The organism is Pseudomonas sp. QTF5, from assembly GCF_000512695.2.
In the GTDB taxonomy this organism is placed as follows: domain Bacteria; phylum Pseudomonadota; class Gammaproteobacteria; order Pseudomonadales; family Pseudomonadaceae; genus Aquipseudomonas.
Window position 1 is genome coordinate 1 of the sequence record NZ_AZRW02000003.1, and the last position, 57,671, is coordinate 57,671.

Genomic DNA, 57,671 nt, shown 5'->3' on the forward strand with positions numbered 1-57,671 from the left:
GAGCGTGGAACGAGTGTCCGGATGTTGGTGGGCTGAGTGTCCGGATGGCGTGGAATGCGCACTTCAGCCACGTCCTCACCCAAATGGCGAAGCTTCCCGCCGCAACCAGGCATTGCGACTCGGGCTGATGCACATGGATTTCGCGGGGCAGATGTTCGGGTAACGGCTTGCGCCGAGAGACCGCGCGAGGTGGCGGTCCGGTTTGCGGCGTCAGTTCAGTCTGGCTGATTTGCAGCTCTTCGAGACTCAACTGAAGCTGGTCGATCATCGCGTCCAGTTGCTCGGAGCTGCGACCGAACTGCGCGCGACGCAGCTTGGCGATCATCATCTTCAACCGCTCAATCTCCGCCCGCAGCATTCGGGCCGCATGCCAAGGCCATCGGGGCTGACATCGCCAATTACACTAATCTCAAGCCCATCATTCAGATCAGCGAAGTGCTCGTCGGCTGATCCCCAAGAAACCGATTGGCTCGAACCGAAAGGCACCTGTTTTTTTGAGTACCAGGTGCCCCGTTTTTTGAGCAAAGACGCGCAATGGATTTGCTGCCGGATTACCCTGCCCTAACGCGATCAGGCTGAGCGTACTCCCACAGCAATGGATAGAACTCTAGGAAATCCGCACTTAGCGGCTCATACAGAGCTGTCAGCTCTTCGTATGCCCCACGCAAGCCTTCTGGTTGAGATAGGCGCAGGGAAATGACTTCCAGCCCATGGCCGATCATCGAAAAATCCCTATACGCGCCAAGCCAATCTTCCGAAATAATCAATGGTGCGATCTGGGCCAAGCGCTCCGGCAACGTGGGCTCATCCTCTAAAAGTCGGTAGATTTTTTGAGAGAAAACGTCCAGGGGCTGATCGGCGTATCGCTCCCAATCCCGCGCTAAGCAATGATCAAAAAACATGTCGAGGGCGATACCCGCGTAGCGACGTCTTGTGACAGGAAATCGCTCCAACGCCCTTCTAACCAGTGGATGGGAATCCGTAAAAGCATCAATTCGGCGATGCAGCCTGATTGCCTCTTCAGTCTGTACAGAAAAATTTCCTAAAAACGTCCCCTTTACAAAATCCCCATAAAGACTCCCCAGCAGCTGCTGCGGCTCCTGACCGCCTAAGTGAAGGTGTGCAAGGTAGTTCATCAACGATTCCTACTAGCTATATGGCTTTCTGAATGGGCATCCGCCGGATTGATGGAGCTGGGATCCTCCAGTTCGAAATCACCCTACCTAGGAAAGCTACCATTCACTAGGTAGGTCTTCAATACCAGATTTTAAGCCATTCGGCTACCTTAGCTCAGCGGCTAAGCTTCGACCGCTTCCCGCCCAAATAAGACTGATTATGCCGAATGTCGCATCATCTGTTGCATGCCTACCAACTAGATGGTAGCGTATACGCAGATTCAAAATTATCCCCGTGAACCTGCAGGGCGTTAACGCCCACGTGAGAATCCTATGCAAGACTGGAAGCAAACTCGTCAAGACATCAATGCACGCCTGGTACAGCTGAATAGCCTGTCCCCTGAAACCTTGAAAGGCATGGCATCCCTAGGGAATGCTGGCGCGAAAACAAATCACTTGGACGCCAAAACTCGCGAACTGATTTCGCTGGCTGTCGCTGTTACAACCCGCTGTGATGGCTGCATCGCCTTCCACGCTGCTGAGGCCAAAAAGCTTGGTGTAACAACTGAGGAGGTTGCAGAAGCTTTGGGCGTAGCAATCAACATGAACGCTGGAGCCGCGCTCGTGTACAGCACTCATGTCTTGGATGCGTTCGATAAGCCTTAACTGAAAGTATCGCAAGGACAGCGTTACGAACGACTTACCAGCTATCGCTTAGACAATTTACTACGAGATTTTTTTCATGAATAAGCTGTTCACTCCCTACGATCTGTCCGGCACCCCATTGGCCAACCGCGTCGTCATGGCTCCTATGACCCGCACCCGTACCCTGAACAACATTCCAAATGAATCCAACGCACTGTATTACGCGCAACGTGCTTCTGCCGGCTTACTGATCACCGAAGGCCTGCCTATCTCCGACGAGGCTCGCGGCTATCTGTACACCCCTGGCATTTATGAAGATGAGCACTTGCCAGGCTGGCGCAAAGTCACTGAAGCCGTGCATGCCAAGGGCGGGAAGATTTTTGCGCAGCTCTGGCACGTTGGCCGTATGTCTCATGTCTCGGTGCATGGCATGGTACCGGTCTCCTCAGGTACGGTGCCTGCGGTTGATACCACGGTGTATGCGTGGATCGATCCTAGCAAATCAGGCCCGGTTCAACCCAGCGCACCACGTGCTCTGGAAACTGAGGAAGTAAAACGCGTCATCGCCGACTTTGTGAAATCTGCGCGGATGGCAATGGACGCAGGTTTTGATGGTATCGAAATCATGGCTGCGAACGGCTTTCTGTTCGATCAGTTCCTGAGCAGCGCCCTGAACACTCGAACCGACCAGTACGGTGGCTCCATTGCCAACCGTCAGCGCTTCCTGCTGGAGACCATTGACGCAATTGCTGCTGAAATCGGTGGTTCCCAGATTGGTGTGCGTTTCTCGCCGTTTGGTCGCCTGTATGACTTCGGCGTGTACGACGGTGAAGAAGAAACCTGGATGAGCATGGCGGCAGCCCTCAATGAACGGGAACTAGCGTTCGTTCACCTGAACTACCAACCGACCATCCTCGCCGCGCAAACACCTCCGGGTTTCGGCGCCGCATTCCGCGAAGCCTACAAAGGCACCTTGATGGCTGCCGGCGGTTTCACCAAAGAGATCGCAGAGTCTGAGCTGGCCAAAGGTGACCTTGACCTGATCGCTTTCGGCACCGCCTACATTGCCAACCCTGATCTGGTAGAGCGTATGCAGAATGGTTGGCCATTGGCGGAAGGCGATCGCACAACCTACTACGGCGTCAGCGATTCGATGGACAAGGGTTACACCGACTATCCGAATTACGTTAACGCTGCTCAACCTGTTCTGGCTAAAGCGTAATTGCGTTAAGGCGCAGCCTACGTTGAGTTCTGTGTGGGCTGGCCTGTCGTAATGCGGGCCTTACCTGTCATGTCTGTTGTAAAGACCGGATAGAACCCGCGACCCCAAAGTCACGAAGATATGGGCGTCTTCGACACTGACCCTAAGCCCTCACGCAAAATGGAGCACACTATGCCGTTAGTCATTATTAAAGGTATCGAAGGCGTTTTCACGGAAGAACAAAAAGCCGAGGCGATTCACAAAGTTACCGAGGCCATGGTCTCAGTCGAGGGTGAAAACATGCGCGCTCTCACTTGGGTTCTTTTCGAGGAAGTCAAAAGCGGCAGTTGGGGTATTGCAGGAGAGCCAATCACCGCAGAAAAGGTGCTTAAGCTACAAGCTGGCGAATAAAGCGCTGCCCTGATAATCAAGCCTTTTCTGGATTTGGTGCATCTCGTTCCTTGGGACTTGGCATCTTCTCCAGGAAGGGCTTTTTCATTTAAAAGACATTAATTGGCGTCAAAGTGCTTGAACGAAAACCATCCTTTACGTGGGGTGGGTTCTATCGCTCATCGACCTAACGGACATCCTGGAGGTCATCTTGATTCTTATCATTTACGCTCATCCCTACCCCGAAAAATCACTTGTTAATCAAGCAATGCTCGAACGCGTATCCAGCAATCCGGACATAGTCATACGCTCCCTGTACGACCTTTATCCAGACTTCAATATCGACGTTGAGGCTGAACAGAGAGCGGTCGATCAAGCACAGCTGCTCGTATTGCAACATCCGATGTATTGGTACAGCTCCCCGCCCCTTTTGAAATTATGGATCGATAAAGTATTCACTCACGGTTGGGCATACGGCAAAGGGTCTGTCGCCCTCAAAGATAAGAGTCTGCTGTGGGCCGTCACGACGGGTGGCGAGCACGATCATTTCCAAATAGGCGACCACCCAGGTTTCTCGGTGTTGGCTCAACCCCTCCACGCAACGGCAACCTATTGCAGCATGCGCTGGCTGAACCCGGTCGTGGTGCACGGCGCGTATGCAGCTGCACCCGACTCCCTACACTTACAAATCGAGCACTATTACGCGCGCTTGGCCTCCTGGAAGGAAGATTGATATGGAGACTCACAGTCTGATTGAAATGCTCATTTACTTGGGCTCAGCTGCCTTGATAGTCCCAATCGCCGTTCGGTTAGGACTTGGCCCGGTTCTGGGTTATCTATTGGCCGGCTGCCTGATCGGCCCGTGGGGCCTGAAGCTGGTAACGGATGTGGAATCCATCCTGCACTTTGCTGAAATCGGCGTAGTTTTGATGTTGTTTATCATTGGTCTCGAACTTGATCCCAAACGTCTTTGGGCCATGCGCCGAATGGTCTTCGGTGGCGGCGCATTGCAGATGCTGGTCTGTGGTGTTGCAATTGCAGTGTTTTGCGCCGCACTTGGCTTGAACTGGACAGCAGCACTGTTGGTGGGGTTGACGCTGAGTCTGTCGTCGACCGCCATCGCCATGCAGGCCATGAACGAGCGAAACATGATCCCGACCGCCGTGGGTCGCAGCAGCTTTGCCGTGCTGTTGTTCCAGGACATCGCGGCGATTCCGCTAGTCGCGATGATTCCATTGTTAGCAGCAAATGGTGGTACGCCTTCCGGCGCTGAACTCGCGCTGTCCATCGCAAAAATCGTCGGGGCGATCGTCGCGGTGGTGCTCTTGGGTCAGTACGTTTCCCGGCCCGTTCTGCGCTTTGTCGCGCGCTCGGGCTTGCGCGAAATCTTCAGTGCCGTTGCGCTGTTTCTGGTGTTTGGATTCGGGTTGTTGCTGGAAGAGGCAGGATTGTCCATGGCTATGGGAGCATTTCTCGCCGGCGTCCTGTTAGCTAGCTCAGAATACCGGCACGCGCTGGAAAGTGATATTGAGCCATTCAAGGGGCTGCTACTCGGTTTGTTCTTTATCGGTGTCGGCATGTCGATCGACTTCGGCACGCTGATCGATGCGCCACTGAAAGTCTTAACGCTGACCTTGGGTTTTATCCTGATCAAGCTGCTGGTGATCAAACTCCTTGGTCGTTTCTTGAGTGTCCCTACGGAACAGCGCTCTTGGCAGGCGGTGTTTCTCGGTCAGGGCAGTGAGTTCGCCTTCGTCGTGTTTGGCGCAGCAACGGTTGCCGGCATCCTGGTCGACCCTTGGGGTAAAAGCCTGACCTTGGCGGTAGCGCTGTCGATGTGCGTCTCACCTCTGCTGATCCTTGTGCTCAATCGCCTAGAGTCCGCAAGTAAACAGGACAATCAGAAAGCTGACACTATCGACCGGCGCAATCCTCGGGTAATCATCGCCGGCTTTGGTCGATTCGGCCAAATCGCGGGCCGTCTATTAATGTCCTGTGGTTTTGAAGTAGTAGTGCTGGATCACGATCCCGATCATATCGAGACGTTGCGCAAGTTCGGGGTCAAGGTGTTCTACGGCGACGCGACTCGCCTCGATTTGCTGCTCGCCGCCGGTGCTGCTCAAGCAGTGGTGCTGATCAACGCCATCGACAATCAGGACGATAACCTGGCACTGACCCGGCTGGCCCAAGAGCATTTTCCCTCTCTGAAGCTGGTGGTGCGCGCTCGGGATATGGGGCACATCATTACCCTACGCCAGATGGGCATAGAGTCAGTCGAGCGGGAAACTTTTGAGAGTGCTTTGTCTCTTGGACGCAAAGCGCTGGAACAACTGGGCGTCGGGCGCTACGAGGCCCGTGAACGCGCGGATCGATTCCGCCGCCTGAACCAGGAAATGCTTGAGGAAATGTCCGCGCAGCCCGAGGACGACACTGAGTTCAAGTACGACGCATACAAGCGGGCTAACGCCCTTCTGACAGAAATATTCAACGAAGATCGAGCTCATCCGATCAATAACTGGCCGGATCAAAGTCGAGCTAAGGCGGAAGAGAAAGATAGCTAAACGAAGGTCGAAAAATCTGAAGCCATTCTGAGATCGGCCTACAGGACGTCCTTTAATTCAGCCAAGATTGCTTTCTTCAACGCGGCAACCGAACGAGAGCCGGCCAGGACTAAGCGTAACCGCCCTTCGTGAAAAATCGCCAAGGATGGCACTGATCGGATACCGTACATTTGGGAAATCGTCGGCGAAACAGCTACATCAATCCTTCCGAATGCGGCGCGAGAATGCAGCTTGTCTGCCAGGTCGTGAAAGACCGGCTTCATTTCCTGGCATGGCTTGCACCAAGACGCCGAAAACAGCACGACGCTGCTGCCTTTTGCAACGAATCTGGCGAACTGTTCGGCTTTCAAGTCTACGATACGGTTCATTTGCACCTCACCCACAACGCCACTCCAAATCCAGAGATTGCAGCACCAACAGGTGCCGCAAAGTCTCTAGCATTAATTACATCCATCAAGACCGCAGACTTGACCACTGAACGACTCATCCTCATCCTTTGATTCCAAATACATTTGATTCAATGCCTGGAGAAAAGCCTCTTGAGGCTGAGCACCCGACATGGAAAATGCATTATTGAACACAAAAAACGGAACGCCTGAGCCGAATTGGGCCGCCGCGCGCTCGTCTTCCTGCATCTGAAGGCGCAGATCCGGGGATGACCACGCGAGTCGAATCGACTCATCAGATACCCCTACAGACTTTGCTATCGCCTCTAAACTTTTTCTGTCAAAGAGCGATTTACCCTGGGTGGTACTTTGCTCATAGAGCGCTTCCACCAGGTTTTTCTTCACTGCTTCATCTTCGACTGCTTTGACTAATACGTGCGCATCCGCAGTGTCACCAAACAGCATGGTTTCGAAACGGTAATCAAGCCCCGAAGACTGGCCATATTGCTTCACCGTACTCATCATGGTTACAGCAGCGGCTGGACTACCCAATTTACGTTTGAGGGCTCCTACCATAGGCTCAGCAGCATGGTTCGGAGCAAGACGGTACGCTCTTACATTGACTTGAACACTGTCTTTGTACGGGAAGCTTGCAAGCGCATTTTCGAAACGACGCTTAGCGACCCAGCACCAAGGACAGACATAATCAGACCAAATATCTATTACGAATTTCTTCGAATCACTGCTCATAAATCACTCTGTATTGAAGGGAATAAAGAGGCCGTCGCTATTGAGGAAAGACTTAAAGCGACTGTTAACAATTCGTTTGATGGCCACTGGTATGTTTGATCTCACGAGCAGACATCGCGGCTGATCGCTCCAGCGATTCGAGTAAGCAGTCGAACCCAGCCAAGGGATCTGCCGATCGGCCTAATGTCCAATCAATAAGACTCGCCCCCTCTAATGCACTCAACAGCATGAATGCATAGGATTGAGCGGGCTTGGCCAGTAACCATCCTTTCTGAATTGCTGCCTCACTGATGGTTCTCTGTAGCCAGTCAAGTTGTGTCTCGAAAAAAACTCGAGTAAGCACTTGAAGCGATAAAGGCAGTGCTGCCATTTCTGCCGCCAGTGCGCCACACAAAGGTAGAAGCCCTTCATTCGCACTGACGACGAAAAGACGGGAAAACGCTCGAAGCCGCAACAACGGATCTTCATCGGCGTCTTCGATTGACCGAATGGTCGCATCGAAGCGATTGAAAGAGTCCTTGATCAACTCTTGACCGAGACACTCTTTGGTCGGGAAGTGATGATGAATGCTGGCTTTTCTAATGCCAATCGTCGCGGCTAGATCAGCATAACTAAACGCTGAGTAGCCCTTAGACCTCATCTGGGTTTCCGCGACTTTTAACAGCGCTGCTCTTGTCGAAACTGACATTGAAAACTCCTGCGGCTAGCCTTCAGCCGCCCTACACCAAAAGCTGGCAGGCTGCTGCCAGCTGGGCCAGTCAAATGGCCTTGGATGAACGTTCGAGCCATTGCACCTCCCAGCACTCTTGGTGATGGAATGGAAGTCGACTTAGGCGACTTCCATCAGACAGCGTTAGCTGAACTCAGGCACGAACGGCCATAATTCCCGCATCCACGTCCCAAATAGCACCGGTCACCCAGGATGTCTTGTCCGACAGCAGGAACACGATGGTATTCGCCACATCTTCCGGAACACCGACTCGCCCCAGTGGGTGGAAATCGTTCAGCGACTTCATCGCTTCTGGGATCGCCTCTTTGTCCATGAACCCTTCATAGATCGAGGTGTGAACGATCCCTGGCGAGACGGCGTTGACGCGGATACCCGAGTGAGCCAATTCAATTGCCAGGTTGCGTGTCAGCGCATGCAGACCTGCCTTCGCCATGGAGTAGGCGGAGGCCGGCGAACCTGCCAAAGCGGCCTGTGCACCGATGGAACCGACGTTGACAATTGACCCTTCGCGCTTGGCGGCGAGCATGTTCTTGACTACTGCCTGGGTGATGAAGAACGTCGCACGGTTGAGAGACAGGTACATGTCGTACTCAGCTTCGTCGTGCTCGGTGAAGGCTTTGGGAATGAATATGCCGGCGGAGTTCACCATCAGACTGATATCGCTATGGTTGGCATTGATTTCGTTGCGAACGAAATTCATGCCCTCTTCAGTCATGAGGTTTGCGACTATCACGGAAACCGGGCCAAGCGCGCTCAACTCGCTACGAACGGCGTCTGCCTTGTCTTGTTTACTGCCTGTCAACACTACGCTGCCACCAGCTTTTAGCACCATGCGGGCAGTTTCCAGACCCATACCACTGGTACCACCTACAACAAGCAGTTTCTTACCTTTGAAAAAATCGTTCATTTCATACTCCAGTTAACTAAATTTCCGAAAATTGCAGCGCCAGAGATCATTCGTCTGCTGGCGCTCTTAGGGTTCAGAGAGTCAAACCCGATGAAAATCAGTCCTCACGAACCTCGAGGGTCGGCACCATACGGATGGCTTTCGAGAAGTTGGCGTAGTTAACCGAAGTCTTAATCACATTTTTATGCAGCTCTTCCACGCGCTCACGAGGTGCGTCGGTGTGCAGGCGAATCACGACGCTCACTTCGTCGTACCCTGGGTTGACGCTCTCGTCGAGGCCCAAGAAACCACGCAGGTCGAGGGTACCGTCCGTCTCAATTTCCAGACTGTGGATCTTGATACCCATCATGGCGGCGTTGGCCGCATAGCCGACCGACATGCAAGCGTTGAGAGCGGCCATTAGCAGTTCTTGAGGGTTAGGCGCACTGTTCTGGCCCAGCAACTCATTTGGCTCATCGGCGACGATTTCGAAATCACGCGAATAGGTCTCACCGGCGAGGCTGTAGCGACTGACTTTCGCCACAGAGCGCGTCTGGCCTTTCCACTGAGTCTTGACGTTAAAGCTGGCGTGGCGCTTGCCCGCATCCTCAGCAACACCTTGGGCAAACTGCTGCAGGGCGGCTACGTCAATACCGTTCAGGTTATTTGTCATTTGGTAAGTCCTCTGTGCAACGCATTTTTGCGCGTAGGTTGATGTTCGACGAAACAACTCTACCAACTGGTAGGGAGGGATGCAATAGAATTTTTTGAAATTGCTTGATGCACCAAAGCCAGCAAGGAGTAATCTACTCACAAGCCCGGTAAACATAGCCCACAGCTAAGCACCGTCTATCCGAACGGACAGACGGCAAAACGCCTACGAGTAGGATGGCTTAAACCAAAGAAGGGCTATAACGCTCTAAATCTTTACTAGGCTTAAAAATTTAATTGAAAAGGTATCAGGGAGAGTAGTCATGAACCGTAAAATTGCTTCAGGTCTTTTTTTATCAGCAATTGGAATATACATCGCAGGGCCTCAAACATCATTACGTGCAGAGGCGCAAGAACTGCCCACCGCAAGCTCTGTATCGGTTGTTGATAACCAAGCCAAACCTACCGCCACTGCATCTGATGGTGCTCATCATGTCGGCGCCGGGGCATTAGCACGAAGCGGTGCTGAGCATGGCACGGGGCAGGTGGCCGCTGACGGTGCCGATCATGTCGGGGCAAAAGGCCTGGCCGCTGACGGCGCCGATCATGTCGGGGCAAAAAGTCTGGCCGCTGATGGCGCCGATCATGTCGGGGCAAAAGGTTTGGCCGCTGATGGCGCCGATCATGTCGGGGCAAAAGGTTTGGCCGCCGATGGTGCCGATCATGTCGGGGCAAAAGGCCTGGCTGCTGACGGTGCCGATCATGTCGGAGCAAAAGGTCTGGCTGCTGACGGCGCCGATCATGTCGGGGCAAAAGGTCTGGCCGCAGATGGTTCGAATCGCGCGGGTAAAAATCAAGTGGCTTCCAAGGAAACTAAGATTCGGATCGGTGGTATTGGCTCCGATGCAGTGGCTTCACTTAGGTAGTTGGTCAATCTATAGGAGTAGGTAGTGAATCCTATGGATATGTATCTCTAAAGGTCGCGGTGGGAATGGCAGTTAGCTGCCACCTCCCGCACCGATACGTGCGGAACTACTCTCGCCTCAGTGACGCGACGCGTTCCTCTGAGTAAGGATGTGCACTTCTGGTTTTGGGGGCTTGAGAGGATAATCAATCCTGGCTAGGTGTCGTACTCATTGCGCCAAGAAGTACAGCGTCTGCCATTGCGTTAACCCACCGCACTGTCGTCCGCGCAAAATGCGCCCCACGGAGGAGCTGCATTATAGATAGAATCCTAAGCGCGAATTACGAAACGATAATATTTTGCAAAATCAAATTAAACCCAGACTGATCAACCACCTTGTCGCTAAGTGCCCAAGAAACAAAACTGCTGCCTTCAAGGAAGCTCAAGATCGCTCTTGAAACCTCTTTCGGATTGAGATCTGCCTTAATAACTTTTTGAGATTGACCTATGACTAGATTATTTTCTAACCAAGAAATATGAATCTCAAAAAACTTCTTAGTCAATTCTTTAAGGCTTTCTGGCAGCGCAGACAGCTCAGCTGCAAGCGCACCGCAAAGTGGCAGCATGCCGTTATCCAAGCTATCGACAAACAGCTCGGCAAATGCTTTTAACCGAGCAACTACATCAGGACTCTCTTCGTTTATTGATTCTAGATTTTTGGAAAATCTGAAGAGATAACTCTCAATAACCGCGATTCCGAGCCCTTCCTTTGTCGGAAAGTGATGATGAATGCTCGCCTTTTTTATGCCAATTTCGTCAGCCAAATCGGCATAGCTAAATGCAGCGTAACCTTTGGTGCGCAGCAATAACTCGGCGGTGGTTAAAAGATCGGAGCGCGTACTCATAAAGCTTACCTAGAGTTTTTTTTGATGCATGCATATTAACTGTCTTAACGCAACAGTTCAACTCGTAGAGATGAGAGGACGCTGTAAAACGACCTCTCACCTCTAATGAGCTAGGCCCCTACGTGGCTAGGTTCACTTTCAATTTGTTCCGAACCTTTGGCTTTGGAACGAACGGCCTTCGACCAACCCAGCATCAGTGCCCCAGCGACTAACGGTATAGAAAGAACTGTGTACGTTCCGTTGGGATAATCGAAAGCCAGGAGAACCAATACCACTAGCAAGAAAACAAGAGTTAGCCAAGAGGTAAACGGAGCGCCAGGCATTTTAAATGAGACCATTTCGACCTCACCTCTCTTCACCGCACGGCGGTACATTATTTGAGACATCACAATAAATGCCCAGGTGGAAAGAATCCCCAGAGATACCAGGTTCAGCAGGAGTTCAAATAACTGTGAAGGGATCAGGAAATTCAATACCACGCCAAATACGTTGATCCCCATGGTGACCAAGATCCCCATATAGGGTACCCCTTGGGTGCTCATACGTTTAAACATTTTTGGCGCTGACCCACCCATGGCTAGCGATCTCAATACTCGCCCAGTGGCGTACAAACCAGAATTAAGACTTGAGAGCGCCGCCGTCATTACAACGATGTTCATAACGGAACCAATGCCAGGAATACCAAGCGCTTCAAAAAAAGTTACAAAAGGACTGACGTTAGCGCTATAGGCTGTCCAAGGGAGCACAGTAACAAGCAGGAATACCGAGCCTACGTAAAACAAACCTATTCTCCAGATCACACCATTAATAGCTTTAGGGATGACTTTTCTTGCATCCGCTGTCTCGCCAGCGGCAGTCCCCACCAACTCTATGCTCGCATAAGCAAAAATGACGCCTTGCACGATGATGATTGCTGGCAAAAGCCCATGAGGAAATATCCCCCCGTTATCCGAGATCAAATGCAAGCCAGGAATATGTCCTGCCACCTCATGGCCAGTAGCAAAAAAGAACGACCCGATCACCAAAAAAATACTGATAGCGGCGACCTTTATCACGGCGAACCAGAACTCCATTTCACCAAACCATTTGACACCGACCATGTTCATCAATGTCACTACACCCAAAGCGCTTAGCGCGAATACCCACTGAGGGACATCCGAAAATACACTCCAATATTTCATATAAATAGCAATGGCGGTTATATCAACAACGCCTGTTAACGCCCAAACTACGAAATACATCCATCCTGCAACGAAAGAGGCACGCTCACCCATAAACTCCCTGGTGTAAGATACAAAACTCCCACTGCTTGGACGGTGCATCACTAGCTCACCCAGCGCCCTCAAAATGAAAAAAGCAAATATCCCACAAACCAAATAAATCACCGCAAGTGCAGGCCCCGCAATTTGTAGTCTGGCCCCTGCCCCTAGGAACAGACCTGTACCGATAGCTCCACCTAGCGCCATCATTTGTACATGACGTTTCTTTAAATGCTTTGAATATCCGCTTTCATGGGAATCAAGCCAGTTCGATTTATCTTTTAGTTCGTTGCCGCACTGAACTGCTGAGAGAGTTTGTATTTTTTGTTTTTTCATGTTTCACCCAAGCGATTAATTTGCAGTTTTTGTTCTTATCCCTTGCAAACTTAACTTTCTTCTTCCCACTCCAAACGGGAAGTGCGAGAGAAGCCTTGAGCTCCCATGTCGTCAAAGACACTAAACCTCTCCCGCTCAATGCCACAGCACGCTCAGATCATCGCTTCTCGATCGACCAGGTAGCGAAATCCCAAGACACAAAAAACCTACCACTCACATGGTAGCCGTGCAATCTATATTTTTATCTGTTTACAACATGCTGTTTTTTAAAGGATTTTTCATACATGCCAACCTTGTAGTAGACATTTAACAAAAATGGCACTTTAATCTGGAATCTGCGGTAGCTAGTGCGTAGCCAAATCTCACCGAACGCAAGAATTGGAAGCCGGTATGAAAAAATATAAAAACGTACAAACCCTACTCACCCACGCTTCTATCGAGCCTGATCAGCATCATGGCTTCGTGAATACACCGGTTTACCGGGGTTCCACTGTGGCGTTCCCTACGTGTGAATCGATGCGCGAGGGACGCCAAAAATATACGTATGGCCGGTGGAACAACCCTTCGACGGAAGCATTGACTCAGGCCCTCCAGCAGCTGGAGGGAGCGGAAGGTACGGTTCTTTGCCCCTCAGGGCTCTCCGCATGTACGACGGCCATACTGTCGGTGGTGGGAGCTGGGGATCACCTGCTTATTGCCGACAACGTGTATTCGCCGATAAGGGCCTTTTGTGAGCAGGTGGGCCAACGCCTTGGAATCGAGGTCTCGTTTTACGACCCGGCAATAGGTGCCGGCATCGTAGATTTCCTCAAACCAAACACTAAAGCGATCTATACCGAATCTCCTGGCTCCTTGACTCTAGAAATACAAGACATCCCTGCGATAGCCAAGGTTGCCCATGAACATGACATCCTGGTGATTGCAGACAACACGTGGGGCACCCCGCTTTACTTTCCTTCACTGGAACTTGGTGTCGATCTATCCATCATGGCCGCCACGAAATATATCGTCGGTCACTCAGATGCCGTTCTTGGTACCGTATCAGCCTCCAAGCGTGCGTGGGATAGCCTCAAGCGATTCCATTTCAACATGGGCTTGTTTGCGAGTCCGGATGACGTGACGCTGGCGCTCCGAGGGATGAGGACGCTAGATGTGCGACTGGAACGCCATTACAAAAACGCTACGATTGTCGCCAAGTGGCTGGAGACACGCAAGGAAGTGGAAGCAGTTTATTATCCTGCATTAGAGTCTCACCCTCAGCACCAGTTATGGAAAAGGGATTTTAAAGGAGCATCAGGTTTACTGTCCTTCGTGACCAAACCTTCCACACAAGCAGCGGCAGATGCACTCCTGGATAGCCTATCGTTGTTTTCAATTGGCTACTCGTGGGGCGGTTTTGAAAGCTTGGCGATGATCGCCGATCCTAAACCCGTTAGAAGTGCGACGTCTTGGGAAGTTGATGGGCACCTTGTGCGGCTGCATATTGGTCTTGAAGACCCATCTGATCTGATCGAAGACCTTGAACAAGGCTTTGCGAAATTCAACATGTTACGTGGCTAATTTTCAGTAAGCTGATTATATGCACAGCCCTTAATTGGGCTGTGCTTGCTTGCCCGCCCGGATGTCTTATCCCAAGATCAACACCTTCGACACTGCTCGCCGATAAGATTCATCTATCTCCTTCTAAAATCTGAATCCGACGATAAAGCGTTCGCTCACTAATCCCCAACTCTTTGGCTAAATCTGCTCGCGACCCCTCGAACCCATTAAGCACCTGCGCAAGGTTTTTTAGGGACTTGCTATTTCTATTAGTTTTTTTGTACTGGGAGACGTGACCAGTCACATTCGTAGGCAAATCTCTTTCCCGTATAATCCCGTCCTCACTGAACAGACGCGCCCGTTCAAGAATATTTTTTAGCTCCCTGATATTCCCCGGAAATGAATACAGCATAAGGCGCTTCAATGCGTCCTCGTCTATCTCAGACCGACTGCCAGGTGCAATTCGTTTTAGATGGCTTTCTATCAGCAGCGGCAAATCATCTAAACGCTCCCTTAATGGCGGAAGCGTTATAGGGAAAGCGCTGATCCTGTAGTAGAGGTCTTCGCGAAAAGTGCCAAGTTCAACCATATCCTTCAAAGGCTTATGAGTTGCAACAACGAGACGGAAATCGGAATGGATCGTCCGTAAACTACCCACAGGTCTAAAACTGCCCGATTCAATTAGACGCAACAATTTGACTTGCATGGAGAGAGGTACATCGCCTATTTCGTCCAGAAAAAGCGTACCTCCATGCGCAGCCTCTGCAAGCCCAATTTTCTTACTGAGCGCGCCTGTGAATGCTCCTTTTTCATGGCCAAATAATTCACTCTCGAACAGCGACTCTGAAAGGCCGGTGCAGTCGACTACAACCAAAGGTGCCTTTGAGCGCGGACTACCCATATGGAGTGCCCTAGCGAACAGCTCTTTACCGGTTCCCGACTCACCCTGCAAAAGAACGGGAATCGGGGAAGGCGCCGCTCGCTGCAGCGCGCTCAACGCCTGTTTAAAAGACGGCGACACGCCCACTAGCCCCTGCTTTTGCGGCTGCGCAGATGCTATGTCTACGGTGATCAATCTTTCAACGTAAGCAACCACCTGGCCCTGGCGATCCAAAATGGGACGGAGCTCAACATCAACGTGTTCTGGCCCCCGGGGAGTGTGGTGAATATGCAGTACCCTTTCCGCAGCATGGCTATCAAACGCCTTTCGCATTGGACAAAGCTCACCCGCCTGATCGCAGGGAACGGCATAGCCATGCGAAACCTTGAAGCATTTGGAGCCAACGTGTGGTTTTCCCTCAACACCAAAATGCCTTTGATAGGACTTGTTGGAGGCGATGACGTTGTACTCGACATCCAGGACGATGGTGGGTCTATCGTCATGCTCAAGGTAAGAAATCAACGCTTGAACATCTACATTGCTCGTAGCGATTAGCCCACTACTCATAATTTTCTCCCGAACACGTATGTTTCCTGCTGCCAAATACTGCCACAGACTGCCAGGCAACTGCCAAAATTAATGGCAGACACGGATACCTCGCCCTGGAAACTCAGGAAACACGCTGTTTAGAGCGTTCAATGGAAAGATCAACACTGGCATGGATCTTGAGACTGCTGACATAGCAGCTATTTCAGGAGCTATCTAATGTATTTCGGCGAAAAAATATTGGTCGAAGAATTCTTTGACGAAGCGACATCGACGTTCAGCTATCTGTTGCTTGACCGCTCTACCATGCAGTGTGCGCTCATCGACAGCGTGCTTGACTACGATCCGAAATCGGGCCGCACAAAAACTGAATCAGCCGACAGAATCGTTGCACGCGTGACGGAGCTGGGCGCATCCGTTGAATGGATCCTTGAGACCCATCTACATGCCGATCACCTGACTGCTGCACAGTATTTAAAACAACGGCTAGGCGGCGAGATAGGCATTGGAAACAGAATAAAAGACGTTCAAAAAGTCTTTAGCCACTTGTTCCATACGGAAGAAGAACTTAGAAGCGGTTCCGACCAGTTTGATAGTTTGTTTGATGACAATGATACGTTTCATATCGGCAGCTTAACCGCCCAAGCATTGCATACGCCTGGGCACACACCTGCCTGTATGACCTATCTTATTCAGGTGGAAGGAACAGGACTCGCATTTGTTGGCGATACATTGTTCATGCCCGATTACGGCACAGCAAGGTGCGACTTCCCTGGAGGGGACGCTAGAACACTCTTCCAGTCAATACATAAGATTTTAGCGCTTCCTGAATCAACCAACATTTTCATGTGCCACGATTATCGTCCGAATGGTCGACCTCTTGCGTTTATTACCAGTGTAAAAGCACAAAAGCAGGAAAACATCCATGTTCGCGAAGGTACAAGCGAAGATACGTTTGTGAGCATGCGAGAAAAACGAGATGCAACACTGGATATGCCAGCTCTGATATTGCCATCCGTCCAAATTAATATGCGAGGCGGCAACATGCCAGAGCCAGAGACGAATGGAATCCGCTATCTGAAAATACCGCTCAACACGCTTTAACGCTTTAACGCTTTAACGCTTTAACCTTGCGTAGTTATCAACGGAAAATAATATGAATACTTATAAATTAGGTTCGGATTTTTCTATTGCGCCGCAACTCACCGTGGTCGATGTGAAGCAACTGGCTGAGCTCGGGATTCGTACTCTCATCTGCAACAGGCCGGATGGCGAGGCACCCGACCAGCCTACACATGTAACGATCCGCCACGCAGCCGAAGCAGAAGGCATCACGTTTCACTACCTGCCCACCCAAGCGTCGTCCATCGCTGATGATACGGTGGAGTCCTTCGTCGCAATTTTGCAAGACGCGCCAAAGCCAGTGGTTGCTTACTGTAGAACAGGCACTCGCTCAGCAATGCTCTGGGCGCTTTCTGAGGCAGGTAAGCAGAGTCTGTCCGCCATTCTAGAAATAACCAAAAGCGCAAAGGTTGATATCAGTTCTCTTGTACGCAGAATCAACAATGGTGGTCGCACCGTTAATGCAATGACTACGACTCATCACCAGATCGTCATTGTCGGTGCTGGTTCGGCAGGCATCGCCACCGCAGCCAGCCTGAAGTCACGAGAACCGAATCTGGATATCGCACTAATCGACCCTGCCGACGCGCACTACTATCAACCTGGGTGGACTATGGTCGGCGGAGGCATCTTCGAGGCTGAATCTACTGTAAGGACTATGGCATCAGTCATGCCTCAAGGTGTGACGTGGATCAAAGCAGCGGTAACTGCTTTCGACCCACAGGCCAATGCAGTCGTCCTCGATGGAGGGAGAGTTATTCAGTACGACCAGCTTGTCGTCTGCCCTGGCTTGAAGCTCGATTGGTCGGCAATCAAAGGACTGACTGAGACATTAGGCTCCAATGGCGTAACCTCTAATTATCGCTACGATCTTGCGCCTTATACTTGGAAACTTGTCCAGGAACTCAAATCAGGCAAGGCGCTCTTTACGCAGCCGCCAATGCCAATCAAGTGTGCGGGTGCGCCTCAGAAAGCGCTCTATCTCTCATGCGATCACTGGTTGAAAAACGATCGCCAGGCGCAGATAAATACGCAATTTTTTAATTCCGGCGGTGTGCTATTCGGCGTCGCCGACTACGTCCCTGCCCTCATGTCGTACATGGAAAAATATGCGGTCGACTTGAAATTCAGCCACAAGCTGGTTGCCGTAGATGGCCCCAACAAACAGGCGACTTTCGAACGTACCGATAAAGATGGAAACACCCAGACCGTGATTGAGTCGTTTGACCTCCTCCACGTCGTGCCTCCGCAGGTTGCTCCTGACTTTATTCGCTCAAGCCCGCTAGTGGATGAGGCGGGATGGGTCGACGTTGATCCGACGACCTTGGCTCACCGCAAATTTTCCAATGTTTGGGCGCTAGGAGATGTGGTGAATACCACAAATGCGAAAACCATGGCGGCTGCCCGTAAACAGGCTCCGGTCGTAGCGAACAATGTCCTGGTTAAGCTAGGGATGAAGCAGAATCAAGCTGCGTATAACGGCTATGGCTCCTGCCCTCTGACGGTTGAGCGTGGAAAAGTTGTCTTGGCCGAGTTTCTCTATGGCGGAAAGCTAGCGCCGACGTTTGCCGCCTGGTTTCTGGATGGGCGCAGACCCTCTCGTTTGAGCTGGTTTCTTAAAGAGAGAATTCTCCCGCCGTTCTACTGGCATTGCATGCTGAAAGGACGTGAATGGTTCGCTGACCCAGAAGTAAGTCAGGCGGAGCATTAAAATATGGATGAGCACAGCATGCTGGCCGTCGTTCTTGGCGCGGTCATTGGAGGTGTTCTAGCCATGACTGGTGCAGGCGGAGGAATCCTCGCCGTTCCTGTATTGGTTTTCGGTCTAGGTTTATCAATGACCCAAGCAGCCCCCGTCGGGCTGCTAGCAGTGGCTTTAGCTTCCGGCGTCGGAGCTGTGCTCGGATTGAAGCAAGGCGTCGTTCGATATAAAGCAGCTGCCTTCATATCATCGATTGGAATCGTGGCTGCGCCGCTAGGTTTACACCTGGCTCAGCGCATTCCCAACAAGCCCCTCGCACTCGTGTTTTCGTTGGTGCTGGTGTACGCAAGCGTGCGCATGTTGCGCAATGCAAGTCGGGAAATCCGTAATGGCGGTGCCGCTCCACGACGCGAGGTGTTGCCCTGCGTACTCAATCCGGCAAAGGGCCGGTTACGCTGGACGCTGCCCTGTGCTCGAGTATTGGCGTTAACCGGTTTCACGTCGGGCTTACTGTCTGGCTTGCTGGGTGTCGGAGGAGGTTTCGTCATCATTCCGGCCCTGACGCGATATACCAATCTGGAAATGAAAAGTATTGTCGCAACTTCTCTTGCGGTGATCGCATCGGTTTCAATCGGCGGAGTGATTGCAGCCGCGATCAGCGGCGTTATGTATTGGCAAGCAGCGGTACCGTTTGCCGCCGGTGCGGTTTTAGGGTTGATCGCGGGAAGGCAGCTAGCTCACAAGCTGGCCATTCCTCGTTTACAACAAGCGTTCTCCATAGTGGGAATCGTAGCTGCCATCATGCTGGGAGCCAGTGTATTCGGTTTAGGTTTGGGATCATGACTTCCCAAATCAATTTTAGTATCAGCAAGCGTCTCCACTTGGAGACGCTCATACGCCGAGTTACGGATCACCTGGCCGACACGACCTTCTGCCGCTGCTCTCCCAAGCCATCAATCCATACACGTATCTGATCGCCAGGGTGTAGCCACTGCGGCTCTGGTTTCATCCCCATGCCTACCCCCGGAGGGGTGCCTGTGCAAATTACGTCACCGGGCTGCAGCGTCATGTACCGACCGCAGTAAGACACAATCTGCGCAACAGAAAAGATCATCGTTTTCGAGTTACCTGTTTGGCGCCGTTCACCGTTTATGTCCAGCCACATATCAAGGTTCTGCGGATCCGCGATCTCATCTCGAGTCACCAGCCAAGGCCCGATCGGGCCGAAGGTGTCGCATCCTTTCCACCGACAGCAATCAGAGGACATCGACGCGCAGATCTTTGATGTGTTTGAGCTCCCCGCCCCCTCTCCTCGCCCCCGCCATGTGACAGAGATTTTTACTTGCCTCATAGCCCCCCCAGATGCAGAGCATTGTGAAGAAAAACCTCTACGAATAGAGGGTCGATTGACATCACACAATCGAAGATAATTTTATTGCATGCCTACCAACTGAACGGTAGCCTTCATCATAGCAACCAACCAGGCATTTTATGATTTCGCTGGTCTTGAGTAGCTGCTACTGGTTCGCAGCAGCTGAAACTCCAAGCGCGAGGTAACTTTACAAGTCTGTAGTAACCTATACGCACTGTGGGGAACAGCTAGTGTCACAGCACATACTTGATGTACCGCAACTCAAAGGCTCCAAAAAAGTTGTCCTGCTCACCGCCTTAGCGATGCTAGCTTTTGCAGCTAACTCGGTGCTTTGCCGGCTCGCACTTCGTCATACAGAAATTGACCCTACTTCCTTTACACTTATACGTCTGGTGAGCGGAGCTATCATGCTTTGGGTGCTCCTGGCGATTAAAGGTGCGACACGCCCCTCAGGAACCTGGTTTGGTGCTTTGACTCTGTTCGCCTACGCATTTGCTTTTTCATACGCATATTTGAACCTGGAAACTGGGACAGGCGCCCTACTGTTGTTCGGCGCAGTACAACTCACCATGCTTGGTTACGGGTATTGCAAAGGTGAGAGGATGCAAGGGGTTGCCATTGCAGGGTTACTCCTTGCTATTGGAGGTCTTGTGGCCTTGTTATTACCTGGAACAAGCGCGCCTGCGCTTGGTAGCGCTGGGATTATGCTGTTGTCAGGCATTGCATGGGCCGGCTACTCCTTAATTGGCAAGCAATCGAATGATCCACTCGCATCTACAACAGGAAATTTCTTGCGAGCCGTACCTATGATGCTCCTAGCTTCGATCCCCTTCGTTAATGACTTTTCGATCGATTTTTTGGGAGCTCTTTGCGCCGTCGCGTCTGGGACGATTGCCTCAGGTGTTGGTTATGCGATCTGGTACGCGGCGATACGCTCGCTTTCATCGTTTCGAGCGGCAACCATCCAATTGAGTGTTCCTATCTTGGCGTCTCTCGCTGGGGTACTCATCCTGGGTGAGCACCTCACCGTTCGCTTAGCACTGACATCGCTAGCGGTGTTAGGAGGAATAGGATTGGTGCTTAGCGACAAGCGCTTAGCAAATGCCACTAACTGATCTGATTCGAGTGCAAACGCAGAAAGCCATGGCGCTGCAACCTGCTTTCATTTCGCTACCCTTGCAGCTGGCCAGAGGAAATTCGCAAGCTGTATCATCGAACATCTGCGTTGAAATCCAGCACCCGCGTGGCACCGTCAAAGTGAATTGGCCGACCGAAAGTGCTGCCGCCTGCGCCACCTTTCTGCAAGACCTGTTGCGATGATCCGCATCGACACCATCTGGCTCGCCACCGAGCCCATGGACATGCGCGCCGGTACCGACACCGCGATGGCACAGGTGGTAGCAGTGTTCGGTGCGGCGCAGCCGCACTGTGCTTATCTGTTTGCCAACCGCCGCGCCAATCGCATGAAAGTGCTGGTGCACGACGGGCTGGGCATCTGGCTGGCGGCGCGCCGCCTGCATCAAGGCAAGTTCTTCTGGCCGGGTTCTCGGCACGGTTCGCAGATAGAATTGGGCTCCGAGCAACTGCATGCTCTGGTGCTAGGTTTGCCTTGGCAAAGGGTCGGGCCAGGCAACGCGATTTCCATCGTATAACGCCTGGCATGACCCACCTAGGCCGTGCAATTGTCCGATGAGCCTATCGTCGGTTTTAGCCTGCTCTGGCAAAATCGGCGGCATGACTTCACTACCCAATCTCGACCAACTAAACCCTGAACAACTGCGCGCTCTGGCAGCGCAGTTGATGCAGCGAGTCGAGACGCTGGACCAACAAGTCGAAACAATGGGCAAGACCGTCGAGACCATGGGTAAGAGGATCCATCATGGTCAAACGGTGATCGAAAAGCTGAGCCACGAGACGGCGGCGGTCGTCTACGACTTCAGCCCCAGCCGCGCCGGTGAGCATGCTCGTAACTTCCTGCAAGACTGGAAGGGCAAGCTGGTCTGTGATGATTTCGGGGGCTACAAGGCCAGCTTTGAAATCGGCGTAACCGAAATCGGTTGCATGGCCCATGCAAGACGCAAGTTCTTCGAGCTACACGCCACCAACAAGAGCCAGCTCGCCGAGCAGGCCTTGCGCTACATCCAGTTACTTTACGAAATAGAGAGTGAAGTCCGCGACCTTGAACCGGATTTTCGCCACCGAATACGGCAAGAAAAAGCTGTGCCGGTGATGGGTGCACTGCATGCCTGGATGATCGCCCAGCGCCTACTTGTGCACGATGGCTCGGCTATCAGCAAAGCACTGGATTACAGCCTGAAACGCTGGACGGCGCTGTCGCGCTATCTCGATGACGGGGCCGTACCCATCGACAATAACTGGTGCGACAACCAGATCCGACCATGGGCGTTGGGTCGCAAGAACTGGCTCTTTACAGGTTCACTGCGCAGCGGCAAACGGGCTGCGGCGATCATGAGCTTGATCCAGTCGGCGCGGCTCAATGGGCATGATCCGTATGCTTATCTGAAGGACGTCCTCACGCGCCTGCCGACGCAGCGGGCACCAAATCTTGCAGGACTGCGAAAATAAAAAAGCTCCGTAGATCATGGATCTACGGAGCTCGTTTAAAGTGGAGGCCGAGGTCGGAATCGAACCGGCGTAGGTGGATTTGCAATCCACTGCATAACCATTTTGCTACTCGGCCTCAAACATCTGATGTCAGTAGCACAACATCAAACGTGTAAACTCGTATCTGGAAACAAGAGTCTAATCTAGCTTCCAACCCTTTGAAATCTAAGGGGTTTTCGTGTTCCCTAAGCAGGAATGGACGCAATTCTGGACTGGTTCGAAAGGCATGTCAAGAACTGGAGGAAAATAATTCGAGATCGTTTCGAGTCGAACGCTGCGACCTCCAAAAGATCGCCCCTTCAATGACTCGCCGCCACTGCCCGCTGCAACCGCTGCCGATACTCGCTCGGAGTCTCGTGCATTTCATGGCGGAAGTGCCGATTGAAATTCGATAAGTTGGCGTAACCCACTTCAAAGCAGATATCGGCAACGCTGAAACTGCTTTGCGCCAGTAAACGGCAGGCGCGCTGGACGCGCAGTTTGCGCGTCAGGTCGACGAAGGTATGGCCAGTGGCGCGTTTGAAGAATTTGGAGAAGGCCGGTTCGTTCATGTCCAGTCGCTGGGCGATGACGGACATGCGCAGCACATCAGCGAGATCGTTCAGAATGTAGTCGAACACAATGCTCATGCGCTGGGCCGTCAATGCGTCGAGCATCGGCGCATATTGCAGGCTGGCGAGCGTCTGTCGCTCGCTGTCGGGGGCTGAGGCCAGCAACTGCAGCAACGACAGGAACAGGCACAATCGCTGCAATCCGTGGCACTGACCGATGTCTTCCAGCAGTCGAGCCGCCTTTTTGCGGGTAATGCCGTGAAATTCGATGCCCTGCGCTGCCTGGCGAAACAGGCTCTGCAACTCGCTGAGTTCAGGGAACTTGTCGCGCAGTTGCATCAGCATCTGACCATCGAATTGCAACACGACGTCGCGGCCGGCAATCACCTCCCCTTTGCCCAGATCGCTGATCCAGTCGTGTGGCAGACCGGGGCCGATCAGGGCGACATGGCCGGCCTCGAACAGGCCGATGTAGTCACCGGCCAACAGTCGACCGCTGCCTTCGCGGATCAGGTGGATCTCGAATTCCGGATGATGGTTCCAGCGCGCAAGGTCGAAGGGATAGTCATGCTCATACCAACGAAAGCTGTGCTGGGGCTCGTTCAGAATGACTTCAAGCGCTGGCGGCTTGTCTGCGGTTACGTGATGGTTCATCACTCTGGCGATCCCATTTTTTGTTGGTTTTATCAAGGCTACCGCGAACCCCGGGACGAGTCGAAGCGGATTCGAAACTCCACGGCGCTGTTATCAGACTCACACTAAGCAGACAACAAGCCTAGCGCGCTATAGAGCGGCCACTGATACTTTTTTTCCATGGTCTGCATGGTTAAAAAAGTATCAGTACTGCGTATGCCATTCATTTGTTCACCGCTTGGGATGCTGTAATCCTGTGGTCATCCCGTTGCGGTTATGACTCGCACGTGGACTACAACAACAATAAGAGCCTCTGCCGCACAAGGCGCAGAGCGGAGAACACGATGAAGATCATTCCAAGCGCGTTTTTTCTGTCCGCCGGCCTGTCCTCTGCCCTGCTCTGCCAGGCTGCCGAAACGGTGACCATCGCCACCGTCAACAACAGTGACATGATCCGCATGCAGCGGCTGTCCAAAACGTTCGAACAGCTGCATCCCGACGTGAAGCTCAACTGGGTGGTGCTCGAAGAGAACGTTTTGCGCCAGCGCCTGACCACCGATATTGCCACTCAGGGTGGTCAATTCGATGTGCTGACCATCGGCACCTACGAAACACCACTGTGGGGCGCCAAGCATTGGCTGCAGCCGATAAAAGACCTGCCCGCCAGCTATGACCTCGCGGATATTTTCCCCTCGGTTCGCCAGGGACTATCGGTCAATGACACGCTCTATGCCCTGCCGTTTTATGGCGAAAGCACCCTCACCTATTACCGCACCGACCTGTTCGTCGCCGGTTCCTTCATTACCGACAAAACCCAAAGCAAAGTGGCTGACAGCGTCGGCTTCGTTGCCGCGCCCACGCAAGTCACCGACAAGGGCTCGTCCTGGCTCTATGCCTGGTCGCTGGCTATCCCGGCGACGTCCAAACATAAGGAAGCCGCCAAAGCCTTTGTGCCCTGGGCGACCTCCAAGGAGTACATCCAACTGGTCGCCGAGAAGGATGGCATCACCAACGTGCCGCCGGGCACCCGCATGTCCACCTACAGCGACGCCTACTTGCAGGCCGCGCCTTTCGCCAGTGTCACGCTGAAAATGATGCAGCACGCCGACCCTGCGCACCCTTCAGCCCAACCCGTGCCCTACGTCGGTATCCAGTACGTGACCATTCCTGAGTTCCAGGCCATCGGCACATCGGTTGGCAAGCTGCTGTCTGCGGCGCTCACCGGGCAGATGCCGGTTGAGCAGGCCCTGGCCTCTGCCCAGCAAACCACCGAACGCGAGATGAAACGCGCGGGTTATCCCAAGTAGTAACGACTGGGTGCAATCCCTGTGGGAGCGGGCTTGCCCGCGAAGAGGCCGGCACATTCACCATTGATGCTGCCTGACACGCCGCCTTCGCGGGCAAGCCCGCTCCCACAGGGTTCTTCGCAACCTGACGACCGCTTTCGATGCCCTCAATGGGGGCGTCTCTTTAGCTCTAATGAATGGATGGAAAAAATGAAACGTCTGGAAGGAAAAAGCACCCTTATCACCGGTTCTGCCAGAGGCATCGGGAGAACGTTCGCGCAGGCCTATATCCGCGAAGGCGCCACGGTCGCGATCGCAGACATCAATCTGGAACGGGCACGAGCCACCGCTGCCGAGCTGGGGCCTGATGCTTATGCAGTTGAGATGGACGTTACCCATCAACCATCGATAGACAGTGCAATCGCCGCTGTCGTCGCGAAAACGGGCAAGCTCGATATTCTGATCAACAACGCGGCACTGTTTGATCTCGCGCCGATTACCGAGATTTCTCGCGACAGCTACGAACGACTGTTCTCGATCAACGTGTCCGGCACCCTGTTTACGCTGCAGGCCGCGGCCAAACAGATGGTCCGTCAGGGCCATGGCGGCAAAATCATCAATATGGCCAGTCAGGCCGGTCGACGCGGTGAAGCGCTGGTCGCGGTGTATTGCGCGACCAAAGCCGCAGTGATCAGCCTCACACAATCGGCCGGTCTCAACCTCATTCCCCATAAGATCAACGTGAATGCCATCGCGCCGGGTGTGGTGGATGGCGAACATTGGGATGGCGTCGATGCGCTGTTCGCCCGCTATGAAAACCGGCCGCTCGGAGAAAAGAAACGGCTGGCGGGTCAGGAGGTCCCGTACGGACGCATGGGCACGGCGGAGGACCTTGTCGGCATGGCGATCTTCCTGGCATCGGCCGAAAGCGATTACATCGTGGCGCAGACTTATAACGTCGATGGCGGTAACTGGATGAGCTGACGGGCTTTGAAACCCGGATCACACAGTCTTGAATCAGAGAACCTGTGGCGAGGGAGCTTGCTCCCGCTTGAGTGCGTAGCCCTCACAAAAATCGGCAATTGTTGTCAGATTTTGGGGCTGCTACGCAGCCCAGCACGAGCAAGCTCGCTCGCCACAAAGGTAGGCATGCCCTATGCGGACCAAACAGGCCATGTCTGCTGCACCCACGCAATAAGTGTGGATGAGTCGTCGACCCGACGTCCTCAGTGTCCGCGAATGTAGTGCTCCAGTTGCCGAATCAAATCGGCCTGCTCGACGATGGCCTCCTTGACCAGATCGCCGATCGACAACAGCCCTATCAGTTCGCCGCTCTCCAGCACGGGCAAATGGCGCAAATGGCTGTCGGTCATGACCGCCATGCAACGCTCGATACTCTGCTGACTGTCGGCGGTCACCACCGGCGCGCTCATGATCTCGCGCACTGGCGTACCGACCGAAGAGCGGCCCTGCAGAACCACCTTGCGCGCATAGTCACGCTCGCTGACGACGCCGACCACCTGCCCGTCCTCGATGACGGGCAACGCGCCGACGTTCTTCTCGGCCATCATTTTCAGGGCTTCGAGGACCATCTGATCCGGTGCGATGCTGTGCACCTGCTGGTTTTGCACGACTTTCAGTTTGAGCAACTGTGCGGCTGTCTTCATCAACGTTCTCCGATGCGGTTCAGGGTGGCAGTCAAGCCGCCGCGACTTCCACGATGCCGGCGTTCAGGCGCACCGGCCAGACCCGCAGGCGCTGCTCCGGATACTCCAGGCAACTGCCGTCTTCAAGACGGAAATGCTGCTTGTAGATCGGCGAAGCCACCACCAGATCGCCCTTGAGGCTGCCGATCAATCCGCGGCCGATGACGTTCGCGCCGGATTGCGGATCATGGTTGTCGATGGCGTAGAGGGTGCGACCCTCGGCCTGCGGCAGGTAGAACAGCGCCACCTGGGCGCCGTCGAGCCAGACGACCACGCCGGAGTTGCTGACCAGATCCTGCTGGCTGCACACCGCTTGCCAGGCCTGAGCATTGGCCGCGGTTGCAAGGGCATCGACACGCTGGGTAGTGGGCTGGCTCATCAGGCATTCTCCTCGGTGACAGGGATAAGGTTGAGTTCGGCGGCCATGATCGGCCGGCGTTGACCGCGTTCCTGAACAAAATGGATGTCCGGGTCTGGGCGCTGATCGTTGACGAAGGTACGGAAGCGCTTGAGTTTTTCCGGGTCTTTGAGGGCGTTGGCCCATTCGCATTCGTAGCGGTTGACCACCAGTTGCATCTGCGATTCAAGTTCCGCGCCAAGTCCCAGGCTGTCGTTGATGATCACGTCCTTGAGGTAATCCAGACCGCCCTCCAGGCTTTCGCGCCAGACCGAAGTGCGCTGCAGTTTATCGGCGGTGCGGATGTAGAACATCAGGAAGCGGTCGATGTAACGGATCAGGGTTTCATCGTCGAGGTCGGTGGCGAACAGCTCGGCGTGGCGTGGGCGCATGCCGCCGTTACCGGCTACATAGAGGTTCCAGCCGTTCTCGGTGGCGATCACGCCCACGTCCTTGCTTTGCGCCTCGGCACATTCACGGGTGCAACCGGAGACCGCGAATTTGAGCTTGTGCGGCGAGCGCAGGCCTTTGTAGCGATCCTCAAGGGTCAGGGCCATTTTCACGCTATCCTGCACGCCGTAACGGCACCAGGTGCTGCCGACGCAAGACTTCACCGTGCGGGTCGATTTGCCATAGGCGTGCCCGGTTTCGAAACCGGCCTCAATCAGCTCGGACCAGATATCCGGCAACTGATGCAACTGCGCGCCGAACAGGTCGATCCGTTGGCCGCCGGTGATTTTGGTGTAGAGGTCGTATTTCTTCGCCACCACGCCAATCGCGATCAGCTTGTCGGCTGTGATCTCGCCCCCGGCAATGCGTGGCACCACCGAATAGGTGCCGTTTTTCTGCATGTTGGCCATGAACGTGTCATTGGTGTCCTGCAACGGCACCAGCGAGGCGTCCATGATCGGCTGGTTCCAGCACGAGGCGAGGATCGAGCCCACCGCCGGTTTGCACACGTCGCAACCGGTGTGGCCGCGGCCGTGCTTGGCCAGCAGTTCTTCGAAGGTGATCACCCCCTCTACCCGCACCAGCGCATAAAGCTCCTGACGGGTGTAGGCGAAGTGTTCACACAGGCTCTTGTCGACACTGACGCCACGGGCGATCAATTCATGTTCGAACACTTGCTTGAGCAGCCCGGCGCAACCGCCGCAACCGGTGCACGCCTTGGTCTGCGACTTGAGCAGGCCCAGGTCGGTGCAGCCACCGTCGATGGCCGAGCAGATCGAACCCTTGGTGACGTTATGGCACGAGCACACCGTTGCCGACTCGGGCAATGCACCCGGGCCCAAGGTTGGCGCGCCGGTGGACGATGGCAGAATCAGGCTGGCGGGTTCCGACGGCAAGGCAATGCCGTTCTGCATGTATTGCAGCAAGGTGTCGTAGTAGCTGTTGTCGCCGACCAGCACCGCGCCGAGCACGCGTTTGCTGTCAGCATCCACCACTAACCGGCGATAGCTGGCTGTGGCTTCATCGATGAACTGATAGCTGCGCGCACCTGGCGTCTGGGCGTGAGCATCGCCGATGGAGCCGACATCGACGCCGAGCAGTTTGAGCTTGGTCGACATGTCGGCGCCCTGGAATGGCTCCGCGACTTGATCGCACAGCAGCGACGCGACGCCACGGGCCATCTGGTAACCGGGGGCGACCAGACCGAAGAGGCTGCCATTCCAAGCGGCGCACTCGCCGATGGCATAGATGTTCGGATCGCTGGTCAGGCACTGATCGTCAATCACCACGCCGCCACGCGGACCGATGTCCAGCGCACATTGCCGGGCCAGCGCATCTTGCGCGCGGATCCCGGCGGAGAACACGATCAGGTCGGCTTCAAGAAATTCGTCATTGGCAAAATTCATCCGGTAGCGGTACTGCTCGCCGGCGCTGATCGACTGCGTGCCTCGGGACAGATGCACACCCACGCCAAGCCGCTCGATTTGCGCCTTTAGCGCCAAGCCACCCTGCTCATCCAACTGCACCGGCATCAGGCGCGGGGCAAATTCCACCACATGCGCTTCCAGGCCCAGGCTTTTCAGGGCGTTGGCCGCTTCCAGGCCGAGCAGACCACCGCCGACCACCACGCCGCGCCGCGCATTGGCCGCTGCGGCACGAATCGCGTCGAGGTCTTCAAGGGTGCGATAGACCAGGCGCGAGTCACCTTCGGCCCCCTCAATAGGCGGAACGAAAGGATAAGAACCGGTGGCCAGAACCAGTTTGTCGTACGAGACGCAACCTTGTGCGGTGATCACCTGACGGCGGTCACGGTCGATTTCCAGCACAGGCACGCCCAAGTGCAGGGTGACGCCCGGCGTCTGGTACAGAGAGGCTTCGCCCAGGGCCAGCGACTCGGCATCGCGACCACCGAAATACTCGGACAGATGCACACGGTCGTAGGCACGCATCGGCTCTTCGCTGAAGACATGCAGGCGATAGTGGTCAAGGGCGCCGCGCTCGATGAGCTGCTCGACACAATGATGTCCGACCATGCCATTGCCGATCACGATCAGTGTGTGCAGTTTGTTCAACCCGGCAACATTGGAATTCATAGTAAGCACCCAGCCAAAGCCAATCACGGTTAAAAAAGCAAAAAAAAACGCCTGAAACCTCTCGGCTTCAGGCGTCTTTGCCTGTTCTTCGCGGTGTTCGACCTGGCGTCTTCGCCTGATCCACCGATGTTGCCCACGACCTGCTCGGCCGGTCGATCTTCGTTGACCGACGGGGCTGCCCCTCTTTTTCAGATGGGGCTGAAGGGGTAATGCAGCCTTTGTGCCAGTCCGCGGCGTATGACTTCCTCAGTTCTGGAAAACCGGCTGCTGAACGATGGGGAGATTTGATAAAGACTGCGGCCCAGGCGGGTTTCATCAGGCGCGAGTCAACTTTGCAGGCCCCCGCGAGCGGGTGGGCGGACGTGGGAGCTGAAGGAAGGAATAGCTCAGGAAACCGCTTCGCACTGGTGCACGTTGTCAGGCATGGCTCTTTAAAAGTGCATGCTGCTACGTTCTATTTGGGCTTAGGCCCCGTGAGTAATGCCAGTCAGTTAAGCGCGAATCCCTGTGGGAGCGAGCCTGCTCGCGATAGCGGTGGATCAGTCAATATTGATGCTGAATGTTCCGCCGTCATCGCGAGCAGGCTCGCTCCCACAGGTTTCCTCAACATTACCGGAATGCGCGTGTTTAAAAGCCCTGAAGGTTACTTCCTGCAAGCTACAAGAACTTGCGCCGTTGCCTACGCTTACGCCAGAATCCGCCGGCTTGTGCGCCTTGGGGTTGCTCGGTAACTTGATCCCTGTCACTGCCCTTCAGTGATCGGGTTTAGTCGCCCGGGGTTACAAGCAAGGTGTACAAGCTCTTGTCAGTCAGGCATTTCCATGCCTGCACTTGATGGTGGTTGTGCGCAGGGCGCCTTCGGGCGCGCCGGCTTTGCTAGCTTCCCCGGTCGACTAACCTGCGTACAGCTGCCTCCCTCTCGTTTAGTCGCAGGAGGGTGGCACCCAATCAGAGAAGCCAGCTTATGCTCAAGGTCACACCCAATCCGCCGGACACCGATCCGGTCTCCCCCTACGAACCCAATTCAAAAAAACTCAACGAGGCCGCCGAGCGGGCTCTCGATTATCACCTCAACTCGATTGCCGACATCAAAGCCACCCCGCGAACACGCAGCACCCTGTTCTCCGTGGCCCCAGAAGCCACGGCCGAAACCCTGGCGGTTTTTTTGGTCGAGACGCTGGCCTCGGTCGATGTGATGGTGCATCAGTTGGTCGATCACCTGGAGGGTGAGTCGCGCTACGCCCTGCTGGGTATTTCAAACAGCATCATGGTGGCGGAGATCACCGCGAACCGGGTTCTGGATCACATTAATACGCCTGAGTAGGTGTGGGCTGTTGTGATGAGTGAGTGACTGACGCAGGGTTGTGCAGTGATCCTTTTTTGGGGCCGCTGCGCAGCCCAGCGGGAGCAAGCTCCCTCGCCACAGGTGGGCAAGCGTCAATGCCGGTAAGTTAAGCCGCGGAACCTGTGGGAGCGTGGCTTGCCCGCGAAGAACGATGACGCGTAATACCTGAAAAACCGCGGTGCATTCTTCGCGGGCAAGCCCGCTCCCACAGGATTTTCGTCGCTCAAATTTCTTAACTTACCGGAATTCGGGCAAGCATCGTCTTCAGCAGCACCGCGTATTGCATTTGCCACGGCCGAGGCCGCGACCTTTTGGCGCATGCCGGCGGGCCATCGATTGAGCGCCACAGGGCAACAGTTTGTTAACATCCATGCGCTTTTTTTCGTCTGATTGATCAGCCACTGTAGATTCCCGGTCGCTACACAGGATGCTTTTTTCCATGAGTACGTTGTATACCCGTCGCACGGTCCTGCAAGGCATGAGCCTGTTGAGCCTTGGCCTGCTCGCCGGCTGCGATGACAGCAGCAAGCTGTCGTTCAAGTACGGCAAGGACCTCAGCGACAAGATCATGGGGCGTACCTTCAAACTCAAGGACACCCAGGGCGAGTACCGGATGTTGGGCAACTACCGTGGCCTGATGCCGATGATCTTCTTCGGCTTCACCCAATGTCCAGCGGTCTGCCCGACGACGCTGGCCCGAGCGGCACAGGCGAAAAAACTGATGGGCCGCGATGGCGAACGCCTGCAAGTGATCTTCATCACCCTGGACCCCGAGCGCGACACACCCGAAATGCTCGACAAATACGTCAAGGCCTTCGATCCGAGTTTCGAGGCGCTGCACGGTACGCTGGAAGAAACCGCCGCCACCGCCAAAGAGTTCGGTGTGTTCTTTGAAAAGATCCCGAGCGGTTCGACCTATACCCTCTCCCACACCGCGACCAGCTTCGTTTTCGACTCCCGAGGCAATTTGCGCCTGGGGCTGTCCGCGTCCCTTACCGCTCAAGAGTGTGCAGAAGACCTGCTCACCGTCATGGAGGTCTGCTGATGACTTCGATCTACGCACCACGTATTAAACAGCTGGGTATCAAACAACTGGTTCTAGGCCTTTCCCTGATTGGCATGGCCTGGCAGGTGTCCGCTCAAACCCAGGTGAATGACGCCTGGGTTCGCGCGACGGTGGCCGGCCAGCATTCGACCGGCGCCTTCATGACCCTTCAGGCCGACAGCGACAGCAAACTGCTCAGCGTGCAGTCGCCGGTCGCGAACACCGTGCAAATTCACCAATCCAGCATGAAAGACGATGTGATGAGCATGAGCCAGGTCGAGTCCGTCGCGCTGCCGGCCGGCAAACCGGTAAGCTTCGATCCCCATGGCTATCACATCATGCTGATGGACTTGACCGCCCAGGTTAAGGAAGGCGACAAAGTGCCCCTGACCCTGACCGTGGAAAACGCCAAGGGCGAAAAAGAGACGATCAAGGTTGACGCCGAAGCTCGCGCGCTCGGCATGCAGGATCACAGCAAGATGCATTGAGAGGCTCAATCCCGGCCCGTCTGATCGCAGGTGTTGCTGTGGTGTTCGGAGAACCCTCAGCGACACTTCGTAAATAACGAATTATTGGTAAAGAATATTCGATTTTTCTTCGCTGCAATCTCCCCGCTAGCATGACTCTGTCGGCTCCAGAATAAGTCCAGACAGGGAGAACGACATGCAACCCCTGAACATTGGTGAACTCTGGATGTGGTTCGCCTTCATCGTCTTCGTTCTTGCCATGCTGGCCGTGGATCTGTTTGTCTTCGGCGGTCGCAAGGCGCATCGGGTATCGGTGCGCGAGGCGTCGTGCTGGGTGATTACCTGGTGCGCGCTGGCACTGGCTTTCGCGGGATTGCTCTGGTGGTACTTGAATGGTGAGTTCGGGCCCGAGATCGCCCAACGCAAAACCCTCGAATTCCTCACGGGCTATTTGATCGAGCAGTCGCTGTCGATCGACAACATGTTCGTCTTCGTGATGATTTTCAGCTACTTCGCCGTACCGCCAGAGTTGCAACGCCGAGTGTTGCTGTACGGTGTGCTTGGGGCAATCGTGATGCGTGGGGGGATGATTTTCGCCGGCGTGTGGCTGGTGTCGCAGTTCGCATGGCTGCTGTATGTGTTCGGTGTGTTCCTGATCATCAGCGGGATCAAGATGCTGGTATTCGCCCATCAGCCGCCTGACCTCGATAAAAACCCCTTGTTGCGCTGGATACACAGCCATCTGCGGGTCACCAACGGGTTTCATGGCGAGCTTTTTTTTGTAATGCAAAACAGTCGGTACTGGGCGACGCCGATGTTTCTGGTGCTGGTGCTGATCGAGGCCAGCGACCTGATGTTTGCGGTCGACAGCATCCCGGCGATCTTCGCCATCACCACCGATCCGTTCATTGTGTTCACGTCGAACATCTTCGCGATCATGGGCCTGCGTGCCCTGTACTTCCTGCTGGCCGACATGGCTGACCGCTTCCACCTGCTCAAATACGGTTTGGCGATCGTGCTGGTGTTCATTGGTGCCAAGATGACGCTGATGCCGTGGCTTCACATGCCGGTTGAATGGTCGCTGGCCGTTGTTGGCGGGATCATTCTGACTTCGGTGCTGTTGAGTCTGATCTTGACTCGCAAGGAGGATCAAATGCGATCCCTGTAGCTGCCGAATGCGATCTTTTGTCGTATTCGCCTGCCCTCACCTGATAATCTGAGCGCCCTTGCCTGCATGTCTCTGATGGATCATCGGCGCGAAAAGACGCCTCGATGATCACTTCATCCCTTTCAATCAAGACAACGGTGACTCTCTTGCTCAGCAGCACCCCTGCAATTGCCCGCGATATCGATGGCAAAACCATTTCTGCCAAGGTCCTCGACGAGGTCCGGGAAGAGGTTCTGGCCCTGGCCGGCCAGCAGATCTATCCCGCCCTGGCGGTCGTGTTGGTCGGTGACGACCCGGCCAGCCACGTTTATGTGCGCAATAAACTGCTGCGCGCCAAGGAAGTCGGCATCCGCTCCCTTGAATACCGCCTGCCGGAAACCACCAGCCAGGCCCAGGTTCTGGAACTGATTGCGCAACTCAACGCCGACGCCACGGTGAACGGCATCCTGGTGCAACTGCCCTTGCCGAACGCTATCGATGAACAGGCGGTGATCCATGCCATCGACCCAATCAAGGACGTGGACGGTTTTCATCGGGAAAACGTCGGCGGGCTGGTGCAAGGCATGGAGGTACTGACCCCCTGCACGCCTAGCGGCTGCATGCGTCTGCTGCACGAGACCTGCGGTGATGACTTGAGCGGCTTGCACGCGGTGGTCATCGGTCGTTCGAACATTGTCGGCAAACCGATGGCGACCTTGCTGTTGCAGGCCAACTGTTCGGTCAGCGTGGTGCACTCGCGCAGCGTCGATGCCCCCGCGTTGTGCCGGTTGGCGGACATCGTGGTCGCGGCGGTGGGCCGGCCAGAGTTGATCGACGCCAGTTGGCTCAAGCCTGGCGCAGTGGTGATCGATGTCGGCATCAACCGCATTTCCAGTGAGTCCGGCAACCGTCTGGTGGGCGATGTCGACTACGCCAGCGCCCGTACCGTCGCCCGTGCGATCACCCCGGTTCCCGGTGGCGTCGGGCCGATGACCATTGCCTATCTGCTGAAAAACACCCTGATCGCCAGCCAGTTGCAGCGCGCCGCGCAGGCCCGCGGGCAGCAGCCTGTGGACGACCTGGCGTTGAACTGAATACAACGCACAGTCAGTTAAGACGCGGGACCTGTGGGAGCGGCGGTGCGACGATTCGACTTGCCCGCGATGAGGGCGAGTCAGTCGATATTAATGTTGACTGATACACCGCTATCGCGGGCAAGCCCGCTCCCACAGGGATTGTGCTCAACTGACTGGTGTTGGGCTGTGTCAGTCGGGCGTCGAAACCTGTTTATTTCCCGGCGTGCAGCACCTGTGCTTGCGGCATCGCCGAAGAGTGGTGGTTGAGAATCTTCCACTGACCGCCCACTTGCTCGTAGACGAAGGTGTAACGGGCCTGCACCTGACGGGTCTTGCCATCGGCTTCGGTCAGGAAAAAGGTGTAGACGCCGCTGTCCATTGCGACATTGGCGCCCAATGGACGGATCTCACGGTAGTTGATCTGGCCCACCGGCTTGAGCGCCATGAAGTGATCGAAGTAGTCCTTGATCTGTGCCGGGGTGGTGCGCACCTGATTGGAAACCGTCGGCTGCAGCACGGCGTTCGGCGCGTACAGGTCGACCACGCTCTGAACATTGCCGCTCTTCAACGCGCTATTCCATTGATCAAACAGTGCGGCGATTTCACGATCCTTCACGTTACCGGGCTGTTCGGCCACGCTGCTGTAAACGTAAGGCACTGCCTCCAACGCGTGGGCCAACGGGGCGGTCAGAGCGAACAACAGGGCGATGGTTGAGGTCTTGAATTTCATTGCGCTAATCCAATGGTGGTCGAGAGTTCTACTGTGCCGCTCGAAACGCCCCCCGCCATCGGCCAACCGGAGTCATTTGCCTATGCCATTCGGCAGATGGCGCCCTGCCCCGTTAACACGGTTTAATGACGCCCCTGCCCGAACGGGCGCGCCTGCGCCGGAATATGTCCATGCAAACCCCTGATCACGACCCCGGTAGCGCCCTGGCCATTCGCACCCAGTATCGGCAATCGCAAAGTCGCGCCGCGCGCTTGCGGTTGCTGGTGGATACCGGCCAGGAACTGACGCAACTGGTCCCCGAGGCCATGCGCCAACGCGTGCTGCAACGGGCCTGTGCCTTCCTCGCAATGGACCACGCGCTACTGCTGGAATGGGACGTGGATGCGCAGGTCAGGACCACCGCCAGTCATGGTAGCCGTGATCGTTTACACAGCCTCGAACACCTCGCCGATACCGCGATGCGCACCCCGCAATGGCAGGAACAGCCGAGCGCGGTTCTGCCTAATGTGCTGCGGGTGCCTTTGCGCGGTGGTGATGGCGCGGCCTTCGGTGCGTTGGTGCTGGCCAACAGTGTCAGCATCAGTGCACCGGACACCGAGGACATCGAATCCCTGCAATTGCTCGCCACCCTCCTGGCCGCGCACCTGGAAAACCAGCGGTTGCTGGATGCACTGGTCGCCCGCGAGCGCACCATGTCCGATCTGGTGCATCGGCTGTTCAGGGCCCAGGAAGACGAACGCAAACGCATGGCTTACGACCTGCACGACGGCCTGGCACAAACCCTCGCCGGGCTGCATCAGCGCCTGCAAGGTTTTGCCGGTCGCTGCCCGCCACTGCCCGAGGAACTCGGTGCGGACTTACAGACGATTCTTGCACTGGCCCAGCATTGCGTCGGTGAAGGCCGGCAATTGATCAGCGGCCTGCGCCCGACCGTGCTTGACGATTTTGGCTTGCTGAAGGCGGTCGACAAAGAAGCGGATCGCCTGCGCGACGCCGGGATCAAAGTGAACTGGAGCACGCGTTGCGAAGCACGCTTGCCCAGCCAGGTGGAAATCGCCCTGTTCAGGATTGCCCAGGAAGGAATCAACAACGTTCTCAAACATGCGCAGGCCAGCCACGTCGTCCTGGCGCTGGAATTGCACGAAGGGCAAGCCTCGCTACGAGTGGACGATAACGGCAAAGGCTTTGCCATGGAACAACGGCTCGACACCTGCGGCACCCGGCATTTGGGGCTCGCCGCGATGCAAGAACGCGCAAGCCTGCTGGGCGGTGATTTCACCTGCGTCAGTCATGCGCATGGCGGAACGCAACTGCGCGCCACCGTCCCTTCTGACCTCAATGGAACAGCTCAATGACTGAAGTTTTACGTCTGGTTCTGGCGGACGATCATGAGGTCACCCGAACCGGTTTCGTCGCGCTGCTGGCGGGCCATCCACAATTCGAAGTAGTCGGCCAGGCCCGCGATGGCCAGGAAGCGGTGGACGTGTGCGAGCGCCTGCTGCCCGACATCGTCATCCTCGACATTCGCATGCCCGTGCTCAACGGACTGGGTGCGGCGCGAATTCTGCAGCAGCGCCTGCCGGCCCTGAAAGTGGTGATCTTCACCATGGACGACAGCCCGGATCACCTGGAAGCGGCGATGAATGCCGGCGCCGTGGGCTACCTGCTCAAAGACGCCAGCCGCGATGAAGTGATCAACGCCCTGCAACGCGTCGCTGCGGGTGAGGAAGCCCTCAATAGCGCGGTCAGCGCCCGTTTGCTGCGGCGCATGACCGACCGCAACGCCAGTGGTGCCGCGCCTGCCGAAACCTTGACCGCCCGCGAACGCCAGGTCCTCGGGCTGGTGGCCGGCGGTTGCAGCAATCGTGAAATCGGCGAAGAACTCGGCATCACTACGGGTACGGCCAAGGCCCACGTGGAGCGGGTCATCGGCAAACTCGGCGCCGCCGACCGAACCCAGGCCGCTGTCCGTGGCATCGCCCTGGGTCTGGTGAGCCAGTCATGAAGGTTTCAAACGCTCGCCGTTGGGCCGATCTGCCATTACGAGGCAAAGCCCTCGTGGTGATTTCCCTGCCGTTGGTGATCCTGATGCTCTCGCTGGTGCTGATCTACATCACTGAGCGTCAGACCGCACGCGCGGAAGAGGACGTACGCCGTGTGCTGCTGGTGCAAGGCGATATTCAGGCCGTGCACACGCTGCTCGCCGAGGCCGCCGCCAGCGTGCGCGGTTATCTGCTGACTCGTCGCGAGGATTTCCTGCCGGGTTATCGACAAGCCAAGCCCTTGATCGAATCGGCCCTGCGCCGACTCGACAGCAATGTTCGCGACGTGCGGGTGCGCAAACATCTGGAGGCGATCACACCGTTGATCGAGACCAAGGTCCAGGGCCTGGTTGAACTGCTCGATGATCGAAGCGCCACGCCCGAGTCGATCACCACGATCCTGATCAACAACAAGCACATCCTCGACGAATTGCGCGAACGCATCAGCGCCATGCGCACCCTTGAAGACACGCTGCTGGCCGAGCGCACCGCGGCGGCCGCCTCCACTCGCCAACGCTTGTTGTTCTCCACTCTGCTGGCCGCGGCTTGCGGGTTGTTTGGCGCTATTGTGGCGGTGCTGTTTCTGTCCAAGGGCATCGTCGCCCGGGTCAAACAGGTTCAGGGCAACGCACAACGGCTGGCACTCGGTCAGCCGTTGTTGCCGCAACCGCCAGAGAACGATGAGATTGGTCAGTTGGGCACACGCCTGGTCGAGGCTGGGTTGTTGCTGGCCGAACGTGAACGAGCCTTGCGCGACAACGAAGAACGCTTGCGGCTGATCATTGACGGGGTGAAGGACTACGGTATTTTCGCCCTCGACACACAGGGCTTCGTCACTAGTTGGAATGCGGGCGCCGAACGGATCAAGGGCTACACGGAACAGGAGATCGTCGGCCAGCACTTCTCGGTGTTTTATCTGTCGCAAGAGTGCCCGCAGCATCCCGACATGGCGCTACGCGAGGCCACTCGCGATGGTCATTACATGGAAGAGGCCTGGCGTTGTCGCAAGGATGGCAGCCGCTTCTGGGCCAGTGTGGTGATTACCGCGCAATACGACAGCAGTGGCGCCCTGCGCGGATTCTCCAAGATCACCCGCGACATCACCGACCGCCGTGCCGCCGAGATCGCGCTGAGCACCGCACGCGAAGAGGCCGAACGCGCCAGCCGCGCCAAAAGCGAATTCCTGTCGCGCATGAGCCACGAACTGCGTACCCCGCTCAACTCCATTCTCGGCTTCGCACAACTGCTGGACATGGACTCGCCCAAGGGACAGCGGGCGCAGATCGGTCACATCCTGCGGGCCGGACAACACCTGCTGACCCTGATCAACGAAGTGCTGGACATCGCCAAGATCGAAGCCGGGCGCCTGCCATTGAATGTCGAAGCGGTGCCCCTGGCGGTGGTGCTGCAAGAAGCCCTGACGCTGGTATCCCCTATGGCTTGCGACGCGGGCATTCAGCTGGTTGAACTGCCTATGCTGGCCGCCGACGGCGGGATCGTCGCCGATCGGCAACGTTTGGTTCAGGTGCTGCTGAACTTGTTATCCAACGCGATCAAATACAACCGGCCTAAAGGCCAGGTACACATCGAAGTCAGGGTCATTCAACAGCGAATTGCCGTGTCGGTCTGCGATACCGGCAAGGGCATTGCGGCCGATCGACTGGATCAACTGTTCAAGCCGTTCGAGCGCCTGGAGAGCGATCCGAATGTGGAAGGCACCGGCCTGGGTCTGGCCTTGAGCAAGAGTCTGCTGGAAATGATGAACGGCAGCCTGACCGTCCAAAGCCAGCCCGGCGCAGGCTCCAGTTTCACCCTGGAGCTGCCCTTCGAGCGCCTGCAGCCAGCCGCCGAGCCACTTGTTGCACGAATCAACCACCCAACGGTCGCCGCCGCCCTCACCGTCCCCGATTATCAGGGCAAAGTGCTGTGCATCGAAGACAATCTCTCCAGCCTGGCCCTGATCGAAACCCTGCTGCAACGACGGCCGCACATCCAATTGCTTTCAAGCATGCAGGGGCAAATGGGTCTGGATCTGGCCCGTCAACACGCGCCGCAACTGATTTTGCTCGACGTGGCGCTGCCGGATCTGGATGGTTTCAATGTACTGCAACGCTTGCGCCAGTCTTCCATCACCCGCGCCATTCCAGTGCTGATGATCACCGCCGATGCCAGCGACCTCACTCACCTGGCCTTGCTGGAAGCGGGAGCGACCGCAGTGCTGACCAAGCCGATTCACATTCCTTCATTCCTCGCCCATCTTGACCAGTATCTACCGGAGCCCGCGTGAACACCGACCTGCGTATTCTGATCATCGACGATCAACGGCCCAACCTCGACTTGATGGAGCAATTGCTTGTCCGCGAAGGGCTGACCAACGTACTGAGCAGCACCCAGCCGCTGCGAACCCTGGACCTGTTCAACAGCTTCGAGCCTGACCTGGTGATTCTTGACCTGCATATGCCGGAGTTCGATGGCTTTGCCGTACTGGAACAACTCAACCGGCGCATCCCGGCCGGCGAATACCTGCCGATCCTCGTGCTCACCGCCGACGCCACCCGCGATACCCGACTGCGCGCGCTGGCTCTGGGCGCCAAAGACTTCATCAGCAAGCCACTGGATGCCCTGGAAACCATGCTGCGCGTCTGGAACCTGCTTGAAACCCGCGCACTTTATAAAGCCTTGCGCACCTTGGTCCCGGCAGATCAGATCGAGTTGCTGCGCCAGTTAAAGCCGCACCCAGTTAGCTGACTGAAGGGGCGGAATCACTGACGCTTTGCTACTGAATGTCAGGTCACGGGGCTGGCTCGGTATTTTGGCGACCGGTTGCAGAAAGCCCAGCAAGGCCTGCTGGGTGTCATTCCAGGCCGTCGGGTGTTCCATATCAAGGAAGTGCCCGGCGTTTTTGATGGTATGAAACTGAGCCTGACGGGAATGAGCTGCAAAAAGACGGGCGTCTTCCGCCGAGGTGTACTCATCCCGTTCGCCGTTGATAAACAGCAGTGGAACTTCGATGGCATCGGCACAGGAAACGTAGCAGTGAGTGTCCTGGGTCAGCACCTCATTGACGTGAAAATGCATCTGCCGGTATTCGTGTTCGTCCAGGCTGCTGACATGGCGTTCATTGAAACGCTTGAACAGCGATGGCAAGTGCTTGCCGATGGTGCTGTTGATCAAGCGTCCGACATTACGCCGGTCGCACGCGTGGAGAAAATGCCGGCCGCTCTCGAGATAATCGCGCATCGGCGTATTGATTCGCGCGGCGAAGGAACTGATTACCGCCTTTTCGATTCGCTGCGGCCGCTGCGCCAGTGCCAATAAGGTCGCCGCCCCGCCCCAGGAAAATGACAGCACATGCTGCGCGCGAAAGTGCTCGATCAACTCCAGCAGAATTGCGGCCTCGTCTTCCTTGCGGATCGGTTGGTCATGCTGGTTGTGTTGTTTCGATTGACCGGCGTAGGGCTGATCGTAGAGGACCACATTGAAGCGTGGCCGCAGGTAACGCACCGTTTGAGCAAAGGATGCGGTCGTTGCCAGTGAGCCATTGACCAGAATAATGGTCTTGTCGGCGGTGGCGTTGAGATAATGCTCGGTATAAACCTTGTACTTCTTACCAATCTCGACGATCGCAGTTTTCAGCATCATTTCATTCTATTCCTTGAACAAATTGGGTCAACACACAGCCTGAATGACTATCCGGCTTCCTCCGGGCAAGCCTGACAGCAAGAACCAGCGACAACGGTACAAGGGCGCTGAGATGAACGCCATGACTAGTAAGTCACAACCAGACCAACGGTTCACAGTTAAGCAGGAATTTCTCCATCTGCAAGCCCGCAAGCTTGAAAGTCGCGGCCCTGACGCCCCGACGCTCTGCCAACATCCGTCTATGATTGTCGGAAAGTTCCCAATTATTCGCGACCATGCTCACCAGCGGAATCTGCCGGAGTCCAGCATCATCATCGAGTACCTGGATCGACTGTATCCAGGCACGCACAGACTGATTCCAGACGATTGGGAGAGCGCGCTGGAGGTCCGGTTATGGGATCGTTTCTTCGACCATTATGTACAAGTGCCCTTGCAACAGATTGTCAGTGATCGACTACACGCGACCAACGGTGATTTGACCAGGGAGCGATCTACGCTGGAAACGGCGTACGGCATGCTCGACCGCCGAATGGCGTCCAGAATCTGGGTGGCCAGCCCGCAACGCATGATTGCGTGCAGAGCAAACTGCATTTGATCTGGCGCGAGAACAACGACAACCCGGCGTTTGCGATGTTGCTGGAGGGGATTCGAAAGGCTATGAGGGAGGGATGGGAATTTTGAATTGCCTGGGTCCGTTCCCGGTGTAGGAGCTGGCTTGCCAGCGAAGGCGGCCTCACGTCATGCCGCGCCAATGAAAACGCCTTCGCCGACAAGCCGGGCTCCTACTGGATCGGTGTCGCTCACGCGCCGCGCTGACCCTTTCATTTCTCGATCGCTGCGACGATATCCTCTTGTATGATGCCCCGCTTCAACAGTGGGCCGCGAACAGTCGTCGAGGAATTTTCATGCATATGCTTTACCGGACCTCCCCCAAGGGAGTGGCCGCCCCGCGGTTCGCGCTCAATCCCCTGAACCTGGGTCTGCTGCTGGCCAGCGCAATGCCTTCGGCCTGGGCCGCCACCGAACTGCCGGCGGTGACCGTCACCGGCGAAGACACCTCAGGCTATCAGGCCGAAAACGCTTCGGTCGGTGGCTTCGAAGCGGCGCCATTGCTTGATACGCCGGCCTCGATTTCGGTAGTCAATGAAGCCTTGATCAAGGATCAGCAGGCGCGCCTGCTCAGCGAAGTTCTACGCAACGACGCCTCGGTGGGTGAAAGCTACGCGCCGGTCGGCTACTACGAAAACTTCGTGGTGCGTGGCTTCTCTCTCAACTCCGCCAGCAGCTACAAGATCAACGGCCGCACCATCACCGGCGAGCAGAATGTCGGGCTGGAAAACAAACAACAAGTGGAGTTGCTCAAGGGCCTTTCCGGTCTGCAAAGCGGTATCAGCGAGCCCGGCGGGCTGGTCAACTACGTGACCAAGCGGCCAGCCGATGTGCGTTCGGTCACCGTCTCCACCGACGATCGCGGCAGCGGTTACCTGGCCACCGATGTCGGTGGCTGGTTCGGCAGCGAACAGCAGTTCGGCCTGCGCGCCAACCTGGCCCACGAAGACATCCATTCCTACGTCGAACACACCAATGGCCAGCGCGATTTCGCCTCGCTGGCCTTCGACTGGAACATCAGCCCCGATGCGCTGCTGCAACTGGACGCCGAGTACCAGACCAAGGAACAGCGCTCTGCACCAGGCTATCAATTGCTCGGCGGTTCCAGCCTGCCGCACCACGCCTCGCCAAAGAAACTGCTGGCACACCAGAGCGGTTCGAAGCCGGTCACCACTGATGCGTTGAACCTCAACGGTAATTTCGAATACCGCTTCAGCGACCAGTGGAAGGGCAGCCTCAGCGCCTCGCGCAGCCGGGTGGTGATCGATGACTACAGCTCGTTCGCCTGGGGCTGCTACGGCGCCGCCAGTTGCGCCGACGCGGCAGTGCCAAATTACTTCAGCCCCGAGGGCGACTACGACATATACGATTTCCGCAGCCCCGACGATACCCGCCGCAACGATGAGGTGCAGGCTGCCCTCAGCGGCCGCTTCGAAACCGGCGGACTGGATCACGAACTGAGCGTCGGGACTAGCGCGTTCCGCCGCGTGGTGGACAAACGCGATGCCATCAACCAGATGATCGGCAGTGCCAATATCAACAGCGAACCCGCCGATTTTGCTCGCTACGAAGGGCCGCTCAACGACTCCTATCGACACCTGGACAGCCGTCAGTACGGGTTGCTCTTCAATGACCGGATCAGCTTCAACGAGCAATGGCAAACCGTGCTCGGCGGGCGCGAAGTGCGCCTGGATGAAGAAACCTTCGACAGCCAGGGCGACACCACCCGACACACCCAGCGCTACGTGTTCCTGCCCCAGGCCGCGCTGATCTACAAGCCGGTGCAGAACCTGTCGCTGTACACCCGCTACAGCAAGGGCCTGTCCCTGGGTGGCGAAGCGGCGTGGTTCACTACCAATGCCTTTGAAATTCTCGCGCCCACCGTATCGCGACAAATCGAGGCGGGCATCAAATACGACTGGCAGCGCATCAGCCTGGCCGCGGCGCTGTTCCAGATTCGTCAGGCCTATCAGTATTCACGACCGAATGACGACGGCACGTTCACGTTCACCCAACAGGGCGAACAGAAGAACACCGGGCTGGAGCTCTCGGCCAATGGCTGGGCCAGCCAGCGCCTGCAAATCGCCGCCAGTGTCGCGGCGATCCGCGCGCGGGTCACCGACAGCGGCACGCCGGCTTATGAAGGCCACCAGGCGATTAACGTACCGACCCTGCGCGCCAGTCTCTATGGCGACTATGCCCTGCCCTGGTTCGACGGCCTGGCGCTACTCGGCGGGATGCAATACAGCGGTAGCAAGTACGCCAACCGCCAGGGTGAAGTGCAGACCGGCGCCTATGCCATCTTCAACATCGGCAGCCGCTACAGCACACGGATCGACGGTTACGACACGGTATTCCGGCTGACCGTGGACAACCTGTTCGACAAACGCTACTGGCGTGATGCCGGTGAATACATGGGCGATGGCTACCTGTTCCAGGGCGCGCCACTGACTGCGCGACTGAGCGCCTCGATCAACTTCTGACCGTGCGCCCGATCGTTTCAGTTGAGGAGCCCAGACCCTAGCGCCGGGCCAACTCATGCCGGATGCATTGTTCGTAATACGTTTGCTTGATACCAGCAGGCTTGAGGCGAGAGGGACTGTTGTAGGTTTGTTCGGTAATCCCCATGGCCGTCATGCGCATCCACGGCCGGGGGAATTTTCGCGATTGCAGTTTCTTGCGTGCCCCGTAAAGCGTGAATCCGGAAAGCTTCGCCGCTTGCGCGTCTGCGGCTATGTCCGAGCCCCAACTGCAGACAAAACGACTGTTCTTGCTCAGGTCCTTTGCCTGAGCCTCAAACGAGACCGCCGCCAGGACCAACGTTGCAGCCATCCATACCAAAGTCCGCATATCGCCAATGCCTAACCTTTTGAAAAGAAAGCGAGTTTGACAATGAAGCGGAGATCGGGGGGCCAGCAGTTTGCCTCATTTTCATGAGGTTTTGTTGGTTCTCCATGAACCCAATAGGTCCACCGTGAAATGTGCGAAACTTTTTTGAGTTTTAAGTGAGCGTTGCAGTCTCTAGTTGAGAGCACCGTGGTTATCAACAGGTCATTTGCGGCGAGCGCGCGGTCAGGCGGTGGAGGCAATCGATGTCAGACCTTGAGCATGTCATTCAGCCCTTTAATGCCAGGCTGGTGATGATCGGTTCTGGCTGTATCGGAAAAGGCGTACTCCCGCTGCTGTTGCGCCATCTTGAGCTTGAACCGCAGCGACTGTTGATCCTCAGCCCTGATGAAGATGGACGCTTACTCGCGCAGGAATTCGGCGTCGCCCACCAAGCCGAGCAACTGGACCAGAGCAATTACGAGGCGGTGCTGGACCCTCTTTTGAGCGCTGGCGATTTCTTGCTCAACCTATCGGTAGGGGTATCCAGCCTGTCCCTGATTCAGTTCGCCCAGCGTAAAGGCGTGCTGTATCTGGACACCTGTATCGAGCCGTGGGAAGGCGGTTATACCGACCCCGACAAATCCCTGTCCGAAAGATCCAACTATGCATTGAGGGAAGCGGCGCTTCAGCTTCGGGGTGAAAGTGGGCAAGGTCTGTCCACCGCCATGTTGACCCACGGTGCCAATCCGGGGCTGGTGTCTCACCTGCTCAAACAGGCGCTGGTCAACCTCGCTGAAGATTTGGGTGACACAACGCCCCTGCCCGCGACTCGCGAAGAATGGGCGCAACTGGCCAGCCGACTGAATATCCGCTGCATCCACATCGCCGAACGCGACTCGCAGTATTCATCGCAACACAAAATCGCCGATGAGTTCGTCAACACCTGGTCCGTGGACGGTTTCATCAGTGAAGGCAGTCAACCGGCGGAGTTGGGTTGGGGCAGCCATGAGAAAGCGCTTCCCGAGGATGGCTATTACCACGCTTTCGGGTGCCAGGCCGGGATCTATCTGCAACGCCCCGGTGCCTCCACGCGGGTTCGTACCTGGACACCCTCGACGGGGCCAACCCATGGGCTGCTCGTGACCCACAACGAAGCCCTGTCGATTGCCGACTACCTGACCCTTGGTCAGGGAAGGCAGCCGACTTACCGGCCGACCGTCCACTACGCTTATCGGCCCTGTGATGATGCCTTGCTCTCGGTGCATGAACTCGCCGAGCGCAACTGGAAACCCCAGAGCTGCCAGCGCCTGCTCGATGACGAAATCCAGGGCGGCAGTGACGAACTCGGCGTGCTGCTGATGGGGCATGCCAGAAACAGTTATTGGTATGGCTCGCGCTTATCGATCCACCAAGCCCGGGCACTTTGCCCCCATAACAGCGCCACCAGCCTGCAAGTGACAGCGGCAGTACTGGCCGGCGTGATCTGGGCGATACGCAATCCTCAACGCGGCATCGTCGAACCGGATGAATTGCCTTTCAAGGAGATTCTGCAGATCTGCATGCCCTATCTGGGCAATGTAGAAGGCATTTATTCCGACTGGACGCCGCTTACCGGACGTCACTCACTGATGCCCGAGCCGACCGATGAATCCGATCCGTGGCAATTCGTGAACGTCAGAATCACCTGAAGGTCCGACGTGGCTACTCCACGCCAGGCAACGGCTCAAATACCGGAACCGTTCTGAAATGAGTCGCCCGAACCGGACTCTCTCTGCCAGGCCCGGTGCAGAAGATCGATGACTTCTTCGTCCGATGTCTGCGAAAAATCCGTGTACCAATGGCCGATCGAAATCAGCCAATCAGGGATCAGCGGGCAGATCAGCTCGTCCACTTCGTCGCGCAACCCCTCTGCCGTCTCCAGAGGTGCCACCGGCACGGCAACGACGATGCGAGACGGTGCTTGCAGGCGCACGGCCTGTATCGCGGCCATCATCGTGGCACCTGTCGCCAGGCCGTCATCGATCAGAATCACCACCTGATCCTTGAGCGCCAAAGGTGCGCGCGATGCCCGGTATACCCGCTCGCGACGCAACAATTCCTGCGTTTCCTTTGTAACCACGCCATCGAGCGTGCGTTGATCAATACCGTTAGCCCGCAGCGCATCGTCATTGACGATTTGTATGCCGCCGCTGGCAATCGCACCCATGGCGAACTCCTGATGGAATGGCACCCCCAGTTTGCGCACCAGCATCAGGTCCAGGCGAACCTCCAGGGCGGTGGCCACTTCATAGGCCACCGGAACGCCGCCACGGGGTAAGGCGAGGACGATGACATCGGCTCTTTTTGCGTATTTAAGCAATGGCTCCACCAGGCTTCGGCCGGCATCAACCCGGTCATGCAAAATGGTTTGCAATGAAGGACTAGTCATTTGAAAACCTCCCTGGGGCGGGGCCCCAAAAACGGGCGTTCGTTTGACGGCGGCCATCATTCCAATAGGGACGTCCGCCCCTAGACCGCCAGAATGCTGCAAGGCACCTGATACAGAATATGTTCGGTCGTGCTGCCAAGCAGCCGCTCCAGACCACGGTATTGAGCTCTGCCCATCACGATCACATCCACTTGATGCTCATTGGTGAATTCGCTCAGTACCGAGACAGGGTTCCCCATGATGAAATGCCGACAGTCAGCGGTCACACCGAACCGAGCGGCCAACTGGAGAAAAGACTTTTCCAGGTCGCTGCGCAACTCCCGGGTAAGCTCCGCGAGCGTCAGACCGCCGTCCATATCCGCCAGAAAGGCTGCCGAAATGTCACACGCGTACAGCAGATGCAACTCGGCATTGCACTGCAGCGCCAGGCTGGAAGCCTGCAAGATGATCCGGTCATTGAGTTCGCTGTTCGAAGGCTCGGTGTCTGACACGTCAACCGCGGCCACCACCTTCTGCGGCAAGGCATGGCATTCACCCCCCACCAGATAAACCGGGACCGGACAATGGCGCAACAAACGCCAATCCAGTGGTGTGAAGAACGCGCGCTTGAGCACGGGTTCATGCTGCACTTGCTTGATCAACAGATCAGGCTGCATTTGCGTGACGAGGTCAAGAATGTCCTGGCGCATGTTGTCGGCCCATGCGACTTCGCTTGTCACCTCGATCCCCCGGCCTTGCATCTTTACCGCCTGCTCATCAAGCCAATCGCGATGTTCCTGCAGGTAGCCCGCCCGAGCCATTTTTCGGTCGCCTTCTTCGAGCAGCGACAGAATGTCCAACGAGGGAATCAGGCCGGCAATGTGCAAGCTCGCCCCGCTGGCCTTGGCGAGGGCAGCGCCATGGTTTATCGCAGGAGAATGGCGCAGCAGCGGGTTGATGATCAGTAATAACCGTTGATACTGGCTCATGATCTGACTCCACACAGGATGATCCTCGACGCCGGCCCGAGAATCCAGCATCAGGCCCAGACTCCTCCCTTAAAGCCTCTTAAGCGTTGATTTATATCAACTCCTTGAATGAGGCATTGAAGGGGCCACTTGAGAAGAATAGTTCACAACGGTGCTGTGCATCTCGTGCAGGGCTCATCCGCGATGGCCGTTCGCCTGAAAATCGGCAATCTGCTGCCACATCGCGATCGGGTTGGAATACAAACATTGCCTGTTTTTGTGAGTGCTGCGCACTCAGGCGGGAGCAAGCCGCACTCGCCGCGCTGGAGGGGCCGAAAGACTTCATCCGCGAAAGCCGTGCCGCTTTCCAGGGTCGTCGCGATTTGATGGTGGCGCTGCTGAACGACACGCCGGGGCTGGAATGCGTGACCCCGGCGGGCGCGTTCTATGCATTCGCCTCTTGCGCAGGGCTGATCGGCCGCACCTCGCCCGCCGGTCGCGTGCTGCACACCGACGAAGATGTCGCCCATGCGTTGCTCGACGATGTGGCGATGGTGCATGGCAGTGCGTTTGGCCTTGGCCCCTATTCGCATTGCCTATGCACTGGATGATGCGTCATTGCGCCAGGCCTGCGAGGCTATTCGTGCGTTCTGTACACCGCTGCGTTAAACCTGTGGGAGCGGGCTTGCTCGCGAAAGCGGCGTGTCAGGCGACATCAATGTTGACTGTGCCACCGCCTTCGCGAGCAAGCCCGCTCCCACATTGGGCCTGCGTCGATCACAACATTCCCGAACGACACTGAACGAGTGTGCGAGCCTGCTCGCGATAGCGGTGTGTCAGGCAACATCAATGTCGACTGTGCCACCGCCTTCGCGAGCAAGCCCGCTCCCACAGGTTCCGTGGTTGGCTGACAGCATTGGGTAATCGCCGGTTTGGTTTGTGACTCGGGTATTCGTCATCCAGTCCCAAGAACAAACAACTCCAACATGGCCCAAACAGCATGCACCCGCAAAGACTGCCCCTGCACAACGAGTTGCACGCGCGCCCTTCTCTGTATTTCGACGAGCCCGCCCACGTTTTTCATCTGGCGTTTCTGGCCAATGACGGGCAATGCGACACCTTGCTGAGTCGCTGCTGCCCCGGCCCCGTCGACCCGGATGCGGCACAGGGCATTACCGAGTTGGAGGGCCATGCCTTGAAGTGGGAACGGCACGCGGAGTTCCTGACGCTGACGCTGGTGGTGCCCTCCTCCAGTCACGAGCCATGCTGGAGCCCGCCCCCCAAAGCCTTGATGGAGCGGGTCGAGCCCTTCATGCAGCATGTGATCAACGCGGTGCAGATTGTGGTCCGCACCGACGCGTCCTTTTCCGGCGACCTGTCAGTTTATGGATTCAAAGACCCTTGCGGCTCTTGCATCGGCGGTGGCGATGCGACGGTCTGGAGCGATTTTCGCTTGAGCGCCGACGGCACCAACCGTTTCCTGTTCGTTAACAAGCGCCTGAATGCGTATCGCCAGGGACGGATGATCCGCCGCCTGCTGGAAATCGAAACCTACCGAATGATGGCTTCGCTTTCACTCCTCACCGCGAAAGCCTTGAGCACTCAACTCAACGTCTTCGACAAGACCCTGGTAAACCTTTCGGAACGTAACGCCGGCCCCGATACCGGAAATGCGAAAGCGTTGCTGACCGACATCGCCAACCTGTCGGCGCAAGTGGTCAGCAGCAGCGCAAAAACCCGACACCGCTTCAGCGCCACCCAGGCCTATGCACAACTGGTTTTCGAACGTTTTGGCGAACTGCGCGAAAGCCACGTGGGTGATTGCCAGCGACTGGGTATCTTCATCGAAAGACGCTTCAAACCCACGGTCAGATACTGCGCGGTCACCGAACAACGCCTGGAGCAACTGGCCGAAAGCGTGGCCAACCTCGGGGACTTGTTGCAGGCCCGTGTCCAGGTGGAAATGGAAGAGCAGAACTCGGAAATCCTGAAGAGCCTGAACGCCCGCGCCGATACTCAAATCAAAATCCAGCGCGCGGTCGAAGGCTTGTCGATTATCGCCATCACCTATTACTTGTTGAGCCTGTTCAAGCTGTTCTACTCGGGACTGCATGTCATGGGCGCGGACATTTCCGCGAGAGACGCCATGCTGGCCATGACCCCGCTCGCGCTCTGCGTCCTGCTGTTTATTTTGATCAGAATCAGGAAAGCCAAAGAACATTGACCTAACGTAAGCATGACCGCTGCCCCGCTCCACTCGCTACATGGGCAGAACGGGGCAGCGCGTCAAGGCAGTGCGATCAGAATGTCACACTGGCGCTGAGGCGTGCCGTGCGCGGCTCGCCGACATTGACCGCCAGTTGGCTGCCGGTGGAGGACGGGTAGTACTGTTTGTCGAACAGGTTGTCGACGTTGAATTGCAGCGAAGTCTTGTACCCGAACAGCGGCGACTCCCAGCGCACGAAGGCATCGGCCACGGTGTAGCTGCTCAGCCAGAAATCGTTGGTGTTGTTGGCGGCGCGCTCGCCGACGTAACGTGCACCGCCACCGGTGTGCCAGGCCCCGAACTCCGTGGGGACGTTCAGGTGATGCGTGAGGTACAGGCTCGCGGTGTGCTTCGGCGCATTGGCGAGGCGATGACCTTCGTCATCCGGGTCGTCGAGGATTTCCGTGTGGGTGTAAGCGTAGGTGCCGATCAGGTCCCAGCGCTCGGCCACACGCCCGGTGATGTCCAGTTCCAGGCCCTGTGAGCCGACCTTGCCCGCCGCCTCCGAGAGGCTGTCGCCATTGACCGTCGAGGTGGTCACGACGTTCTCCTTGACGATGTCGAACAACGCCAGGTTGATGTTCAGCCCCGGCAGCGGGTCGTACTTGGCGCCGACCTCATAGCTGCGGCCCTCCTCCGGATCGAAGGTGTGGCCGGCATCGTCGACATCGGTATTGGGCTTGAATGAACGGCTGTAGTTGCCGTACAGCGACAAGGTCTCGGTGGCTTTGTAGACCAGGCCCAAAAACGGCACGAAGGCATCGCCGTTATCGTCACGGTTGACCTTGTAGCTGCTGCCGCGCCCCTGATCGCCGTACTGATCGTAATGCTGCTGGCGACCGCCGAGGACCAGGATCCAGCGGTCGTCGAGGTGCCAGTTATCCTTGAAGTACACGGAGCTGGAGGTCAGTTGATTGCTCAGGTCGCTGTCTTTAGCGCTGACGAGGCTGGGCTCGGCCAGACGACCATAAACCGGCGACGTGATGTCGAAGCCTGACCGCGCGGCATTACGGTAGGTTTTGCCACGGAATTGGTCAGACACTTCAGTGTCCGCACCCACCAGCAAATCGTGGCGCTGGCCGAACAGTTCCTGCTGGCCGATGAAGTCCCAGCTGGCGTAGCGAGTTTCATCGTCGTAGTGAGCGCCGTTGGCGGCACGTCGCAGATTGTTGCCAGTCAACGAACTCGGCTGGGCAATCGAGAGGCTGTAGCGGTCGTTGTTCCAGCCGTAGGTGACGCGGGTTTTCCAATCGTCACTCAGCTGATACTCGAAACGCGCGTTGGCCGTTTCACGGATGCCGACACTTTTGGCCCACTTTTCATCGAGGCGCTTGTCGTAGTCGATGTCCGCCGGATGACCGTTGGTGAACACGGTGCCGCGGTCAAATGGCTTGGCGTATTCGTTGTATTCATAGCTCAGCGTCAGGCTGGCACGGTCGCCGGACCAGGTCAGCGATGGCGCGACCAGGGTGCTCTCATTCACGCCGTAGTTGCGCCAGTAATCTTCATGGCGGCGTTCGGCAATCAGCCGATAGGCCAGGCCCGTATCTCCCAGCGGCCCGGTGGTGTCCACGGCCAGGGTGCCGCCGCCTTCGCTATAGGCCGAGCCGCTCAGGGTGGCGCTCTGGGTGTACTCAGGCTTCTTGCTGATCACGTTGATCAATCCGCCGGGCTCCAACGCGCCATACAACATCGAAGCAGGCCCTTTGAGCACTTCGATACGCTCTGTCGTGGCGCTGAAGTTGCGCCCCAGATTGGAACGCACGCCATCGCGCAGGATCGAGCCGTCATCGTTGGTGCCGAAACCGCGCTTGACCAGCGAGTCTCGCGAGCCGCCCAAGGTATTGCCCTGACTGACGCCGCTGACAAACTTCATGGCGTCGTCCAGCGAGCGCACCTGATAGTCGGCCAGGGTTTGCTGGGTGACAACATTGACCGATTGCGCCTCTTCCTTGATCGGCACATTACTTTTACTCGCCGTGCTGGCTTGGGAGGTGGTGTAGCTTGTGTCTTGGCTGACGCGGCTCGCCTGGATATCCGTGGTCGGCAGTTCGATGGGTTCCTGTGCCCATAATGGACCGGCAAACATGACGCAGGACAGGGTTGGCAACGCGTGTTTCATGAAGACTTTGCGGCGGGCAAAGGGATGGGGATGGCTCAAAACGTCGCACTCAATGAGTTAGCAATAATGATTCTCATTGTATGATGCGACGTATTTCCAGTAAATACCCTCAGTATTATTAACTAACGAGTTATTAATCTGCCGCATAGATGACGGTTTGGGCGCTGTCTGCCGCTGCGGGCTGTCGAGTGAAGCAGGTGTCGCCTTCATCACCTGTGGGAGGATGTGCCCCACCTCAAGTCTGCGTAGAATGCCGATAGATTCATCAACTCAATGGTGACTTGTGGCGCCCTTCTACGTTCAATGCCTGAACTATCAACCATGAGCGAGAGCTCACGGGTATTACTTGCCAATACAAAGGCGCTTTGCAGGTTTTGCCTATCCGCATCGCTGCTGATTGCCTGTCACGCGAGTGGCGCACCATTGCCGCTCGAGTTGTATATCCCGGAAGCTCCGCCACTGACGTTTGTCGATGGCGCCAAGGGCCACGGAATGGTCGGGGATGCCGTCCTGGTGGCCATTGCCAACGCCGGCTATGTCGCTCATGTCCATGGACTTCCCTGGGCCAGATCGCAGAAATACGTCAGCGAGAAACAGGATCTTCTGATAGCCCCCTTGTCGCGCACGCCAGAACGTGAAGAACACTTCACCTGGATCGCGTCGATCATGCCCATGGAGCGTGCTTTCTTCAGCCTTGACCGGCAAGTGAGCAGCTTCGCACAAGCGAAAAAAACCTATCGCAAGATCGGCGTTGGCCTGGGCAGCGCACAGGAGGAAATCCTGCGTGCGCAAGGCTTCAGCGATGAGCAGATCTACCCGCTGACCATTGGCGACAACCCCGCGCAGATGCTCTTGAAAGGGCGCATCGATGCCTGGTTCAACGGTGTTCCCGAGAGTCAATACATCTGGCCGAAGGTGTCTGAACAAACATTGCTCATGAGCCCCGTCATGAGCAGTGCGGACCTCTATCTGGCTTGCTCCAGGCTTTGCTCCGCTCAACTGGTGCAAGACTTGCGCGAGGCGGTTGAAACGCTTCGCGATGACGGCACCCTGGCACGTATACAGCAGAGCTATTTGTCGCAATAGCGGTACGTGCCTGACAGGTGAGCCCTTAACCCAGTTGCTGGCACCCAATGCCTCCATCGAGGCGGCCCGCGACCACAGCGCCGATTCCGGTATCCACCAACACCTTGCCGAACACACCGCCGGCACCGGCAATCAGAATCACCATGGCCATGCCGGGCAAGGCCGAGCCGATCACGTCAGACACCTGAGTACGACTCCAGCCCCGGCGCGAACCCAGCAACCAGGCACACAGCAAGGTATCGATCAGCAACACCACCAGCGGCGCGCCGAGCACAGTCATGATGCCGCGCAGGAATACCGGTGTTTGCGGGGGGGGATCGCGGGGAAACTCAAATTGACCATCAGGCGAGAGCTGCCGATGCCTTCGAGCAGGGTCGCGCTGCTGGCCTGCCAAAGGCTGCGATCTTTTGATCTTTAGCGATTCGTCTGACGCCAATATCAAAAAATCGCAGCCTTCGGCAGCTACGGCAGCTCTTACGGCACTAACAGCCGATCAGATCCGAGAACTGTCGCCGATGACGCGGACATCAAAACCAGGTTTCCATCTGTATGCCGTACTGCCATACGCCGCCGGCGTTGAAATCCGACTTGCCGAAGTTGTCTGTGGAACTGTATCCGTCCAGGTCCGAAGACCAGTCCATGAGGCTTGCGAACACTCGCAATTCGGGGCGTGTGAGCAGGTCTCCAACATCGGGTTTGAATGTTGGGGCAATCGTGAACTTCCAGAAATTACCGTCGACCGCATTGCGTTGCAGGTAGCCCTTGGGGTCGAGGTCCATGGTTTGCCAGCTCATTTCGTAGGCCATCTCGAAATTGCTGTTGATTTCATTGGCCAACCGCACGTTCAGGGTCATCCAGCTGTAATCGTCACCCTTGACGTATCTGTCCTTGCTTTGTTCGGCCAGCAAGCTGGGGCCGATGCGCCAGCCCGGTGCAATGGGTGTCTCGCCGTAAAGCGCCAGACGCAGCGCGCGGGCATCATCGATCAGTTCGCCATCCGAGCCGACGTTCTTGACCTCTGCCCCCAGACCTTGCCCATAGAGCAGCGCCGTTTTGAAGAAGCCTTCCCTGCCGAAAAAGTTTTTCTGGTGATTGGCCAGCATGCTGTGCAAGCCGGAATCCGCAGGCGTCAGGCCCGCTTCATTGCTGCGAGTGCCAAAGTCGTTTTTCTTCGAGCCAATGCCATTGAACATCCACTGCCACTGACCATTATCGAAGAACTGGTTGGAGGTCAGGATGTAGCTTTCCACATCGGCATTGACACCGCCCTCACTGAAATCGCCGTAGTTACGGCCGATCAAGGAGTAATTGGAGCGCCAATCCTTGTTCATCTGCACATCGTAGATTCCGCCCCCGGTGCCGGCCAGAAAGATGACGTCCGAGTCCAGCCAATGGATATCGAAGTTATCTCTGTCAAATCGTTTACCTGCCCACAGGGTCGCGTTCTCGAACGTCGAATTGCCCTTGAAGGCGGCGAGATGGTCGAGCTCGGTAAATACCTGACGCACGTTCAGGTTGCTCTCATCGGCCGTCCAGTCATTGGAGCTTTCCACTCCATCGGCGATGGACACCGTGAATTTGGAACGGGTGCCGTTCTGCGCATAGAGTTCTTTCGACAGGTCTATACGCATGTAGGTGTCGTCTTCGTTGCCGAGTCGCCCGACTGCGCCACCGACTGAACCGGCAGGGGTTGTGTAAGGGCCGCCACGGCCACCACCCAGCCCATCGTTGATCAGCAACCCGGAGCGAGCGTAGCCTTTGAAGCTGAAGCCATCTGTGAGGTGTCCGGTACTGCCCTGTTTTTCCATGCTTTGCTGACGGGCTTCGAGTTTTGCCAGTCGGGTGTCCAAAGTGGGTGCCGCAGTGGCTGCTGCAGTAGACGCAGCCGGCTGCAAGGCGGGAGTAGCAAGTTTGATCTGCTGCAATTCTCTGGCAAGTGCCTGGGTTTGCTGTTCAGCTGCCGCTGCGCGTTTTTCCGCTGCGCTGGCACGGGCTTCAAACGCAGCCATGCGCTCTTCCAGAGTCGCGGCCTGAGAGGTGGCCGCCGAGGTGCTGAGCACGCCTGCGATTAGCCATCTTGATGCTTTCTGCATGTGAATCCCCTGTTTTGTTTTTATTTTTCTGCTTCTGCAACCGGCCTTTCTTCGTGAATTGTGAATTGTCAAAATCCACCAAAAAAAGGATGCCTCATCGCAAATACGCTGCTACATTGACGATGTTAACGTTAACTTTTCTAAAAACAAAAATAAAGAGGGCTTTATGAAACAGCTTAAATCTCTTCTTCCAGCAGCACTGCTCACCCTTTGTGCCGGGCTTCCATCCCTCTCGAACGCAGCTGATTTGACGATCTCCTGCGGCGCGGTGGGTGCGGAGCTACAACTCTGCAAAGAGGCTGTCGAGGCGTGGTCGAAACAGACCGGCAACAATGTCGAGGTGGTCTCAACACCTAACTCGGCAACCGAGAGGTTGTCGTTCTACCAACAGATCCTCAGTGCGCAGTCCAGCGACATCGACATCATTCAAATCGACATGGTGTGGCCGGGGATGCTGGCCAAACATCTGATGGATCTGCGCGAGGTGCTTCCTGCCAATGCGACCCAGGGCTACTTCCAGGCACAGGTGGATAACGCCACGGTGAACGGACGGCTGGTGACGATGCCGTGGTTCACCGACTCGGGCCTGCTGTATTACCGCAAGGACTTGCTCGAGAAGTACAACCAGCAGGTTCCCCAGACATGGGAGGAAATGACCGCTACCGCCAGGAATATTCAACAGGCCGAGCGCACTGCCGGGAATCCCAATGCGTGGGGTTACATCTTTCAGGGGCGCGCCTACGAGGGCCTGACGTGTAATGCGCTGGAGTGGATCAGCAGCCAACCGCAAGGCGGGCTGGTCAATCCACAAGGCGACATCGTGGTCAACAGTCAGGCCTCGAGAACGGCGTTGACCCTGGCGAAAAGCTGGGTAGGAGACATCTCCCCGCGCGGCGTACTCAATTACACCGAGGAAGAAGGCCGTGGCGTCTTCCAGTCGGGAAATGCGCTGTTCATGCGTAACTGGCCTTATGTCTGGGCTCTGGTGCAAAGCCAGGACAGTGCCGTAAAAGACAAGGTCGGGGTCGCTCCCCTGCCCCGCGGCGGCGAGACCGGCAGCCATGCCTCCACCCTCGGTGGCTGGGGCCTGGCGGTATCGCGTTACAGCGCCCATCCAAAACTTGCCGCGGAGCTGGTGAGCTATCTGACCAGTGCCCAAGAGCAAAAACGCCGCGCCCTGATAGGCGCCTATAACCCGGTGATCGAGTCGCTGTATCAAGACCCCGAATTGCTCGCGGCCATGCCTTATTACGCTCAGCTGCACAGCATTCTCAACGATGGGGTGATGCGCCCTGCCTCAATCACTGCCGATCGCTATCCACGGGTCTCCAATGCGTTCTTCGATCGAGTGCATGGCGTGCTGGCGGGCGAGTTGCCTGTGGATCAGGCGCTGGCCGAGCTGGAAAGCGAACTCACACGCATCAAACGCCGGAACTGGTAAGCCACAAGGAAGAAAATCACCATGTCTGTCTCTACTACCCATGTCCCCTGTGAGGAGCTTCTGCTCACCAGGGAAACGCCCGTACAACGACGCCGGGTACGCGCCGCCTGGCTGTTTCTGACACCGATGCTGTTGTGTCTGGCCCTGGTGGCAGCCTGGCCGCTACTGCGCACATTCTGGTTCAGCCTGACCGACGCCAGTCTGTCGGACACCGGTGGCGGAACCTTCATAGGTTTGAGCAATTATCTGTTCCACAACGGTACCAGCTGGTCGGGCATCCTGGTCGATCCTCAATGGTGGAACGCGGTGCGCAACACCTTGCATTTCACCGTGGTGTCGGTGGGACTGGAAGTCGTGCTGGGGCTGCTGGTGGCGTTGCTGCTGAACATCAAGTTCACCGGCCGTTCCCTCGTGCGTGCGATGATTCTGATTCCCTGGGCGATTCCGACCATTGTCTCGGCAAAGATCTGGTCATGGATGCTTAACGACCAGTTCGGCATCATCAATCACATGATGCTGAGCCTCGGCCTGATTGACGCGCCCCTGGCCTGGACGGCCGATGCGGACCTGTCGATGTGGGCGGTGATCCTCGTCGACGTTTGGAAGACCGTGCCTTTTGTCACGCTGCTGATGCTGGCTGCCTTGCAGATGTTGCCGAGCGATTGCTACGAAGCCGCCAGGGTCGATGGCATTCACCCGCTGAGGGTGTTCTGGCGTGTCACGCTTCCCCTGCTG

The 57,671-nt window shown here is 56.3% G+C and carries 48 protein-coding genes, 1 tRNA gene and 8 pseudogenes (1 of these 57 running past the window's edge); 33 read left to right on the top strand and 24 right to left on the bottom strand.

All coding sequences use genetic code 11. The features are described 5' to 3' along the window. Positions 1-352 (bottom strand): annotated as a pseudogene (locus tag IC37_RS03000) (hypothetical protein); the annotation flags it as partial. A gap of 199 nt (positions 353-551) precedes the next feature. Beyond that, positions 552-1,136 carry an ACP phosphodiesterase gene (locus IC37_RS03010; RefSeq protein WP_030128762.1) on the bottom strand — a complete coding sequence of 195 codons (585 nt, stop codon included), beginning with the start codon at positions 1,134-1,136 and terminating at the stop codon, positions 552-554. A 312-nt stretch (positions 1,137-1,448) separates the two neighbouring features. On the opposite strand from IC37_RS03010, the gene IC37_RS03015 reads away from it, so the two are divergent. The 5 genes from IC37_RS03015 (at position 1,449) to kefC (ending at position 5,912) form a co-directional block, all read left to right on the top strand. Continuing rightward, positions 1,449-1,781 (top strand): carboxymuconolactone decarboxylase family protein, encoded by a 333-nt coding sequence (locus IC37_RS03015; RefSeq protein WP_030128763.1) that lies wholly within the window; start codon positions 1,449-1,451, stop codon positions 1,779-1,781. Positions 1,782-1,857: 76 nt separating this feature from the next. Next, positions 1,858-2,982 carry an alkene reductase gene (locus IC37_RS03020; RefSeq protein WP_030128764.1) on the top strand — a complete coding sequence of 375 codons (1,125 nt, stop codon included), beginning with the start codon at positions 1,858-1,860 and terminating at the stop codon, positions 2,980-2,982. Positions 2,983-3,153: 171 nt separating this feature from the next. Beyond that, positions 3,154-3,372: a 4-oxalocrotonate tautomerase family protein gene (locus IC37_RS03025; protein ID WP_019579167.1), complete on the top strand. Its 219-nt coding sequence runs from the start codon at positions 3,154-3,156 to the stop codon at positions 3,370-3,372. Between the two features lie 190 nt (positions 3,373-3,562). Further along, on the top strand, positions 3,563-4,084 hold the full coding sequence (gene kefF / locus IC37_RS03030) for a glutathione-regulated potassium-efflux system oxidoreductase KefF (protein ID WP_030128765.1): 522 nt from the start codon (positions 3,563-3,565) through the stop codon (positions 4,082-4,084). A 1-nt stretch (position 4,085) separates the two neighbouring features. Further along, positions 4,086-5,912, top strand: coding sequence for a glutathione-regulated potassium-efflux system protein KefC (gene kefC, locus IC37_RS03035; RefSeq protein ID WP_030128766.1), 1,827 nt, complete (start codon positions 4,086-4,088; stop codon positions 5,910-5,912). 38 nt (positions 5,913-5,950) lie between these two features. Here the strand turns inward: kefC and IC37_RS03040 are convergent, their stop codons facing one another. The 5 genes from IC37_RS03040 to IC37_RS03060 form a co-directional block, all read right to left on the bottom strand. After that, positions 5,951-6,280 (bottom strand): co-chaperone YbbN, encoded by a 330-nt coding sequence (locus IC37_RS03040; RefSeq protein WP_030128767.1) that lies wholly within the window; start codon positions 6,278-6,280, stop codon positions 5,951-5,953. Positions 6,281-6,352: 72 nt separating this feature from the next. Next, positions 6,353-7,048, bottom strand: a complete 696-nt coding sequence (locus IC37_RS03045; RefSeq protein ID WP_030128768.1) for a DsbA family oxidoreductase — start codon at positions 7,046-7,048, stop codon at positions 6,353-6,355. 64 nt (positions 7,049-7,112) lie between these two features. Beyond that, complete coding sequence (locus IC37_RS03050; RefSeq protein WP_008015736.1) at positions 7,113-7,736, bottom strand: TetR/AcrR family transcriptional regulator; 624 nt, start codon at positions 7,734-7,736, stop codon at positions 7,113-7,115. 175 nt (positions 7,737-7,911) lie between these two features. Further along, positions 7,912-8,685 (bottom strand): SDR family NAD(P)-dependent oxidoreductase, encoded by a 774-nt coding sequence (locus IC37_RS03055; RefSeq protein ID WP_030128769.1) that lies wholly within the window; start codon positions 8,683-8,685, stop codon positions 7,912-7,914. A 97-nt stretch (positions 8,686-8,782) separates the two neighbouring features. Then, complete coding sequence (locus IC37_RS03060; RefSeq protein ID WP_030128770.1) at positions 8,783-9,337, bottom strand: OsmC family protein; 555 nt, start codon at positions 9,335-9,337, stop codon at positions 8,783-8,785. Positions 9,338-9,731: 394 nt separating this feature from the next. Between IC37_RS03060 and IC37_RS30820 the strand changes: the two are divergent. Next, positions 9,732-10,058 (top strand): annotated as a pseudogene (locus IC37_RS30820) (hypothetical protein); the annotation flags it as partial. Positions 10,059-10,560: 502 nt separating this feature from the next. Here the strand turns inward: IC37_RS30820 and IC37_RS03070 are convergent. Beyond that, on the bottom strand, positions 10,561-11,124 hold the full coding sequence (locus IC37_RS03070) for a TetR/AcrR family transcriptional regulator (protein WP_030128772.1): 564 nt from the start codon (positions 11,122-11,124) through the stop codon (positions 10,561-10,563). A 110-nt stretch (positions 11,125-11,234) separates the two neighbouring features. Beyond that, complete coding sequence (locus IC37_RS03075) at positions 11,235-12,719, bottom strand: amino acid permease (protein WP_030128773.1); 1,485 nt, start codon at positions 12,717-12,719, stop codon at positions 11,235-11,237. A 390-nt stretch (positions 12,720-13,109) separates the two neighbouring features. Between IC37_RS03075 and metC the strand changes: the two genes are divergently transcribed. Continuing rightward, complete coding sequence (gene metC / locus IC37_RS03080) at positions 13,110-14,279, top strand: cystathionine beta-lyase (RefSeq protein ID WP_030128774.1); 1,170 nt, start codon at positions 13,110-13,112, stop codon at positions 14,277-14,279. Between the two features lie 109 nt (positions 14,280-14,388). Here the strand turns inward: metC and IC37_RS03085 are convergent, their stop codons facing one another. Further along, on the bottom strand, positions 14,389-15,705 hold the full coding sequence (locus tag IC37_RS03085) for a sigma-54-dependent Fis family transcriptional regulator (protein WP_030128775.1): 1,317 nt from the start codon (positions 15,703-15,705) through the stop codon (positions 14,389-14,391). A gap of 198 nt (positions 15,706-15,903) precedes the next feature. On the opposite strand from IC37_RS03085, the gene IC37_RS03090 reads away from it, so the two are divergent. From IC37_RS03090 to IC37_RS03100, 3 genes are read left to right on the top strand one after another with little or no spacing between them, the layout of a single operon-like run. Further along, positions 15,904-16,788: an MBL fold metallo-hydrolase gene (locus tag IC37_RS03090; RefSeq protein ID WP_030128776.1), complete on the top strand. Its 885-nt coding sequence runs from the start codon at positions 15,904-15,906 to the stop codon at positions 16,786-16,788. Between the two features lie 52 nt (positions 16,789-16,840). Beyond that, entirely contained in the window at positions 16,841-18,517 is a 1,677-nt protein-coding gene (locus IC37_RS03095; protein ID WP_030128777.1) for a bifunctional protein tyrosine phosphatase family protein/NAD(P)/FAD-dependent oxidoreductase, read from the top strand. A 3-nt stretch (positions 18,518-18,520) separates the two neighbouring features. Further along, positions 18,521-19,351, top strand: coding sequence for a sulfite exporter TauE/SafE family protein (locus IC37_RS03100; protein WP_030128778.1), 831 nt, complete (start codon positions 18,521-18,523; stop codon positions 19,349-19,351). 67 nt (positions 19,352-19,418) lie between these two features. On the opposite strand, the pseudogene IC37_RS03105 reads toward IC37_RS03100, so the two are convergent. Further along, positions 19,419-19,754: pseudogene (locus IC37_RS03105) on the bottom strand (fumarylacetoacetate hydrolase family protein); the annotation flags it as partial. Positions 19,755-20,287: 533 nt separating this feature from the next. Between IC37_RS03105 and IC37_RS03110 the strand changes: the two are divergent. The 3 genes and pseudogenes from IC37_RS03110 to IC37_RS03125 all read left to right on the top strand — a co-directional run. After that, the gene (locus tag IC37_RS03110) at positions 20,288-20,995 is read left to right on the top strand and encodes a DMT family transporter (RefSeq protein WP_081729280.1); all 708 of its coding nucleotides are present in this window, start codon (positions 20,288-20,290) and stop codon (positions 20,993-20,995) included. Between the two features lie 201 nt (positions 20,996-21,196). Then, entirely contained in the window at positions 21,197-21,532 is a 336-nt protein-coding gene (tnpB, locus tag IC37_RS03120) for an IS66 family insertion sequence element accessory protein TnpB (protein WP_030128782.1), read from the top strand. Between the two features lie 268 nt (positions 21,533-21,800). Next, a pseudogene (locus IC37_RS03125) lies at positions 21,801-22,466 on the top strand (IS66 family transposase); the annotation flags it as partial. A gap of 41 nt (positions 22,467-22,507) precedes the next feature. Here IC37_RS03125 and IC37_RS03130 read toward each other — a convergent pair. Together IC37_RS03130 and IC37_RS03135 are read right to left on the bottom strand one after the other, a co-directional pair. Then, positions 22,508-22,581 (bottom strand) — tRNA-Cys (locus IC37_RS03130). 223 nt (positions 22,582-22,804) lie between these two features. Then, a complete protein-coding gene (locus IC37_RS03135; RefSeq protein ID WP_030128784.1) occupies positions 22,805-23,710 on the bottom strand; it encodes an AraC family transcriptional regulator in 906 nt (301 codons plus the stop codon). A gap of 323 nt (positions 23,711-24,033) precedes the next feature. Here IC37_RS03135 and IC37_RS03140 point away from each other — a divergent pair, with 323 nt between their 5' ends. After that, positions 24,034-24,996 (top strand): extracellular solute-binding protein, encoded by a 963-nt coding sequence (locus IC37_RS03140; RefSeq protein ID WP_030128785.1) that lies wholly within the window; start codon positions 24,034-24,036, stop codon positions 24,994-24,996. A 189-nt stretch (positions 24,997-25,185) separates the two neighbouring features. Next, the gene (locus IC37_RS03150) at positions 25,186-25,959 is read left to right on the top strand and encodes an L-iditol 2-dehydrogenase (RefSeq protein ID WP_030128786.1); all 774 of its coding nucleotides are present in this window, start codon (positions 25,186-25,188) and stop codon (positions 25,957-25,959) included. Positions 25,960-26,201: 242 nt separating this feature from the next. Here IC37_RS03150 and IC37_RS03155 read toward each other — a convergent pair whose 3' ends face one another. From IC37_RS03155 to nirB, 3 genes are read right to left on the bottom strand one after another with little or no spacing between them, the layout of a single operon-like run. Continuing rightward, entirely contained in the window at positions 26,202-26,642 is a 441-nt protein-coding gene (locus tag IC37_RS03155) for a CBS domain-containing protein (protein WP_030128787.1), read from the bottom strand. Between the two features lie 31 nt (positions 26,643-26,673). Further along, entirely contained in the window at positions 26,674-27,060 is a 387-nt protein-coding gene (gene nirD / locus IC37_RS03160; protein WP_030128788.1) for a nitrite reductase small subunit NirD, read from the bottom strand. Further along, a complete protein-coding gene (gene nirB / locus IC37_RS03165; protein WP_030128789.1) occupies positions 27,060-29,621 on the bottom strand; it encodes a nitrite reductase large subunit NirB in 2,562 nt (853 codons plus the stop codon). The genes nirD and nirB overlap by 1 nt, the downstream gene beginning before the upstream one ends. A 964-nt stretch (positions 29,622-30,585) precedes the next feature. On the opposite strand from nirB, the gene IC37_RS03170 reads away from it, so the two are divergent. The 5 genes from IC37_RS03170 (at position 30,586) to IC37_RS03190 (ending at position 34,719) form a co-directional block, all read left to right on the top strand. Beyond that, positions 30,586-30,945: a DUF6124 family protein gene (locus IC37_RS03170; RefSeq protein ID WP_030128790.1), complete on the top strand. Its 360-nt coding sequence runs from the start codon at positions 30,586-30,588 to the stop codon at positions 30,943-30,945. A 460-nt stretch (positions 30,946-31,405) separates the two neighbouring features. After that, positions 31,406-32,011 (top strand): SCO family protein, encoded by a 606-nt coding sequence (locus IC37_RS03175; RefSeq protein ID WP_030128791.1) that lies wholly within the window; start codon positions 31,406-31,408, stop codon positions 32,009-32,011. Then, on the top strand, positions 32,011-32,499 hold the full coding sequence (locus IC37_RS03180) for a copper chaperone PCu(A)C (RefSeq protein ID WP_030128792.1): 489 nt from the start codon (positions 32,011-32,013) through the stop codon (positions 32,497-32,499). The genes IC37_RS03175 and IC37_RS03180 overlap by 1 nt, the downstream gene beginning before the upstream one ends. 175 nt (positions 32,500-32,674) lie before the next feature. Next, positions 32,675-33,646: a TerC family protein gene (locus IC37_RS03185; RefSeq protein WP_030128793.1), complete on the top strand. Its 972-nt coding sequence runs from the start codon at positions 32,675-32,677 to the stop codon at positions 33,644-33,646. Between the two features lie 104 nt (positions 33,647-33,750). After that, positions 33,751-34,719 (top strand): bifunctional 5,10-methylenetetrahydrofolate dehydrogenase/5,10-methenyltetrahydrofolate cyclohydrolase, encoded by a 969-nt coding sequence (locus tag IC37_RS03190; RefSeq protein ID WP_143519144.1) that lies wholly within the window; start codon positions 33,751-33,753, stop codon positions 34,717-34,719. 193 nt (positions 34,720-34,912) lie between these two features. Here the strand turns inward: IC37_RS03190 and IC37_RS03195 are convergent, their stop codons facing one another. Next, positions 34,913-35,431: an SgcJ/EcaC family oxidoreductase gene (locus IC37_RS03195; RefSeq protein ID WP_030128795.1), complete on the bottom strand. Its 519-nt coding sequence runs from the start codon at positions 35,429-35,431 to the stop codon at positions 34,913-34,915. A gap of 170 nt (positions 35,432-35,601) precedes the next feature. Here IC37_RS03195 and IC37_RS03200 point away from each other — a divergent pair, with 170 nt between their 5' ends. The 4 genes from IC37_RS03200 to IC37_RS03215 are packed head-to-tail and all read left to right on the top strand — an operon-like array spanning position 35,602 to position 40,221. After that, positions 35,602-36,786, top strand: coding sequence for a sensor histidine kinase (locus IC37_RS03200; protein ID WP_030128796.1), 1,185 nt, complete (start codon positions 35,602-35,604; stop codon positions 36,784-36,786). Next, on the top strand, positions 36,783-37,436 hold the full coding sequence (locus IC37_RS03205) for a response regulator transcription factor (protein WP_030128797.1): 654 nt from the start codon (positions 36,783-36,785) through the stop codon (positions 37,434-37,436). The genes IC37_RS03200 and IC37_RS03205 overlap by 4 nt, the downstream gene beginning before the upstream one ends. Beyond that, on the top strand, positions 37,433-39,760 hold the full coding sequence (locus IC37_RS03210) for an ATP-binding protein (protein ID WP_030128798.1): 2,328 nt from the start codon (positions 37,433-37,435) through the stop codon (positions 39,758-39,760). The genes IC37_RS03205 and IC37_RS03210 overlap by 4 nt, the downstream gene beginning before the upstream one ends. After that, complete coding sequence (locus IC37_RS03215) at positions 39,757-40,221, top strand: response regulator (protein ID WP_030128799.1); 465 nt, start codon at positions 39,757-39,759, stop codon at positions 40,219-40,221. Before IC37_RS03210 ends, IC37_RS03215 begins: the two co-directional genes overlap by 4 nt. Here the strand turns inward: IC37_RS03215 and IC37_RS03220 are convergent. Then, positions 40,198-41,115, bottom strand: coding sequence for an alpha/beta fold hydrolase (locus tag IC37_RS03220; protein WP_030128800.1), 918 nt, complete (start codon positions 41,113-41,115; stop codon positions 40,198-40,200). The genes IC37_RS03215 and IC37_RS03220 overlap by 24 nt on opposite strands. Before the next feature lie 247 nt (positions 41,116-41,362). On the opposite strand from IC37_RS03220, the pseudogene IC37_RS03225 reads away from it, so the two are divergent. The 3 genes and pseudogenes from IC37_RS03225 to IC37_RS03230 all read left to right on the top strand — a co-directional run. Then, positions 41,363-41,689, top strand: a pseudogene (locus tag IC37_RS03225) (glutathione S-transferase family protein); the annotation flags it as partial. Continuing rightward, a pseudogene (locus IC37_RS30825) lies at positions 41,689-41,796 on the top strand (LysR family transcriptional regulator); the annotation flags it as partial. The pseudogenes IC37_RS03225 and IC37_RS30825, both read left to right, overlap by 1 nt. Positions 41,797-42,020: 224 nt before the next feature. Next, on the top strand, positions 42,021-44,207 hold the full coding sequence (locus IC37_RS03230; RefSeq protein WP_030128802.1) for a TonB-dependent siderophore receptor: 2,187 nt from the start codon (positions 42,021-42,023) through the stop codon (positions 44,205-44,207). A 37-nt stretch (positions 44,208-44,244) separates the two neighbouring features. Here the strand turns inward: IC37_RS03230 and IC37_RS03235 are convergent, their stop codons facing one another. Beyond that, entirely contained in the window at positions 44,245-44,574 is a 330-nt protein-coding gene (locus IC37_RS03235; RefSeq protein ID WP_030128803.1) for a hypothetical protein, read from the bottom strand. A gap of 242 nt (positions 44,575-44,816) precedes the next feature. Between IC37_RS03235 and IC37_RS03240 the strand changes: the two genes are divergently transcribed. Then, positions 44,817-46,241, top strand: coding sequence for a homospermidine synthase (locus IC37_RS03240; protein WP_051414800.1), 1,425 nt, complete (start codon positions 44,817-44,819; stop codon positions 46,239-46,241). Between the two features lie 35 nt (positions 46,242-46,276). Here the strand turns inward: IC37_RS03240 and IC37_RS03245 are convergent, their stop codons facing one another. After that, the gene (locus IC37_RS03245) at positions 46,277-46,981 is read right to left on the bottom strand and encodes a phosphoribosyltransferase (RefSeq protein WP_030128805.1); all 705 of its coding nucleotides are present in this window, start codon (positions 46,979-46,981) and stop codon (positions 46,277-46,279) included. Between the two features lie 80 nt (positions 46,982-47,061). After that, complete coding sequence (locus IC37_RS03250; RefSeq protein ID WP_030128806.1) at positions 47,062-47,949, bottom strand: universal stress protein; 888 nt, start codon at positions 47,947-47,949, stop codon at positions 47,062-47,064. 281 nt (positions 47,950-48,230) lie between these two features. On the opposite strand from IC37_RS03250, the pseudogene IC37_RS03255 reads away from it, so the two are divergent. Together IC37_RS03255 and IC37_RS03265 are read left to right on the top strand one after the other, a co-directional pair. Beyond that, positions 48,231-48,597: pseudogene (locus IC37_RS03255) on the top strand (aminotransferase class I/II-fold pyridoxal phosphate-dependent enzyme); the annotation flags it as partial. Between the two features lie 331 nt (positions 48,598-48,928). Further along, positions 48,929-50,152, top strand: coding sequence for a DUF3422 domain-containing protein (locus IC37_RS03265; RefSeq protein ID WP_030128808.1), 1,224 nt, complete (start codon positions 48,929-48,931; stop codon positions 50,150-50,152). A 76-nt stretch (positions 50,153-50,228) separates the two neighbouring features. Here IC37_RS03265 and IC37_RS03270 read toward each other — a convergent pair whose 3' ends face one another. Beyond that, a complete protein-coding gene (locus IC37_RS03270) occupies positions 50,229-52,316 on the bottom strand; it encodes a TonB-dependent siderophore receptor (RefSeq protein ID WP_051414801.1) in 2,088 nt (695 codons plus the stop codon). Positions 52,317-52,637: 321 nt separating this feature from the next. Between IC37_RS03270 and IC37_RS03275 the strand changes: the two genes are divergently transcribed. Further along, entirely contained in the window at positions 52,638-53,402 is a 765-nt protein-coding gene (locus IC37_RS03275; RefSeq protein WP_030128810.1) for an ABC transporter substrate-binding protein, read from the top strand. Positions 53,403-53,460: 58 nt separating this feature from the next. On the opposite strand, the pseudogene IC37_RS03280 reads toward IC37_RS03275, so the two are convergent. Further along, positions 53,461-53,694: pseudogene (locus tag IC37_RS03280) on the bottom strand (transporter); the annotation flags it as partial. A gap of 235 nt (positions 53,695-53,929) precedes the next feature. Continuing rightward, positions 53,930-55,495 (bottom strand): carbohydrate porin, encoded by a 1,566-nt coding sequence (locus tag IC37_RS03285; RefSeq protein ID WP_030128812.1) that lies wholly within the window; start codon positions 55,493-55,495, stop codon positions 53,930-53,932. A 166-nt stretch (positions 55,496-55,661) separates the two neighbouring features. Between IC37_RS03285 and IC37_RS03290 the strand changes: the two genes are divergently transcribed. Together IC37_RS03290 and IC37_RS03295 are read left to right on the top strand one after the other, a co-directional pair. Next, complete coding sequence (locus IC37_RS03290) at positions 55,662-56,936, top strand: ABC transporter substrate-binding protein (protein WP_030128813.1); 1,275 nt, start codon at positions 55,662-55,664, stop codon at positions 56,934-56,936. A 21-nt stretch (positions 56,937-56,957) separates the two neighbouring features. Then, positions 56,958-57,671: the 5' portion of a carbohydrate ABC transporter permease gene (locus IC37_RS03295; protein ID WP_030128814.1), read on the top strand. Its footprint extends 249 nt past the window's final position; the window shows 714 of its 963 coding nt (coding positions 1-714); the start codon lies at positions 56,958-56,960; its stop codon lies beyond the right edge, outside the window.

Bases quoted from the DNA above. Each gene is read 5' to 3' on its own strand.
- tnpB (WP_030128782.1), top strand. From the start codon at position 21,197: ATGATCCGCATCGACACCATCTGGCTCGCCACCGAGCCCATGGACATG.
- IC37_RS03200 (WP_030128796.1), top strand. From the start codon at position 35,602: ATGCAAACCCCTGATCACGACCCCGGTAGCGCCCTGGCCATTCGCACC.
- IC37_RS03180 (WP_030128792.1), top strand. From the start codon at position 32,011: ATGACTTCGATCTACGCACCACGTATTAAACAGCTGGGTATCAAACAA.
- IC37_RS03210 (WP_030128798.1), top strand. From the start codon at position 37,433: ATGAAGGTTTCAAACGCTCGCCGTTGGGCCGATCTGCCATTACGAGGC.
- IC37_RS03250 (WP_030128806.1), bottom strand. From the start codon at position 47,949: ATGAGCCAGTATCAACGGTTATTACTGATCATCAACCCGCTGCTGCGC.
- IC37_RS03020 (WP_030128764.1), top strand. From the start codon at position 1,858: ATGAATAAGCTGTTCACTCCCTACGATCTGTCCGGCACCCCATTGGCC.
- IC37_RS03045 (WP_030128768.1), bottom strand. From the start codon at position 7,048: ATGAGCAGTGATTCGAAGAAATTCGTAATAGATATTTGGTCTGATTAT.
- IC37_RS03075 (WP_030128773.1), bottom strand. From the start codon at position 12,719: ATGAAAAAACAAAAAATACAAACTCTCTCAGCAGTTCAGTGCGGCAAC.
- IC37_RS03070 (WP_030128772.1), bottom strand. From the start codon at position 11,124: ATGAGTACGCGCTCCGATCTTTTAACCACCGCCGAGTTATTGCTGCGC.
- kefC (WP_030128766.1), top strand. From the start codon at position 4,086: ATGGAGACTCACAGTCTGATTGAAATGCTCATTTACTTGGGCTCAGCT.
- IC37_RS03185 (WP_030128793.1), top strand. From the start codon at position 32,675: ATGCAACCCCTGAACATTGGTGAACTCTGGATGTGGTTCGCCTTCATC.
- IC37_RS03230 (WP_030128802.1), top strand. From the start codon at position 42,021: ATGCATATGCTTTACCGGACCTCCCCCAAGGGAGTGGCCGCCCCGCGG.
- metC (WP_030128774.1), top strand. From the start codon at position 13,110: ATGAAAAAATATAAAAACGTACAAACCCTACTCACCCACGCTTCTATC.
- IC37_RS03010 (WP_030128762.1), bottom strand. From the start codon at position 1,136: ATGAACTACCTTGCACACCTTCACTTAGGCGGTCAGGAGCCGCAGCAG.
- IC37_RS03245 (WP_030128805.1), bottom strand. From the start codon at position 46,981: ATGACTAGTCCTTCATTGCAAACCATTTTGCATGACCGGGTTGATGCC.
- IC37_RS03085 (WP_030128775.1), bottom strand. From the start codon at position 15,705: ATGAGTAGTGGGCTAATCGCTACGAGCAATGTAGATGTTCAAGCGTTG.
- IC37_RS03285 (WP_030128812.1), bottom strand. From the start codon at position 55,495: ATGCAGAAAGCATCAAGATGGCTAATCGCAGGCGTGCTCAGCACCTCG.
- IC37_RS03265 (WP_030128808.1), top strand. From the start codon at position 48,929: ATGCACCCGCAAAGACTGCCCCTGCACAACGAGTTGCACGCGCGCCCT.
- IC37_RS03205 (WP_030128797.1), top strand. From the start codon at position 36,783: ATGACTGAAGTTTTACGTCTGGTTCTGGCGGACGATCATGAGGTCACC.
- IC37_RS03190 (WP_143519144.1), top strand. From the start codon at position 33,751: ATGATCACTTCATCCCTTTCAATCAAGACAACGGTGACTCTCTTGCTC.
- IC37_RS03275 (WP_030128810.1), top strand. From the start codon at position 52,638: ATGAGCGAGAGCTCACGGGTATTACTTGCCAATACAAAGGCGCTTTGC.
- IC37_RS03195 (WP_030128795.1), bottom strand. From the start codon at position 35,431: ATGAAATTCAAGACCTCAACCATCGCCCTGTTGTTCGCTCTGACCGCC.
- IC37_RS03095 (WP_030128777.1), top strand. From the start codon at position 16,841: ATGAATACTTATAAATTAGGTTCGGATTTTTCTATTGCGCCGCAACTC.
- IC37_RS03090 (WP_030128776.1), top strand. From the start codon at position 15,904: ATGTATTTCGGCGAAAAAATATTGGTCGAAGAATTCTTTGACGAAGCG.
- nirB (WP_030128789.1), bottom strand. From the start codon at position 29,621: ATGAATTCCAATGTTGCCGGGTTGAACAAACTGCACACACTGATCGTG.
- IC37_RS03240 (WP_051414800.1), top strand. From the start codon at position 44,817: ATGTCAGACCTTGAGCATGTCATTCAGCCCTTTAATGCCAGGCTGGTG.
- IC37_RS03290 (WP_030128813.1), top strand. From the start codon at position 55,662: ATGAAACAGCTTAAATCTCTTCTTCCAGCAGCACTGCTCACCCTTTGT.
- nirD (WP_030128788.1), bottom strand. From the start codon at position 27,060: ATGAGCCAGCCCACTACCCAGCGTGTCGATGCCCTTGCAACCGCGGCC.
- IC37_RS03220 (WP_030128800.1), bottom strand. From the start codon at position 41,115: ATGATGCTGAAAACTGCGATCGTCGAGATTGGTAAGAAGTACAAGGTT.
- IC37_RS03150 (WP_030128786.1), top strand. From the start codon at position 25,186: ATGAAACGTCTGGAAGGAAAAAGCACCCTTATCACCGGTTCTGCCAGA.
- IC37_RS03140 (WP_030128785.1), top strand. From the start codon at position 24,034: ATGAAGATCATTCCAAGCGCGTTTTTTCTGTCCGCCGGCCTGTCCTCT.
- IC37_RS03110 (WP_081729280.1), top strand. From the start codon at position 20,288: ATGCTTTGGGTGCTCCTGGCGATTAAAGGTGCGACACGCCCCTCAGGA.
- IC37_RS03015 (WP_030128763.1), top strand. From the start codon at position 1,449: ATGCAAGACTGGAAGCAAACTCGTCAAGACATCAATGCACGCCTGGTA.
- IC37_RS03055 (WP_030128769.1), bottom strand. From the start codon at position 8,685: ATGAACGATTTTTTCAAAGGTAAGAAACTGCTTGTTGTAGGTGGTACC.
- IC37_RS03155 (WP_030128787.1), bottom strand. From the start codon at position 26,642: ATGAAGACAGCCGCACAGTTGCTCAAACTGAAAGTCGTGCAAAACCAG.
- IC37_RS03235 (WP_030128803.1), bottom strand. From the start codon at position 44,574: ATGCGGACTTTGGTATGGATGGCTGCAACGTTGGTCCTGGCGGCGGTC.
- IC37_RS03050 (WP_008015736.1), bottom strand. From the start codon at position 7,736: ATGTCAGTTTCGACAAGAGCAGCGCTGTTAAAAGTCGCGGAAACCCAG.
- IC37_RS03170 (WP_030128790.1), top strand. From the start codon at position 30,586: ATGCTCAAGGTCACACCCAATCCGCCGGACACCGATCCGGTCTCCCCC.
- IC37_RS03025 (WP_019579167.1), top strand. From the start codon at position 3,154: ATGCCGTTAGTCATTATTAAAGGTATCGAAGGCGTTTTCACGGAAGAA.
- IC37_RS03270 (WP_051414801.1), bottom strand. From the start codon at position 52,316: ATGAAACACGCGTTGCCAACCCTGTCCTGCGTCATGTTTGCCGGTCCA.
- IC37_RS03040 (WP_030128767.1), bottom strand. From the start codon at position 6,280: ATGAACCGTATCGTAGACTTGAAAGCCGAACAGTTCGCCAGATTCGTT.
- IC37_RS03100 (WP_030128778.1), top strand. From the start codon at position 18,521: ATGGATGAGCACAGCATGCTGGCCGTCGTTCTTGGCGCGGTCATTGGA.
- IC37_RS03135 (WP_030128784.1), bottom strand. From the start codon at position 23,710: ATGAACCATCACGTAACCGCAGACAAGCCGCCAGCGCTTGAAGTCATT.
- IC37_RS03060 (WP_030128770.1), bottom strand. From the start codon at position 9,337: ATGACAAATAACCTGAACGGTATTGACGTAGCCGCCCTGCAGCAGTTT.
- IC37_RS03175 (WP_030128791.1), top strand. From the start codon at position 31,406: ATGAGTACGTTGTATACCCGTCGCACGGTCCTGCAAGGCATGAGCCTG.